This window comes from Vibrio agarilyticus, assembly GCF_012641465.1.
GTDB lineage: Bacteria > Pseudomonadota > Gammaproteobacteria > Enterobacterales > Vibrionaceae > Vibrio > Vibrio agarilyticus.
This window is the reverse complement of sequence record NZ_JABAIK010000003.1, coordinates 230,686-288,356: the sequence shown is the minus strand read 5'-3', so window position 1 is coordinate 288,356 and position 57,671 is coordinate 230,686. Positions and strand designations below refer to the sequence as shown.

The following is a 57,671-nucleotide window of genomic DNA, read 5'->3' as shown; positions in this document are numbered from 1 at the left end:
GCAATCCAGCTTTCTAAGTGACCACCTAACCAAGCACCCATGAGCTGTACTGAAATCGTGCCGCGACGAAGACCTTCCGTCCATTCGTTTGACCACGCACCCACTTCTGCATCGATACCTGCTTCACGCGCTTTTTTGGCTAAACGAAACGCTTCTTTAAAACGTGGGGTATTTACCAAGACGTTATGATCTTTATCGAAATAAATACCATCGCCATCGTTCAGGTTTGAACGAATATAGATATCTTTAATATCAACCGCGTTTGCTAGCATGTAGCTACCGGTCTTTTCTTTAATTTTGATACCCGCTTGAATAAATGAATCCCAGCTCTCAAGCATCTCAGACTCACTGACACCGGCTTTTTCTAGAATGTCTTTACGATAAAAACTTGCGCCTGGGCCAATGTCTGCAGGAATCGCAGCAAGAACGCCTTTAGAGCTCGTCGCTTGTGAAACCGAAAATTGCGTTAATTTCTCAGTAAAAGACCCAGCGTTATATTGCGTTGCCGCCAAATCTTCCAAACCACCCGATTCAACAAAACGACCTACGTATGAATATTCAATCCCCATAACATCAGGAAGATTAGCGCCTGTTGCGAGTGCTGTTGTCATTGCATTGTGGTGGTCGCCATAAGCCAATGTCACCAGCTTGACTTTAATATCTGGATATTTCTTTTCAAAAAGCGGAATCGCTTTTTCAGCAGATTGGTTAAAGTTAGGGAACGATGCAACCGTGATTTCTATTTGTTCCGCCAAGGCGCTGTTTGCAATCATTGCAGAGACAGCGAAGGACAATAATTTCATCTTCTTATTTTTCATGAACAATCCCTTTATCGTAAAGTAGTTACATTATTAGAATCAAAATACAGTGTTTTTCTTAGGTCGAAATAAAGCGTTACATCACCTTGTAAATCCTGTTCTAAGTTTTTCACTTCAGCATTTACACGCTTACTACCGAGGTAACACTCTAAATGGCTTACTGAGCCAAGATGCTCAGCACTGTGCACTGTTACATCAATGGAACAGCGATGCGCATCTTCGATTTCTTCTTTTATTAAGGTAAAGCTTTGTGGTCGAATACCGATGGATTTGGTCTCAGAAGGAATAAACTCACTTGGAATATATTGGCTCATATCCATCGTGCCATGGTCGAATAAGTTAATTTCCGGAGTACCGATAAACTTGGCGACAAATTGCGTTTTCGGCGCTTCAAATATCTCTTTTGGTGTCCCAACTTGCTCAATCACACCGTTATTGATGATCACAATTCTATCGGCCAGCGTCATCGCCTCAACTTGATCATGCGTGACGTAAATGACTGTCGTTTTAACGCGCTCATGCAGTGCACGGATCTCTTTGCGCATTTGACCACGCAACTTAGCATCAAGGTTTGATAAAGGTTCATCGAACAAGAACACTTTAGGCGTGCGCACCATAGCGCGTCCCATTGCCACTCGCTGACGCTGACCACCTGAAAGATCTTTTGGTTTACGTTGAAGCAGTGGCGTCAATTCAAGAACTTCTGCCACTTTTTTTACCATTTCAGCACGCTGCTTTTTCTCGACCTTCATATTCTCAAGGCTAAAACCGATGTTTTCCTCAACCGTCATGTGGGGATAAAGCGCGTAACTTTGAAATACCATTGCAATATTTCTTTCAATGGGGTGCAAATCATTTACTAATAGATCATCAATGTATATTTCACCGCCACTAATATCTTCTAGGCCCGCTAGCATCCTCAAAGTTGTTGATTTACCACACCCAGAAGGGCCTAATAATACAATGAATTCGCCGTGGTTTACTTCAAGGTCAATCCCCTTCACCACCTGGATTTCATCATAGCTTTTCGCTAAATTCTTAAATGTTACCGATGCCATTTAAACTACCTAATTAATATCAAATTAAATTGATTAACTCACTTGAATACCGACTTGAAAACTGCTGAAAATAAGCACTCAAGTGTTAACTAATTGAGTCAACATGAAATCAAATCAAATTTCACACCCTTGAGTTTTATTTATAAAAACAAAGGTTTTTTCCTGTGATGCGTCAGCGTTTCGTCTGACCATGGAATACAGCATAAAATAATCACTGATAATGTTCTCTACCATATTTTGCAAATGGGATGCGTAATTTTTCATCCCAAATTTCATCTGTGATCTGCCGCAAACTCCTGCTTTATCGTGCTTTGTACGTTATTTTTACACCTGTCACTCCTAACTTGAAATGTGACTGAAATGGATAAAAAAAGGCAATGCCGCGCACGTACACACAGACATTGCCAAATGGGGGAAGAGTGTTTAAAGCTGCTTGAAAAAAACTAGATGTTTCAAAAAATGCGAAAACGCAACTGTCACCTATAAAATGACACTTCCTTGCGAATTAAATAGATGCATTTTGCTGCTATCGAGATAGAAGTTAACCACTTCGCCTGCTGATACGCTTTCATCGGCGTCCATTTCGATAACCACCTCATTTGAACCGACTTTGCCATTGATTTGTACCGTCGCGCCGAGTAACTCGGTGTTTTCGACATAAACATCCAACGCCATCGATGCATCAAATGGGGTCAATGAAATATCACTAGGACGAATACCTAAAATGGCGTTACGAGTGGAAGAGTCAAGGCTTGGCTCTCCACGCAGTGGCAATGTATGCTCATTAATGCGCGCAAACCATTGATCATTTTCGGTTTCTAGTACCACTGGCAACATATTCATAGTCGGGCTACCAATGAAGCTGGCCACAAAATGGTTGGCAGGGTTGTGATAGATCTCTTTTGGTGTTCCCACCTGTTCGATAAAGCCATCGCGTAAAATCACCACTTTATCGGCCAGTGTCATCGCTTCGACCTGATCGTGCGTCACGTAAACCGTGGTTTTCTTATGTTTACGATGTAACTCTTTAATTTCACCGCGCATCACATTGCGCAGTTTGGCATCAAGGTTAGATAGCGGTTCATCAAAAAGGAACACTTCTGGAGTGCGAACTAACGAACGCCCCATCGCTACACGTTGACGCTGACCGCCCGACAGTGCTTTTGGTTTTCGCTCCAGCAGTGGGGTCAATTGAAGCATGTCAGCGACTTCTCTTACCTGCTTATTAATTTCTTCTTTGCTTTTTCCAGACATTTTTAAAGAGAAAGCAATGTTATCAAAAACCGTCATGTGCGGATAAAGCGCATAACTTTGAAAAACCATTGCGATATTTCTCTCTTTTGGGCTGAGATCATTCACCACAACGCCATCAATTAATATCTCACCACCAGAAATATCTTCTAGCCCCGCTAACATTCTTAAGGTTGTTGATTTTCCGCAACCAGAAGGTCCCAAAAAGACGACAAATTCTCCGTCTTCGATTTCAAGGTTAAAATCTTTCACAACATAATCGTTGCCAGAATATATTTTATCCACATGATTAAATTGAATGGTCGCCATTTTGGTAGTCCTAAACCTATGATTAATGTCGATACTTATTAATTTTGATTGTAGTTAGCCAAAATGACGAAACCAATGTGTTTCTTCGCAATCGAATTATTAGATTAAACAAGAACGAAGAATCGTACGGGGTTAGCTCACAATTTTAAAATAGCGGATAGTTAGTTGTAAAACACGAAATTCCCTGTGACTTGAAGCAGCGCTAGCATGTACAAACAACCGTGATAGTAACGGTATTGACCGGTTGGCTGGGGGGTGTGCCAAAAGTCATAGAAAAAGTCGTTTGCTTGCTCGGCATTGGTTGAAGCCAATAGCGCCGCGGCATTGGCCGCTTTTTGCCCCTCGCCTGCACAGTACGGGCTCTGCTCCATTCCCATCCAATATTTTTGTTTGTAGCAGCCCGCGCCGTTTGCCGACTTGTTGTACGCCAGAGCTCCCAAAATGCCATTTATGGCATTTTTGTGCCACGCTTTCGCGCCCATGATATGAGCGTCCATCGCCACGTTCATCGCAACGCGCCAAGCATCTAACTCATACCAGTCACCGGGATTAGCTTGACCTGAAAAAAGATTCCCGGGAATCGGGTCACCTGAAGGACGCGCTAAGTAAGTGGGTAAATTCCAATAAGGACTACCGTCTACTTTTGCAAAATGATCTTGAAGGAACTGGCGGCTTCTGGTGGCGACAGATGCCCAGTACTGTTTATCGGCAGAATTCACCACTCTGTCAGCGAAGTAGTCATAAAATGCCGGTATGTGGTATGACGGATCGGTCACATTATCAACATAAGGAGAAAAGACAATCACGCCATCTTTCATCAACTTAGTCTTGATCGTTTGCAGCATCACCAGCGCTTCTTGATAATAATTAATGCTGCCATGACTTCCCCAACGCGCATCCGCATTCAATAATGCAAAGGCAAAATACTCTTCCCCATCCGGCGCAGGCCCATCGTCGTTTTTGTACACTTGCCCCGATGAATTAAATTTCAGCTGCCACGCATACACACCACGTTTTGCAGGATCAGAATGTTGATCGGAGTTTTTTTGATATTTTTTCGCAAAGCGCCACAAATTATCAAACTCTTGCTGTTTATCCATCATCACTGCAATCGTCATCCCCCAAGACTGGCCTTCGGTACGAATATCATTGGTATCTGTGGTTTTAATATAGTGGCCATTGTAATAGCCCCCTTCGTAGTAACCGTAATACAGCTGCTGCTGCGTGTTCTCACCAAACATGTTGGCAAAACCCGCGTCCAGCTTCGCTTGTGCGTCGTGGGCGTTCATTTCTTGAGCGAGATTGCGATATTGGCCCGATTCATAAGCGCCAACACTTGGTGGGTTTGGATTAAACGCCGCGCTAACGGAATAACTGGCAAAGACGGATGCGAGCGTAATGGCTGGCGCAATCCATAAGGTACGATTCAATTTCATATCAGTTTCACTTAATGTTGTTGTAGGGTTATGACATATATTCAAACAATCCCATGACACGTAGCATTATTTCGCAACAATTAAAATAATTGATATAAAATCAAAAAATCAATTACCAATATTATTACTCATTAGTGTCATAAACATCTGGATATATCACCATTCATTATGTCGACTAAAATTTAACCGCTCTGTACTAAATATCGAAAATCGATTTATATATTTTTGTTACTCAGAATAAATCGTGTCACACCCATCATCTCGACATGTCAATTGCAGTTATTACACACAAAAAATGTTATACCCAAACAAGTTGGAGATGCAGGTAGGCAGTAACCTTAAGATGGGTGGTTCAGCGAAATGACTTGGTTTGTCAGTGGGGCGAGGATTTGAAGATAAAAAAATGCCCCTGTTTATGGAAAACAAGGGCATTGCAAAGACACTCAACGAGCTACGCTAGTCGAAAAACTCCGATCAATGAAGCAGTTCAGGTAGGTAAGAGAAGATCATTCCCGGTCTAAAATAACGGCCGGCGGTGTATTTCAAACCCGTATTTTTTAACCAGATGTAGAGCTGGTTAATTTCCTCATGCTCAATCTGATCGCGCATCAGATCTTGGAACTGTTCAAACGCGCCATCAATAAAAGGATTGACTCGACCATCAGGAAGCAAGCACTGCGTCTGTTTGAGATAGCGATACCAGAACTCCGCAGCACCTTCCGACAAAGCAAAGGCGCCAGAGAGCATCTCAGAAGAGACTTTAACCGAACAGTTAAAGCCTTCAGGTGCGGCAAACGGTATTTTCGCTTCGTGATAAAGCGCGTGATACACCGTCTCAATTAAGGCTTGCGCATCACGCTCTTTACCAGCAAGTTTGAGCGCGGTGACGGCGCTAAATTGAACCCCGACCCACACATCTTGCGCTTGAAACTCATGATGAGGCATGCCGTTACTCAAGGTCATATTCGCGACACCAAGCGATGGGCTGTTCTCTTTGAAGTTGGTTCGATAAATAAAATCGAGCGTTTGTGAGACTTTTTCTTCAGCAAAAAGCCCCGGCATTCCTAGCAACTTCAGATACGTATCTGCAAGCATAGCATCGCCAAAGCTGTTATCTGAATCTAGCTCGACAATACGCAGATACTCTTGGGTAAACGCATCAGGCGCCAATTCCAGCAAACGCTTTTTCGCCTCAATCCGCCCATTGACACTCGCCTGCCCCGCTTGGTCAAGATAACGGTTCAGGATCTCTTTATCCTTAATGTTATCGCCGGTCAACACCAAGCCGAGAGCTTGGAGCGGCTGATATCCTTCGCCCGTGAGATGCTTCGCCTGTACTGGGGTAATGAAAAAGCGGAAATAGCCGCGATTTTCATCCCACAGACCACGCTCTAAAAGGGCAAGCGATGCGTCACCGGTGTGGCGGTATTGCTGCGCAAGCGGCGCCTCATTCATCAAAATTGCCAATTCTGCTGCCGCACGTAATCCTGCTACCCACAACGAACCACAATAGATCGAAATGCCATGTGAGGAGAGGTTATCAAAGGTATCGTCAGTACCATTGGTCAGAGGCATGACATCGCCTTGAGCAATCAATTTATTAAGGTAGGTCATGCTCTCTTTTACCGCAGGCCAACAGGCGTTGACCACGGAAGCATCGCCAGTTAACTGATAATGGCGATAAACCATCAATGCGTATTTTGGGGCTAAATCTTTCCACTCTTTCACATTGTGCCAAGTGTACGCATCGGGAGCGATGTCAAACGGGCTACCCAGATCATGGATTACCGCCCCTTTTACGCCACGAACGCCTTCATATTTTAGACTCTCTAACTCTGCGTAAGGCTTATCTTCATATTCCCAAAAACGTCGCTTGGTGCCATCTTGCGCCAAAATGGCGCGAGCAAACTCTTGCATCACGCAGCCATCGAGCTCGGGCAACAAATAGAGTAGCGAAAATGAACCATAAAAATAAACATCGAGTGAATTGAAAAACGGATAATCAACGCACTCCTTGACTAAAAACTTATCTTTGACGTCCCACACGGTGGCTTCGGCTAAAAACGAAAGACTGTTCATTGCCATCGTGGCAAATTGCACGGCAGAGGCATCACTTTCAAACGCCGCTCGCGCATGTTTGAGATAGGTTTGCTGCTCTGCGTGAATTCGCGCATCAATCGAGTCCAGTGATGCAAAAGTCTCTTCAAAAATCGCGGTCGCTCGAGATGAAGCGGAATAATATTGTGCGTACGCCTTTTCACTCGACCATTCTTGCAGCTCAATTTTTGCGCTATCCATCACCTGAACAAAACGCACCGATGCGCTTGAATGAGGCGCGATTTCCAACTGCACCGTGACTACAGACGCTAACGCTTCACGCCCGCTGTAAATGCCTTTATCGAACGTTTGATTCACCCGCCCGGTTTTTAACGCATCAATAAGCACCTGCTCTTCATTCATGCAATACAGCGAAGGTTTGGCGCTGATCACCGCTTTACCTTGACTCAATTGCTCAGAGGCAACTTCAACACCAAACAAGATTTCACCATCAATATCAGCGCCAAAGTGAGAGTCGCTGCGTTGAACCACACCCACGTAAGTACGTTCATTTTGCTCCCACTGGTATCTTGTGTGCTGCTGCTTCACCGGATTTTGCGTCAAGAGGCAAGCGGAGTCTTGCACGCCAGGACGCTGTTTGCGGTACGTTGCACCAAGCACATTCTTTAAGGACTGGGCCAAGGTGACAATTTTGGTCTCTGCACTGTGATTGACGATTTCGAATTCATTCCAGTGCATCGGCAAAGAGCAAAGCTTCTTATCGCCACGAACAATCGGTGAAACGACTTTACGCGTCACCTCAAGCTCAGAAAAAGGCGAGTACTCAAACTCAGCCATAGGATATAACGCGGCGAAGTTGATTTGATCCTCACTCACCGGCGCGATTTGTCGCTGATTTGGCGTCGCAGTCAGTGAGGTTAATTTCGCGCTGCTATTGCACAATAGACCATTAAAGAAATCGACTGCGACCAAAAGCTGAGCTTTTATTGAACGTGGGTCAAGCGCCAATTCTCGTTCTGTTTTACTGGTCAATTCAATGCGCCATTTGACGAAATTAGCTTGGTTTTCGAGGTAAAACGTACCAGAGGCCAACGCATTTTTGATCCCATTCAACGCACTCTGGAGTGACGTCGTATCAAGGGGCTCGCCGCAAAATAGCGCGGGGTAAAAGCGTAAGAAAAAACGAACTTGATCAAGGTTTGCGATCAGCAAATTATCCAATGAAATGTCATCTGCCACTGACAGATAGAAATCATTAAAATTGAGTTCACTATTGCTGTTATCAATAAATATACCCGGAATAAACGCAAAGCTTGGCGTATCACCCAATGGCGTTAATGTGAAAGTATTACCGATGCCGCCGACGGCAATCCCGGTGTTTTTCGGCGTGGTCGAAATGGGAGTGTACCAAGGCTGAATAAACTCAACCGCATTTCCTTTGGCGCAAATGGATGCTGCGCTGCCGTGAAAACTGGTGTATGGAATTCTGTTGTCCATCATGATGTCCTTAAAAGGGGGCCTTTGCCCCCTTGTACCGCTTAACCTAAAACCACTTCGATGACGTGTTCGCCAGAGGTAAACACAGGCGCTTTATTGCCCGTGATGACATCGCCATTCACCTTCATTTCCACAACACCCTTTGAAACGCCATCGGGGTTGACCACTGAAATGTGATAGGTTGCGCCACGGAACTGACGCTTCACTTTAAACTGTGGCCATGATTTTGGAATGCATGGGTCTACCACCAAGCCATCCACTTCGGGTCGAATGCCTAAAATCCATTGAGTGCCCGCAACATAAGTCCATGATGAGGTGCCCGATAGCCATGCGTTACGGCCCATACCAAATTGTTTATGTTCATCGCCTAGAATGTTTTGTGGATAACAATAAGGTTCCGATTCAAAGGTGGTTAAGTCGTCGTTTTTCGACGCTGGGTTAATTTGCTGGTAATACTCAAACGCACGATCGCCATTCCCCATTTTCGTCTCAGCAATGATCACCCAAGGATTAGAATGGAGGAAGATGCCGCCGTTCTCTTTTGCACCAGGAGGATACGTTGACACCCCGCCCAAACGCGGCTCAAAGCCGTTGTATCCGGGCATCGACAACTTAATACCATGTTGTGTATTGAGCTTTTGGTGAACAGAATTGAGCGCCGCATCTGCGCGTTCTGGCGTCGCAAAACCCGAGATGACGGGCCAGCTTTGACCATTGGTATAAATTTGACCCTGTTCATTGATGTGCGAGCCAACGGGCACCCCATTTTCATCAAAGTAACGAACGTACCACTCGCCGTCCCAACCATGCTCATTGACCACGGCTTTCATCTGAGCGTACTGCTCAGAAAAGGCGTTTTGCAGCGCAAAATCTTCGCGAAGTTTACACAAATCCGCCATATCAAGCAGCGCTTTACCGTACATATTGGCGACCATCAATGATTCCGCGCCGGTCGGTAAATTAACGGTATCGTTCCAATCAGCAAAGCCCAGTAATGGCAGGCCATGAGCGCCAGTATTGGCGCGTGTAAACTCAATCGCGCGGCAGAGGTGGTCCCAAACGGTGCCTTCACTCAGCGGCTTGCCCGTTTTGTCTTTTTCATAAAACGGGATCACTTTATTAAGGAAATCGCCGTTACCCGTCTCTTTGACATATTGAGTGACAGCGTAAATGATCCACAAATGGTCATCGCCATAATAATCAGGGCGATCTTCTTCCTCGCGCGAATCCCCCGCATTGGCTTCCATTGTCGATGGGAAAAATTGGTGCATCGCCGAACCATTGCTGGTTTGTACTGACAAAAGACGCTCGATAAATTCACGCGCCTCTTCAGGCATATGGGAAATGACGCCGAGGGTATCTTGCGAGGAGTCTCGGAACCCGATCCCGCGCGCGCCATAACCCAGCTGATACAACGACAAATAACGCGACCAGTTTTTCGTGGTGTGACACTGACGCGGATTGTGAATGTTTAGCATTGAGTTCATCGCCGCATCCGGCGTCTCAACTTGTAAGGTATCAAGGTAGTTATCCCAACTGGTGCACAGTTCGGCAAACGCGCGATCCACCGCCGCATGATCGCGATATTTTTCCATGAGCGGGCGCGCAGCTTCCAAACTTTCTGCCTGAGTTAACTGCACCACAGTACGCTCAGTCGCTCCCGGCACTAACCAGCCCAGGCGCAAATTCAACGCGCCAATATTATCGCCGCGCACACACTCACTGTTAGTGAGTTCATCAAAATTCAATGCTTCAGGCGCGGCCCAACTGCCGTAACCCAAATTTCCAAGAAAGTGTTGCCGGTCACCATCAAACGACGTTGCAACGCGATCTGCTGTCATCAAGTTGACGGCAAAATCACGCTTCATAAAGGCATACTGTTCCAGCACCCAATGACCCGATGTCTCTTGATGGGCATTCAATGTCATTGTTTGTGGCACCCAGTCTGCGTTCAACAGTTGCTTGAGCGCGTCAAAATGAGTGAATTCAAAAACAGGCACCACGTCCACATGCAGCGCCTGCTCAGACAAGTTGGTCACCTTAATGTCTTCGATCAGCACACCATCGCCTTTGGGCACGAAGAAGGTCACTTCACAGCGCACACCAAACGCTTCCGAAACGATGGTGGTGTACGATAGGCCAGTATGGTTTTCAAACTTGTCTAGTGGTTTAAGCGTTGGCGTAAAAAACGGTGAAAAGATGTCAACATGACCCTTCTCATCACGCACTTTTAGGTAGACCGTAGAGCCTTTAAAATCGGAGTTTGGCATTTGAGCAACATACTTAGTAATTCGATTCAATGCAGGATCGCCTTTGCACAACAACACGCCACCGTTGCTATCGACTAAGCCACCAAAATCCAACGTACCGACATAGTTACACCACTTAATGGGTGTGACAGGGGTGTTAGCAACATACTCTTTTTTACTGTCATCAAAATAACCAAAGTTCATTTATACCCTCACTGAGCACTCAATTTCTCAAAAACGATTTACTTAAATATTTTGTCAATTTACTGGCGAAATAGTGTCTCGCAATCGACATCAGATAATCATCGAACTCAATATTTCGACGTTTATTTCGGTAACTTAGAGGAATTTCAAATTAAGGGCATTCAGAACTATGATAAATGGATTGCAAAAAAATACGCCAGTCCTCAAAAATTATACTCATACCTAACTAAGGCAGTTGAAGAAGCATCTAGCTCGTGAGTAGCAAAGCCTCTGCACATTTTGTGAACATAACCAACTATGTGAAGAGGTTTGTGAGAGGTAGTCAATCAGACTGGGGCTCCACGTGGGAAGGCGATATACCCAAGTCACAGTTTTCCATCACCGAGCGCCGCCTTATCACATTTCACAACCGAGTTTCTAAATTACATAATTATTAATACTAAATTTGATGGAATCATGAACTGTCGCTTAATGGTATGAGCTCATTTTATGAAGTTATTAAAATTATCAATTACTCAATTCGTCTTATGTACCTTTTCGCTATTATTGATGATTATTTCAGCGATGGTTTTTTACGTATTATCGCAACTGAATAACACGCATTATGCGATGGCAGTTGTGACCGATAATACCTTTCCGTTGGTTGTTGAAAATAACAAGCTGAGCCAATTATTTGAGAAAGCAAACGATGTTATTAACATCGGCTTAAGCTCTCAGTCGGTTGAAGAAACCACAGCGTCAATCACTCAAACCGAACAACTGATGGCGGATTACCACCAGCGAGCAGAACAATTTAATAGCAACCAAGATTTAGCCAGTTCTGTGAATAAAATCCAAACATCAGCGCTCACAATATTGCAGCGCCATATTGAGCTCATTGAAGAAGAACAATCGCTCAGCGAACGCATTGCCGCGTTTCAAGTGCTCTCCATTCGCTTAAGCCAATTGATCGGTAAAGAACTTGGCTCTGATTTGTCTAGCGACCAAACCTTAATCCTTGATGCGATTAACGAAGATATGCAAGAGATGCAATTGGATGCTATTGCCATTTTTAACACCAATGATCTAAGCAAAATTGAGTCTGCTCTTACTGCTAATAAAGACGTTGCTGAATATATTCTGGCTGACATGGATGAATATTCTCAGTTGGAACAAGATGAACAGTTACGCGGCAATAGTGAATTGGCGACATTAGTGGCATGGCTTGTGGGTGAGCTCACCAAACCAGAAGGGCTTTTGATCAGCTATCAAACTCACCTCGTCAAAAAGCAAACCCAGCTCAATGAGAAGCTATGGTTTGATCAATCCATTACTCAATTAAGTGATCAACTTAAAGTGATGACCGATACCAACCAGCATACTGCTGAGCAGCAGCTGCAAAGCGCATCATCAGGCCTTAAAACCGTCATTACAGGTGCACAAATTTTGCTGCCCGTGTTGCTGCTAAGTTTCACTCTACTCGGTATTAGTTTCCGCCGTGCAATCAATAAACCGCTGAAGGATATTATTGGTACTTTACAAACATTGGCGAGCGGCAATCTCACGCGTTTTTGTCAGTACAAAAGTCATAATGAATTTGGCCTTATTGCGAGCCAAATAAATCAAGCGATTGAAACACAAAAACAGATCATTAAAAGTATTGTCGAAAAAAATACCACCATGGCCACGATATCAAAAGACAATCACCGCCAAGGGGCTAACCTTCTCGAGCAGGCCGAATCGCAAACTAGTCGCTGTCAAATTATCATGCAATCACTAACAGAGGTGAATGACGGAATTCATAAGATCTCCGGTCGCGCAACAGACGCTTCTGAGTACGTAAGGAACATGACGGAGAACGTCACTGATTGTGTCAGCATTACTTCGGTTGCGTACAATCAAAATAAACAACTCTCGGCCCAATTTGTAACGGCCAATCAGCTTATGGTCCAAGTATCCCAAAGTAGCCAATCTATTTTTGAGATCTTAGAAGTTATCGACGACATCACAAAACAAACCAATCTGCTGGCACTTAATGCCGCGATTGAAGCAGCGCGAGCGGGCGAAAATGGCCGTGGATTCTCTGTTGTTGCAGACGAAGTAAGGAAACTGGCACTACGCACGAACGCTTCTACAGAAAAAATTCAAGAGCTGATTCATACGCTGCAGTCCAACATCAATCTCGCGACTGAGCAAATTCAAGCGTGTAATGAGACGATGCAAACCAACACAGAAAAGTTTATATCAATCCAAAATAAGGTCGATACGGTAAACCAACATGTAAACTCACTGTTAACCTTAAATGAAGAAATTAGTATCGCCGCTCATCGACAATCAGAATCAAGTGAAGAGGTTGCGATTAATATGGCGTTAATTTTAGAAGCTGCTGAGAAAAACTATAAAGCGAATTACGAGATAAACAAAATTAGTGATAGACTCGGCTCCGTAACCAATGAGCAAATCAATGCGGTAAAAGGATTCGTCATTTAATTTCTATACCCTTTCCACTTGAAGTTGTTTGGGTATATAAGGCAATCAATTCTGCCTATCAATACTTTGAATTAAAACACTTATTGATGTTTATATTTTCAACTTTCAATAAGTCATGATATCCAGACGATTTTGTGCGAAAAGTTTAAGTGGTTTGGATATCACATTATTAAATATAGCAATGATATATATATCTTTTCCCTATATTTTAACATTGTGATTTGAGCTATTTGGCAAATTTTACTCTCAAGATAACATGTTGCTGTAGTTCTTTTATTTTTACGGAGAATATATCGTGAACAAACTATTTAAGTTAAGTATTCTGAGTTTATCAGTAATTCTTGGCTCAACCCCTACCCTCGCTGATGAATTATTGCTCAATGGTCAATTTTCAGACAAAAGTAATAACTGGTGGGGTTCAGGCGGTAGCTTAGATGAAGTGGCTGGCACAGGGTGCTTAACCTTTAATGACGCTGGTCAAAACCGTTGGGATGTGATTCTCGGCCAAGGTGGATTTGGTTTGTCAGAAGGTGAAACATACACCGTCTCCTTTGACATTAAAGCGAATAACAAAACCAAAGGCGTGGTATTGATCCAACATGACGGCGCGCCCTACGACCAATATTTTTCGAAAGAGTTGAACATTGGTACTGAGTTCAAAAAACACGAATACACCTTCAAGTACAACAGCAAAAACGATCCTAAGACGGGTTTCCAATTCCAGCTTGGTTCACACAAGGCGAATACCGTTTGTGTCGACAATGTCTCCGTCTCGGGTAAAGAGTTTAAAATCGTTCGTAACTACGGCAAATTACGTGCAAACCAAGTGGGTTACTTCCCTAAAGGCGAGAAATTCGCGGTATTGCATTCTGATAGCACCCAGCCACAAACTTGGCAGCTCATCGATAAGAATGATGACGTCCTATTTAGTGGTAAAACCAAAGTATTTGGCGTAAACGCGGCATCTGGTGAGCATGTTCATCAAATCGATTTTTCACATGTAGACCAAACACTTAATGCAGTAAAAATTAAAGTGGGCGAAGAGCTTAGCCATCCGTTTGACATCAAACAAAATGTCTATTCACAATTGGCTGAAGACGCACTGAAGTACTTCTACCACAACCGTAGCGGTATTGAGGTGAAGCCGGAATTCGTCCAACGCGCGGATCTTTCTCGCCCAGCAGGCCACCCGAAAGATTCTGCTTCTTGCTTTAAAGGCAAAGATGCTCAAGGCAATATTTGGCCAGGTTGTGACTTCTCAATTGATGGTACAGGTGGCTGGTACGATGCGGGTGACCATGGCAAATATTTGGTTAACAGCGGCATCAGTACATGGACACTGCTGAACTTGTATGAGCGTGGTATTCACGGCAAAGATCAAGTGGTGCCATTCAGTCAAAAGATGAAACGCATTCCGGAATCTGGCAATGGGGTTAACGATTTGCTTGATGAAGCGCGCTGGAACATCGAGTTTATGTTGGCGATGCAGATCCCTGAAGGTAAAAAAGTGCATGTGCCGGTCGGCGATCAACACAGCAAGCTGGCCGATCTGACGTTAACCGAGATCGATGCGAGCGGCATGGCGTTCCACAAAATTGCCGACGAGAAGTGGACTGGGTTCCCAATGGCGCCGCATAACGATACACAAAAGCGCTCTGTCTCACACCCAAGTACCTCTGCGACATTAAACCTCGCCGCCATTGGCGCGCAATGTTCACGTATTTGGAAAGAGATTGATGCTGAGTTTGCCAATCAATGTCTCACTGCCGCGCAATCGGCATGGCAAGCGGCCAACGCACATCCTGAAGTGTACGCTTACGATAACTTTACCGGTTCAGGCCCATACGGTGATGGACAACTGGCCGATGAGTTTTACTGGGCAGCGGCAGAGCTTTTCATTACTACTGGCGCAGCGAAATACCGTGACTTTATTACCGCTTCAGAAGAGTTTCTTGCAACACCTTCCGTGGGCAAAAATGCCGCGCAAGAATTCTACTGGCAGTACATGGCACCAGCGGGCACGTTTAGCTTAGCATTAGTGCCTAATGCACTGACAAAAGAGCAAGTTGCTCAGGCACGCGCAAATATTGTGACGTCAGCAGAAATGTACGCCAGCCAGCTTGATCAAGAAGGCTACCGTTTGCCATTTACTGTTGAAGCCTACACTTGGGGTTCTAACTCTGCGATCGTCAACCGTGCAATCATCTTGGTCTATGGTTTTGATTATTCTGGCAAAGAAGAGTATTTAGTTTCGGCAGCCAATGCGATGGATTACATTCTGGGTCGTAACCCACTAAGCTATTCTTATGTCACTGGCTACGGTAGCGATCCATTTAAGAACCCGCACCACCGTTTCTGGGCATACCAAGCAAACAACGATTATCCAAAAGCGCCTGCTGGCGTGTTGTCTGGCGGCCCGAACTCTGTCAACTTCAGTGACCCAGTCGCTTCAAGCTTACAAGGCAAATGTACTGGACAAACGTGTTATGTGGACGATTTAGGGGCATGGACACTTAACGAAGTCACCATCAACTGGAACGCACCGCTGGTTTGGATCTCATCGGCGCTCAATACCAGTATATTGAACTAAAACAAAACTGGCTCCACATTTAGTCTGTTTTTAGCACGTTCCGAATAAGGCTCAAGAGTGAACTCAATCGCTCTTGAGCTTTTTTATTGCCTAAATGCCGAGGCCGGTTCGTCTCTCGATGACCTTGCATTTGACTCAATCAGTGAGCAAATTAACACTTCCATTACATTTTGTTTGCAATTTATTGCACAAAACATAGCCAAAGAGTAATGTTTAAGACTATTCCTAAAAACAACAAGTTAATAGAATCTTTAACTAAGATTTGAATTAATTACAGTTAATAATCAAGGAGATGACAGTGCTTAAACGGAATTTATTAATAGCGTTACTTGCGATGTTACCTGCACTGGCGAGTGCCGAAAACTACGCCATCGGCACCGGTGGTCAAAGTGGTATCTACTACCCTTTTGGGGGCGCGCTGGCTAAGATTTGGTCTGATAAGGTGCCCGGTGTGAATGCCAAAGCGGAAGTGACCGCGGCGTCAGTCGAGAACACCATTAAGGTGGTGCGTGGCGATATGATCGCGGGGATTGCCATGGGCAATGTGGTTCTTGACGCATACAACGGCGAGGGTAAGTTTCCGCAGAAAATGCCCGTAAAAACACTGTTTGCTCTATACCCTAACCTCGTGCATACCCTCACCCTTAAAGATTCAGGTATTGATTCTCTAGCGCAGCTAAAAGGTAAGCGGGTTTCCCTTGGCGCCCCAGCAAGTGGCACAGCGGTCACCTCAGCGGCACTGCTTGAATCAGTGGGCATTGACGTGAAAAAAGACATCGATGCAGTTTACCTAAACTACTCAGAAACCACTAACGCTCTGGCAAATGGTCAAATCGATGTGGGTTTTATCGTCGGTGGTCAAGGTGTTGGTGCGGTGACTCAGATTGCTCTAACGCATGACATTAAAGTGCTGTCTATCTCAGACGAAGAGACCGCCAACTTCATCAAACAGTACCCAGCTTATAGCGCTTATGATATCCCAGCAGGGGTTTACAATAAGGTTGATTCAATCTCCACGCTGAGTGTCTGGAATGTGTTAGTGGTTAACGCGAACATGAGCGATGAGATGGCGTACAACCTCACGAAAGCGGCCTTTGAAAACATTGGCGATATTCGTAAGGTCGTGAAAATGGCAGAGATGACAACACCTGCAAACGCCACGCGACTTCAAGCAGTGCCTCTGCATAACGGCGCGAAAAAATACCTAGATTCTGTGATTAAGTAACCCATCAGAACCATGGATATTTCCCCAGATAATCTATCCCCTTTTTCAAAGTCGCTTCGATACGAAAAATGGGGCAATGCGATGGGCTACCTGACACTGGCTATTGCGGTGTCATTGTCGGTATTTCAAATCTATCAAGGCGTGAGTTCGACCATTTCGGCGACCTATTTCCGACCCATCCACTTGTGTTGGGTTCTGGTATTGATCTTCCTTCACTATCCATTGGTTGCCAATCGGCAAAGCCGCTTTTTTCTCGTCGGTCAGTTTATCGATGTGATTTTGTGTGGTGTGGTCGTATTTGCAGGATACCGCCTGTCCATTTTTGATTATAACGACATCAACCATCTATTCTATGGCCTGCCCTTTGCCGACATGTTTGCGGGTGTTACCTTGCTGGCATTGTTGCTGGAAGGATGCCGACGTACTGTTGGGTGGGTGATGGTGTGGATTGCCGCACTCTTTCTCGCCTATAGCGCATTCGGCGACATGTTACCCAGCGGTTTTGCCATTAAGGCATACAGTTTACAAGAGCTTATCCAATTCCAGATTTATTCGGCAAATGGCGTATTTGGCTCTGCACTCGGTATTGCGGCGACAACGGTTTTCATCTTCGTGCTGTTTGGCGCTTTTCTTGAGGTCACTGGCGCAGGTAAGTTCTTTATTGATCTCGCTTTCTCTATTGCGGGCAAATATCGTGGCGGCCCAGCAAAAGCGGCAGTATTGGCATCAGCTGGTTTGGGTTCCATTTCAGGCTCGGCGATTGCCAATACCGTAACAACTGGCGCTATCACAATTCCCATGATGAAGAAGCTCGGATACAAACCTGAACAAGCGGCCGGTATTGAAGCGGCGGCCTCTACAGGGGGGCAGATCATGCCACCTATCATGGGCGCTGGCGCATTCGTTATGGCGCAGTTTACCGGCGTGCCTTACAGCGACATCATGATAGCCTCAATTGCGCCAGCGATTCTCTACTTCTTCTGCACTTTGCTTTACGTTCATCTGATGGCGTGCAAATTGGATCTGCAAGCGGTGAGCAAAACCGACGCAGTAATCGCGGTAATGAAAAATGGCGCGCATCACCTAATCCCGCTCATTTTCATTACTGTACTGTTGATGATGGCCTATTCACCGCTGCTCGTCGGGGTGGCGGGTTGCTGCGCGATTTTGATGACAGCGGCGCTGCGTAAACACAGTCGTATTGGTCTGAAAAAATTCATCGAAGGAATGAAAAACGGCGCTTTAATGGCATTGCCGATTTCTGCAGCCTGTGGCGCGGCTGGGATTATTGTCGGTGTTGTTGGGCAAACGGGCATTGGGCTTGAGTTTACTCAATTTGTCATGGACTTCTCCGGTGGCCACATGCTCATTGCTCTTGGCTTAATCAGCTTGGTCGCGTTGGTTCTTGGCATGGGTCTACCTGTAACAGCGGCGTACATTGTACTGGCGGTTATGGCAGTGCCAATGCTAACAGACTTTGGCTTGCCTCTGTTAACGGCGCATCTTATCGTATTTTGGTTATCACAAACGTCGAATGTGACCCCGCCGATTGCCCTCGCCGCCTTTGCCGGCGCTGGCGTTGCAAATGCAAACCCAATGAAGTCATCGGTAGAGGCATTTAAGCTTGCTGGCGGTCTGTTCATCATTCCAATCATGATGGCATACACCAATATCGTTAACCCAAATGATGGCATGCTTGCCCTGATGTTCTCCATTGTGCAGGCGCTGACGATTATTATCGCTATCGCTATCGCGATTGAGGGCTATCTGATCCGTTCACTGAGCCTACTTGAACGTTTGGTGGCATTGCTCCCGATCCCACTCTTGTTCTTCAACCCATTTGGCCTAGGCCCGTTAGGTATCGCGATCGTGGTTGGCCTGATCGTCATTCAATGGCGAGGCCGTGAGATGGCTCGACAAACGTGATAGGTTACAAGCAAAACTGCGTGATGGTGCAGGTATCCATCACGACATGAGGGGCAGTAAAAAAGGCGATAGCGCTATAAAAGACTATCGCCTACCTGCACCACAACGCAGTTTGACTCTAAGTGCCAGTTACAACGCAGTATCGTGGGTGACACGAATCGGTAGTGTCACGAGCGCTTCGTCGCGTGATGATGCGCCCACCATGACGTGAAACTCGCCTGCTTCCACAACTTTATTCAAATTTGCGTCAATCAAAGCAAGCTGCTCAAACGGTATGGTAATACGAATTTCTCGGCGCTCTCCAGCGGCTAATTCAACGCGTTCAAAGCCGCACAGCCGCTTAATTGGTGTGGTGACACTTGAATAAAGATCGCGCAGATAAACTTGCACAATTTCAGTTCCATCACGATCAGAGTCATTCTCCAATGTCACCATGACAACCACGTCTTGCATTGGCTCAATCACATCCGATTGAACTTGCGCGCTAAGATAGTTAAAGGTGCTGTAAGAGAGACCGTAACCAAAGCTAAACAGAGGATCTTTAGGCATATCAATGTAGCGTTCTTCGCCGTTTAAACGCGCGCTATTTTGTGCATGCCAGCCGGTGTATTTGTTGTAATAAACCGGGATCTGGCCTACATGAACTGGGAATGACACCGTCAACTTACCGCCCGGGTTGTATTCACCAAACAGCACTTGTTTTACCGCTTCACCACCAAATGGGCCTGGGTTAAAACCACAAATTAAGGCATCAGCGTTCTCGGCAATCCAAGGGATGGTCAAGGGTTTCGACGCGATAAATGCGACCACTAACGGTGCATTTGCTCGCTTAACCGCTTCAAGCATGGCTTGTTGCTGACCCGATAAAGTAAGATCGGCGCGATCATGGAATTCACCGTTTTGCGCTAGCGTGTCACCAACGCAAGCGATGACGAGATCCGCTGTTGCTGCCGCCGCTTCAATCTGGACAATTTCACTAAATCCATCATCAACACAATCGGCGCCTTTAATGTATTCAAGTGCAAAAGGATACGATTGCGCTGCATTGCGTAACGCTTGAAGTACTGTGACGGTTTGGTCTCGATGATAGGTATCATTAGTGGCACCCGCTTGCATTGAACCAAAAGACCAGTCGCCCAACTGCGCGATAACATCGTCCGCATTCGGGCCAATCAATAGCACTTTACGAGTACGATTTGGGTCAATCGGCAAAATGCCGTTATTTTGCAGCAGCACCATACTCTTTAGGCTGGCTTCAAGTGAGACATTCAAATGCGATTGAATACCCATGGTCGAGCTGCGATCAGGCGCAAAGAAACGCATCTCATCAAAAAGTCCTAGCTCAAATTTCTTTTTCAAAACTCGCGCGACGGCTTCATCCACAACCGACATATCAACCCGACCTTCGGCAATCAACTCTAGAGTCAGTGGATAAAATTCAGGTGTGGACATCATCATGTCGTTACCTGCCAATAGCGAGCGCAAGCACGCTTCTTTTTCATCGGCGCAAACGTACTGTTTGGTGTGCAAAGAACGCACGTTTTCCCAATCGGTGACGACAAAGCCGTCCAAACCCCATTGCGTTTTAGCGACGTCAGTGAGTAGCCACTTATCGACGGTACAAGGAATACCGTCAATCGCATGATAGCCAGTCATTAACGAGGCAACGTTGGCCTCTTTCACCGCTTTTTCAAACGGCGGCAAAAACAACGAAAGCAGTTTGCGACGTGAGGTATCACATTCGTAAGAATCACGGCCACCTAGCGTCTCACCATAGGCAACATAATGTTTTGCGCAGGCTAAAATCGACTCACCATCGTAGCCTTGCGGCCCTTGATACCCTTTGATGGTTTCTGCGGCCAACTCGCCAATCAGCCACGGGTCTTCACCATAGGTTTCGTTCACTCGACCCCAACGAGCGTCACGAGCGACACACAACACCGGAGAGAAAGTCCAATGCAAACCGGAGGCGCGAGTCTCTTTGGCCGTGATTCGAGCCATACGATACATCAGATCTTTATCCCAGCTTGATGACGCGGATAATTGAGTCGGAAATACGGTAGAATCGTTATCAAAACAGTGGCCATGAATGGCATCAATGCCAAAAATGAGGGGAATGCCAAGGCGGGTTTCTGCGGCGCGGCGCTGTAAGTTAACGGCGTTATCACCCGTGCAGTGTAAAAAACTGCCGATATGCCACTCTTCTAACTTGTCGGTATAATCACCAAAGTGTGCGGGCAACTGCATCAGTTGCCCCACTTTTTCTTCGACGGTCATTCGACCCAGCAAGTCTTGCACTCTCATGTCAATTGCATGAAGGGCATTTTTGTAAATTTCAGTCACCGCATTTCTCCATAACCAAAAATAATATTAAAATTTATTCAGTTATGAGAATGCCAGAATGGGTAATGATGTCTATTCTACAAATTTACAACTTGATTATTTATTTTACCCTTTGTGATATTTAATTTTGCCCTTGGCGGTAAGTGTATGGCGTATAACCAAATAACTTACGATACACTTGATATAAATAGCTTTGATTTGGATAACCACATTGAAGAGCAATACTTTCAATTGAGTTATTACTGGTTCGTAAAAGCTCTTTTGATTTTGCTATTCTAAGATCCGACAAATATTGATGTACTGTCATCCCTTTAGCAAAATAAAATCGATTATCTAATGTTCTTCGTGATACTCGACAATACTCAGTCACCTGCTTGACTTTAATGTTACGATGATAGTTATTGTGTAAGTAATACAGCGCCTGATTGACTATATCATCTTGATTCTCTTCAGATTGAGTTGAACTCTCATTCATCAATTTTTGTGGCAGGTATTTTTCATGCAAACGCTGTTTTGTGCTCTTAGCTTTGAGCAACACTTCCAGACAACGCTGCCCTAGCATGTATGGCGAAAGGTCGATTGACGTGAGTGGCACCGGAGAAATGGTTCTTTCGGCATCATCATAATCCGTGCCTATAATAGAAACCTGGTTTGGGATTGATATTTTACGATCAATGCAGTAATTCGATAATTTACGTGCCGCTCTATCGGTCGCGCAGTAGATCCCTATCGGAAATACACGTTTATTGAGCAATTCAAAAACATCGTCGTGGTACTTAAATTCCAACTCATTGGCACTGCTTGCAAAACATGCCACTCGCTCTTTGGCCCACTCTTGTTCGAGTTCGCTCGGATCCAAATAGTACGCAACATTCGAGATATTATTCTTAATAAACTGCCCTAGTACCAGACGCACCATCTGCTGATTATCGACCACCACCGTCGACGCATTTTCGGGCAACTTTTCAATTGTATGCCCAGAATACAGCAAAGTATGCGTATTTAATTTTTGCAGTACACCGTATTTATCTGCTTTATCGCCATCTGCAATCACATAATCCCAGTGTTGTTTTAATATATCTTCGGAATTATTTATCGATTCAATATGCAGAGTCGCTTTTAAACGACACTCATCGGCTTTTGCTTTTATTCCTTTTAATACTTCCCTGTCGTAATGATACATAGTATCAATCAACAATAACATCTTAGTCATGACGTACCCACCTCTATTGATAAAACAAATACTATCAGGATCAACGTAAAAGTTTCATCGAGCTCATCACAAATGAAAAAGATATAAATAAGGCTACCAAAAACTGCAAAATGTATAGCGGGAAATTATCGATAATGTTTTTACATTCTAATAAAATATTAATTTTAGATTGTTCTCCACAGAAGGAGAATCTATAAATTTTCCGCATTATATAAGCACAAACAATTGGTATTGCGAAACATTTATTTAGGCGGCAAATACCTGTGCACGCCACATTTGACGTGCACAGGCATCAGATAACGCCAGTTTATACTCAAACAACTTGGAATTGCAGGTAGGCGGCAAACGAGCAAAGCCTCTGAGCATAGGCAAACTATGTGATGAGGTTTGTGAGAGCCAGCCCTTTAATTTTTTGAAGAAAAGCGCTGCAACTTCAAGTAGGACGGGTATATTGATTAATCACAGGCCGTTATCGTGACATCACACTCCATGTTCCAGTAGGTTGGTAATACGTATTTTTCACCCGTTACAACCACAGTATCCGTGAATACAATATCTTTTGAGGAACGACCAATCATGATCTCAAATTCGCCCGGCTCAACCACGCGGCGATGCGAACTGTCGGTCAAGTTCAACATATCGGTTGGCAAGTGGAATTCAACATGAACTTTGTCACCTGCCGCAACGGAGACTTTCTTAAAGCCTTTCAGCTCTCGCACCGGTCGCACCACAGAAGCCAGCTTATCGCGCACATAAAGCTGAACCACTTCATCACCGGCAACCGCTCCGGTATTTTCTACCACGACACTGACCTGAATCGTTCCACCCATAGGAACTTCTTTGCTGGCCAACAGCATAGATTGATAGTCAAACGTCGTGTAAGTCAAACCGTAGCCAAAGCTGTATTTTGAACCAAAGTGATAAGCGATTGGCGTACCGCTAGATTTGAGTTTGTGATTGTAAAAATAAGGGATCGCGCCAACATTTTTAGGGATTGAGAGCGTCAAACGGCCCGAAGGTGACTTAGCGCCCACCAAAATATCTACAATGGCTTGCGCCCCTTCCTGACCCGGTGCCCAACCAAAAATCACCGCTGCCGCTTTTTCTTCCGCGCCACCTAAATTGTATGGACGGCCACCTGTAACTAGGATGACAACAGGCTTATTCGTCGCTAATGCTTGATCGATCAGCTGTTGCTGCACGCCGGGCAAATCAAGTGAATCAGTGTCTGATCCCTCACCCACAGTGCCGGTCTGGAATAAGCCTGCCAAATCGCCCACGCAAACGAGCAAAACATCTGCACTGGACACCTTAGCAATCGCGCTGGCAATACCACTGGCGTCTTTTGATACCGGCGATTCCATCTGCTGGCCTAAGGCCATATCAACATCACCAGGGAAAACTGGCGCGTTGGCGTGGCGCTCGGTAAGGATGTCACAGCCTTTTTCGTAAATGACCGAATCAAACGTCGCGCTCAAGGTATCTAATAATGTTGGAGCGACCTTAGAGTGATCTTCTGAATTACTTAAAATAAGGTGCACAGGGAAGCTGTAGCCCCCAAGCAGCGCAAGATGATCGTCAACCGTGGCCCCAACAACCCCCAGTGTGGTTTCTTTTGTTAATGGCAAGGTGCCATCATTTTCAAGCAGAGTTATCGACTCCAACGCCGCTTGGTAAGCCACAGCCTGAGTCTTCTGCGAGTTGAGTTCAATCGCGTGGCTGTCAGCGTATGGGTTTTCAAACAGGCCCAATTCAAATTTCACCGTAAGAATACGACGCACGATCTCATCAATTTTATCTAAGCTGATAAGCTTATTTTCGACCGCTAAAGCTAATTTGGAGGCGCAGGCATCATCCGGCAATTCAATATCAAGACCGGCATTAAAAGCCAGTGCCGCTGCGCCAACGCTATCTTCAGCAAGGTGGTGATGCGCTGCAAGTAAATCTACGCCGCCGTAGTCAGCCACGATGAGGCCATCAAAGCCCCATTGATTGCGCAGAACTTCAGTCAGCAAAAATTGCGACGCATGACACGCTTCACCGTCGATATCATGATAGGCAGGCATAACGGAACGGGCTTTACCCAATTTTACCGCCATTTCAAACGGCAATAAAAAGGTGTCGTTAAGCTCTTTAAAGCCAAGGTTAACCGGCGCATGGTTACGTGCCCCTTCGCTAAACGAATGGCCAACATAATGTTTTAATGTTGCCAGCACGTCGCGCTTTTCGCTTTGTAAGCCTTGAACATACTTGGTCGCGAGCACTCCCACGTGGTATGGGTCTTCCCCGAGAGTCTCTTCTGTGCGACCCCAACGGACGTCACGTGACACATCCAACACGGGTGCTAATCCTTGATGCGCGCCAACTTGCTTAACTTCTTCACGAATGCACTCGCCAATTAATTGCATTAGCTCAGGGTTCCATGTGTGACCATAGTTCAAAGACGATGGAAACAGCGTCGCATCCTTAGCCATCAAACCGACCAAACACTCCTCGTGAGACATGGCAGGAATGCCAAGACGCGTCTCTTCGACCAAGTATTTTTGCAATTGATTAAGCGCTTCAACACCTTCTTTTGCCGAAACCGAATGCGTACCCAAAGGCCGTGTAATTTGACCCAGTCCATGACGCAGGCGCTGCTCAACCGTTGGGCGCTCATAGTCAGACGCCATTTCCAATTCTCGGTCGGCGTGGTTACCATTCGAATCCAATAAAAGCCATTGGGCACTCATTTGTGCGATTTTTTCTTCAAACGTCATCAAACTGAGTAAGTTTTCAACTCGCTCGACAGTAGAGTAATTAGAATCTTTATATATGTTCATAATTTCTTGAGCCTAAGATATTATTTCTGAATACAAATGCATTTATGAAAATCACACCAAAACACTATACCCAAACAAGTTGAAGTTGCAGGTAAGCGACCAGCGAACAAAGCCTCTGAGCACTTCGTGAACATAGATGCGCTATGTGATGAGGTTTGTGAGCGCCCGTCAACACCGCTGCTGCTTCAAATAGAACGGATATAAAAATCATTTTCATAAAGCCACACCGCAATCAAGTGCCTAAAAAATAAAAAACACTGATATACTAAAAAAAACAAACCGCCACATGACGGAATTAATAAAATCCAAGCAATCATTCGATGCTTAAATTTCAACCAATGACCTTAATATTTAATGCTATACCAATATAACAAACCGCCATTTCAGCCAAAATGTGATATGTTGTATTCCAATTGTGGTTTTATCTCGTGGCCTAAAAAAACGCGTTTTGCTTCGCAAAAAAAAATGAGCGACGTATCGCTCATTTGATTTAGTTAACTGATTCTTTACTCAAAGGTTAACTTCGTTAGTTCTTCACCTAGGTAAGAAATATTCGATCCCGGAACGGGATAAAGCTGGTAACGGCGCGCTTTTCCATCATCGTTGTCTGACATGGCGATATTCCAACCAATCGCTTCACCACTTGCTATCGGCTTATCAAGTTCAATTGCAAAGTACAGAGTTTGTCCATCATCGCTCCATTGCGCGCGGTATTGATGTGGGTAACGTATTTTTTCAAAATCCTTACCCACGGTAGAGCGAAATTGCATTAGCTCTTCACCACGTTGGAAAAATAACTCAACGTTATCATTAAGGTAGCTCTCTTCCATTGAAGTGACCGTGATATCATCTTGGCGCTGAACCATGCCATACAGCCAGTTATCGTGATGTCCCACAGACCAAGTCGCGGCAATGGAGTCTTGCGACACTGTCATATCTTTCTTATCCAACTGATTAAATGCCAGTGAATAGTGATAACTTTCTTGCCAAACGGATGACTCGGCATCAACCGGTTTTTGGGTCAGGCTTTTCGCCACAAACGTCGGTGGTAACGCCACTGGTACCGCAGCCACAACCGCATTTTGACCATTCATAAATAGCTCACCGAATTCTTCACCTTGCCAGCCAATATTGGAGCCTGACAGTGGGTATAGCTGCGCGTGACGAACCGAATCCTCGGCGGTATTGTCGTTGTCAGATAGGGCAATATTAAACCCGATGGTTTCTCCGACGAGATCTTCATAGTCATCAAACTCAATGACAAAATCGAATTGTTGACCATCGTTGCTCCATTCCCCCTGGATCTCTCCTGGAAAATTCGCCGCAGCGAAATCTTGTCCAACAATCGAACGGAACTGCCAGAATTTGTCACCGAGACGAATAAATAGCTCCACATTGTCATTCTCATGCGCTTGCTTATTATTAGTGACCGTGAAGTCATCGTGGCGCAAGACTTGTCCGATAAGCTGATTATCATGGTAGCCTACCGCCCATTTACCACTGATATTCTCCGCCTTTGGCACCGTTTGGTTACGCACGCCCAGTTGGTTGTAAGCAAATGGATAATAAACCACGGCGTTGGCATCAAATGCGCCGCTTGGTAATGCTTTGGCATCAAATGCTTGGACATAACGCTGCACTAAAGTTAAATCAGTTGCTGGCTGATAACTAAACGTGCCAGCGGAAGCGTCTTCAAGCACTTGGTGCACCGCGTTATAAGCTGCCTTGGGTTGATAATTTTCATCAAACAACAGCGGACGACCATAGCCTTTGAACCAGTTTGGTACCCACGAATATTTATCGGTCAAACCCCAAGTTGTATACAAATCCACTTGCGGATAAAAGACCGCTAACTTCATCAACATTTCATAGCGTTTTGCTTGGTCAAACAAGGCGCTTTCACCATCACCATCACGCAGGCGCACATCAATTTCGGTAAAGTGAGTTTTTAAGCCGAGCTCTGATAGCCGTTCAATGTTGCGCGCAATCGACACGTCACTGATGGGGCCATCTGAGGTTAAGTGAAGCTGAGTACCGACACCATGAATTGGCACGCCTTTTTCAAGCAGTTTTTTGACATGACGATATACCCCATTGGCCTTTGCATTCATGCCTTCTGTTGAGTAGTCGTTGTAAAATAGAATCGCGTCGGGATCCGCCTCATGAGCAAAGCGAAACGCCATTTCAATATACTCTTCCCCTAGCGCGTTATACCACAGTGTTTCGCGGAATCCGCCGTTGTCATTAAACGCTTCATTGACCACATCCCAATATTTTACTTGCCCTTTATAGTGAGACACGACGGTTTTAATATGCGTTTCTAATATCTCAGCTAATTCCTCTTTTGACCACTGACCATCTTCAAGCCAGCTAGGGTTTTGAATATGCCATACTAGAGCATGGCCCTTAACCGTCATATTATTTTCAAGAGCAAATTCAACTAATTGATCGGCTTTAGAGAAATCAAACTGTCCTCGCTGTGGTTGGACATAGGAAAATTTCATTTCATTTTCGGGGGTTAATTGGGAAAACTCCTCAATCACCTTTTGTCTAAATAATGGATCTTGTAAATGGCGCGTTTCAAACGCCGTACCAACAGACAAATTGACCTGAGCGGCAAGCGACTTTAACGACGCTTCATTGCCCTGGTCAGCCATATTATTTTCGACGATTTGAGGTTCATTTGACGCTGTACAGCCGCACAGCATCAAACCGACTATCGCAGATAGAGTCAGTTTGTTCATTTTGTTCCCTTATTATTGTTCTAAGCCATATTTCGGAATATTGAAATTAAATAAGAAAAAATCTCACACCCTAAAAACCATGAACGAAAATATGCCAAAATTTATTTAGCATACAATCAGCCACAGCAATATTAAGTAGAGCGAAGACGTTTATTATTTTGTATCAATACACTCGTTGATTCACTTAACCGTGAATTAAAGGATTAGATTTAGAAATTATTGTTATTTAAAATGGAAAGTTACTCAAACAAGGTAAAGTTTCAGGTAGGAGGTGAACGAACAAAACCTCTGAGCACACCGTTAACATGAATAAACGACGTAATGAAGTTTGTGAAAGTCCACCCCTTAATTTTGTAAAGATAAACCCTGCAACTTTAAGTTATACTCAAACAACTTGGAGTTGCAGGTAGGCGACAAACAAGCAAAGCCTCTGAGCATAGGCAAACTATGTGATGAGGTTTGTGAGAGCCAGCCAACACCGCTGCAACTTCAAGTAGGAAGGGTATAAACGCGGGTATATATTAAAAGTGATTACCACCACGCCTCAAACATCGCACCCAAGGTGAGCGTATCGACTTTGACACCTTGTGGCTTATCGACATCACCGACAGTGGCATAGAAGCGTAATGTTGGTCGGCTCCAAGGCATTGAACCTGCAGTAATGTTTTGCGATAGCGTGGCTTTCCACCCTTTGGTTTCATCACCGTCATTATATTCTTCTACCGCATAACCGGCCTCAAGCCAGGTTGAGAACGTCTCATTCCACGTGAACATTGGACGCACTATTGCCGCGTATTCTTTATCACGCAATTTGCCGTTATTGCTCCAGTCCTTCGCATCCAGTCCTGCAAACTCTTTGTACGAAACCATATATTCCATGCTCACTGGGTTACCGATATTATAACGCCCTTCAAAGCTGGTATAGATGACTTGTAAATCGTCAGTACGCTGTAATACCGAATCATCCGCGCCATCAGAATAACGCAAAACGGCTTTGTAATTTCCGTCAATATTCATTGTTGCAGCGACTTGCCACGCTTTATTTTCGCGATCGTCTTTATTCGCTTTTTCCGATGCAAAACCAAAGTTAGCGTATAAGTCTAAAATACCATAACCAACATCTATGCTATGCAGTTTACTGGTCAAGGCGTAATTTCCGTTTCCTTCACCTAATGACAAACCATCTTCTGCGGTCAACACTTTCTCAACAAAACCCATATCCAGTTTCGCAAAGTCAAATGTCAAATTACGAAAACCAGCGCCTTGGCCATCGTGTGTCATCCAAAAGTAGTCGTTGAGAGATTGAGTATAACGCTGATGGAAATCGCGCCCGGCCCAGATATACATGTCTGGCTGAGCAGGAATAACATTTTTAACGCCTGCATAAATCTTTTTCAGATCAATACCACCGTTTGAGTTCCAATCAGAATGTGCCCAGTTGTCTATCATTAAAACGATGTCCCACTGCTGCCCTTCATTAGCTTCAAATGACGTTGAGAATTGGAACTCACCACCATTAAGTTCATTACCCAAGCGGCCTAACGTTCGGCCCATAGAGCCCATTTGAACGTATTGAGCCTCTTCAGCTTGATAATCAACGCCATAACGGGCGTAACCTGTAAACTCGACTTCAGCCGCATTTACCGCCATTGATGCAACAACAGAACTGACTGCAACGCTTACTAGCGTGAGTAATTTATTATTTTTCATTATTATTTCCCTATTCTTGGAGTGGCGTTAATCGTTAGGATTAACGCCGAATTTTGATTTAGGAGTGCAACAGATTTATTTAATGATCACGTTATCTATTTCAATCGCCACATCGGTAGGTAAGCCCGCAGCTTTCGCTTTGAAATTGATACCGAAACGAGTCATGTCAGGAATATCACTTGCAGGTAACTCAAATGTGATTGTGGTTTTTTCACCAAGGGTATATTCAAGCCCTTCCGCGCTGTATTCCCCTTTATATTCTCCGGCGGTTTGCTGAACCATTGACTGAATTGAGATACCACCCTCACCAAAGGCTTCTGGTACCAATACATCAAATTGAACCGTTCTTGCTTTAGTAAAATCGACATCAATCGTCACGCCCGTGCCGTACACGGCGTCTACCGCAGCCCAAGGCACAGTGACTTTCATTACGCCGTTTTCAACTTTCTCATAATCACCTACAATCGTTTGATAGGTATGGCTCCAGCCTTTATCTGATTCAAACTTATCTTCAAACGCAACTTCTGGCTCAGGTGTCGGCTCTTCACCTTTGTCGACAAGAATCGCTTCTGAAACGCCTGCAAGCGCAGGTTTGGCCTCAAGTTTTTCATTAAACATCAGTGGCCAATCAGGATTACCATGATGGGCAGGAAGCCAGCTATCTGCGTCAGACACGCCCCACACCGAAATGCCGCCACGTTGTGCTTCAGGAACTGCGGCCAAATATGCTGCAACGATCGCTTTGTAACGTTCTTTTTGCGCATTGGCTAAATCGAGAGTGAATTTACTTTGTTTACCATCTTTATTTAGTGCGACATCAAGCTCAGTAATTTTTACCATCAGTCCAGTATCTGCTGCTTTTTTTAGTGCCGCAGTGATATTTTCGATGGTTGGGAAATTAAGCTCGACGTGCATTTGAAAACCAATGCCCTCAATCAAGCTTTCAGCCGTATTCACCTCATCAATCATGGCCAAAACTGCATCCAGTTTTTTACCATTTTGTTCGGTGTTGAAATCGTTGTAATAAAGCAGGGTTTCTTCGTCTTTCTTCTCCGCCACTAATGCCGCTTTTGCAGTAGCGAAGGCCATTTTGACGTAATCTTTGCCAATACTGTGATACCAAAAACTGCCATAGTCACCTTCATCACGGTAGGTGCCATCTTCATTAAAGACTTCGTTCACCACATCCCAGCTTGTCACCACATCATGAGGGGCAAAGTTTTCAATCAGCTTGTTAATATGCGCTTGCATTGTTGCTTCACACGCAGCTTTATCTTTTGCACATTCATCTTTCATCCACTGTGGTGATGACTCATGCCATACCAGGGTATGACCGTGAACCGTCATTTCGTTTTCTTCGGCGTAATCAATCAGCGCATTGGCGTCATCAAATTGAAATTCACCTTTTTTCGGCTGCAAATACATTGGCTTCATAATATTTTCAGCGGTGATCTGTGAAAAATGCTTAGCGACAACCGCCTGCAAGTCTTCGCGCTTCATCACTGAATTCTCTGCATCACCTGCCGGTAGCGCGGCACCTATTGGATAGGTTTTCGCTGACTCTTTCAGTGAATCGACAGTGGGCACTGGAATGACTTCAGGCACTTCTGGCGTCGGCGTTTGTTTTGGAACTTCAGTATCGTCTAACAAACAACCTTGCAGTAATAACCCACTGGTTGCAGCGAGCAAGAAATGATTAAACTTCATATTATTTCCTTAATATATGAGAATACATAAACGAGAATAATTTCCTTAACGGATTTATTCATTACGCAATTTGGAAGTTTTGTTTATGTTTTTGATGAACTACTCTATTGTGTGACAATCGTCAACAAGAAGGCATAACAATGTATTTTTTAATTTAATACGCGTATTGGTTTTCATGACATGAATGAGTTTGGCGCAAAGGTTAATTCCAGATTCAAAAAGTAAAGGCATGGTGATATGAATAAACAGGCTCTAAATGAAACCTAACAAATAAACCATCAATTATGATATTTGGCAATGTGTTAGTTCTATTTTCCCTTGAGAATTAGATCACAAATTTCTTATAGATCACCTGTTACGCTTTAAAATAAAAATTAAAAACAAATTTAAAACAATAAATCGAGCGCAACAAATTGACCGCAAATCACTGATTTTAAAGAATTTGATTATCAAATTCATATTCATTACCTTTTATTGCATTTATATCAAAAATATAATATCACCATTCAATAAAAAGCGATGTGCAACAAAAGTGACTGACTTTTAACTTTGGTTAAATACTCACTTCAATAAGATAATGTGGATCATTCGATTCATAGAAATTTGCTATCACTCCTCCTTTATTCTCGACATCATCGCAAACAAAAATAGACAACCCAATAGGATAAATTTCACAATTGATTGAATTAGTACCAGTTGGCAAACTAGAGTGAGTTTATTTTTTTAGGGGATTGATAATGAAAGGACAACAACCTAAAATTTTTGATTCGCTGCACACTAATGAAAAACATCACAAAGTAAATCGACCACAGGATAGTCGATTAAATGATGACATTCGTTATCGTTGGAATAAGAAGGTCAGCGATCTCATTTTTCATAGCACATTGACCTTAAAAGAAATTGCCGAATACACAATTGAGTAATAACGAGATGACCAGCACAATTCGCCCATGGGGACACGACACTTTAATCATTCTATCAAACGCGCTTGGCAGCTCGGTTGAGATAGCGAGTCTGGGTGCCACTATCGTAAATTGGTATGTGGAAGATAAACAGGGAGAAATTCGTAATATCGTTTTGGGTTATGACAATGCCGCTGATTATGCTCATGGAAATAGCTCGATGGGATGCGTTGTTGGGCCGTGGGCAAACCGAATTGCAGATGGCTGTTTTACTCTTGGTCATCAATTGGTTCAGCTGGAGTGTAATGAAGGCACTAACCATCTTCACGGCGCAAGTGCGGCACTTGGGAAAAAAGTGTGGAAAGTAAGCCAGTCGAGCCGTAACAGCGTCACATTTACATGTTCGACGTACGCGGGTGAGGCGGGTTATCCGTCAAATATTGAATTCAATGTTACCTATGAGCTCAGTGATGACAATGAGCTTATGATTACCTACCTCGCCTACCCTGATGGTGAAACACCAATCAATTTAACGCAGCACTCTTATTTCACCCTAGATAACGCGCCAACGATTCACAACCATGAGTTATCGGTTAGAAGTGAGCAGTATTTGCAAGTCGATGACCGCGCGATACCCACGCAGTGGTGCGGCGTCGAACAAACCCCATTTGATTTGCGCCAGATGAAGCGCCTTGGCGATTGCATCCAGGCTCAGCATCCTGAAGTCACATCGGCTCATGGATTCAACCATTGTTGGAAGCTGGACGGTGACCAAACTTTAGCGGGCGCAACCCTCTCCTCCAAAGAATCTGGACTGACTTTGTCTGTGTTTACAGACCAAATCGGCATTCAAGTCTATACCGGGAACTACTTAAATAATGAAAAAGGACGCAAAAACGAGGTTTATCACGCTTATGCTGGCGTCTGTTTGGAAACCCAATGTTATCCCGATCAGGTCAATAGTGATAAACAAGCAGACTGCCTGTTTTCGCCACTAAAACCTTACCGTCATCACGTGGTTTATCGCGTAACGTGTGATTAAGGGAGGGCTACACCATTACAAAAGGGCCTCGATCCACTCATGAATCGAGGCCCTTTTTTATATGGAATACCAGAGGCTAATTACTTTCACTGCCGAAATAATACGACAACCTCACTGCCAGAGTCGTCACATCATTCAGATCGATAAAGTAATGATTCACGCGCCAACTTGCACTCCATTGATTATTGAACTGATAATCCACACCGATACCGACATAAGGGTCAATTCCGTCTTCGCTGCTGGTGATGTGGGAGCTCTGATACTCACTGTCAAAGTCCACTTCCCAGAAAAAGCTACCCAACACGGCCTGCATGCGGGCTTTCTCTCCCTGAATCAGCGTGTAACCGACATCCAAGGCTATACCCTCCGCCAGTGCAGGTGTCACCTTAGCAACACTGGCGTGGAACTCGACCGGATCCGCACCGCTACCTGGGATCAGGGTTGCTTTTCCTTTGCCTAAATCAAGGTAGCGGCCGGTAACAGCCCAGTCTGGGTTAAAGCGGTAACCCAACCCGAGCGACCAAGCCGTATCTTGCTTATCTGAACTTTGCAGCTGACTGTCTGCCACCGACAGGCGGGCATCGGCTTTACTTACCCCTACATCCGCGTCCAAGTACCAGTTGGCCTGGCTGCTGAAGCTCAGCAGCGCGAGCAGCGCCACCGAAAACTTGCGACCATACCGGCGCAGCGCAACCAGTAATCCCAGGGCCAATACGGGTAAACCGCCCATACTGCCCCCGCCTGCACTGTTATTAATTACACTACCGGCGAATTGAGTAACATTAACGGATACCTCAGCATACGCCGTCCCCCCCTTCCCATCGGTAACGCTGTAGCTGATGATGTCAGTACCGTAGAACTTATCGGCTGGACGGTAAGCCAGTTTGCCGTTCTCAATCGATACAGTGCCAAATTTTGCACTTGCACTGGTAATGGTCAGTGAGTCATTGTCCCCATCACGGTCATTGGCCAGCACATCGATATACACTGAACCGTCTATCGTCACATACACATTATCGTTAAACGCCACCGGAAGCGTGTTCTTAGAGGTTGTCGATACGCCACCCGGATCAACAATGCTGCCGTTCGCCATGCCATCATCATCGTTCGGGCCTCCATCTTGGATGGTCAGCTGCACACACCAGTGGCCTTCGGTCAGCCCAACGCGCCATGCACTGTCACCCGGAGGTGGGCAATAGCCCTCTTCCCCTAGGGTAGAAGAGACGTAGTTGCTTGCATCCGTTTGGAAGTCTACCCAACCGGTCGTTTCTTTGTACTTACGGTAGACTGCGTTTGCAGGGATAGGCAGACGCTGCGGGAACACGACCTGATAGGTCTGTCCTGCAGTTGGCAGTCCGTATGCGACAAAGTCAAATACCCCACCGATGTTCTCGGCCTCAGTATCTGCGACCAGTTCACTGGTCATCAACTGAGCGCCACCCGTCTGGTTGCTTGCCAATGTGACGCCTTTGCGCAAGCAAACACCAGGTTGCCCTTCAACAAGGTAGCTCTGCGATTCCAGTGCCTGTTCCTGAAGCACATTACATTGACTGATGGCATCCTGATAATCTGGGATCCCATCATTATCACTGTCGGCAAAACCCTCCTGATCATCTGGGATGAGGTCTCCATCGCTGTCCTGACCGTCCAGCGTCGCCAACTGTGACACTACCTCAAGATAAATATCCGTTGCGACCTTCGCTAAAGCGCTATCGGTCACTTCGAGTTTCAGTTGGTAGATGCCGGGCGTTAAGTCTTCCGGAGAAAAGATAAACTGCTGCTCGTTAAGACTAATGTTCGCCAACTGCGCATTTTCGTTGATCCAATGATAGCCGTGCGTGTCACCAGCATTGACATCCGTCACGCTCGCAGCCACCGTGACTACGTCAACACTATTGACGACCAACAGACGAGATTCCCCACTCTGCGTGACTTCAATGCTCACTTCCGGTGCCACATTGTCTTCATAAATGGTCAGCACATGTTGAGACTTGCTGCCTAGGTTTAGGCTCTCATCTAGCGTGATCTCTATCGTTTCAGCCTCTTCCACTACCTCGTCGGCCGCAACAGAAAACTCAATGCTGCCAGTGGTGCCGCTGCTGATCACGACATTGCCACTCAAAAGATTGTGGTCTGCGACATCGCTACTGCCACTGACTGTGTATGGAATGGTTATCGGATAAGTCGGCGCCTCGCCATTGAGGTATACCTCTACGGAGTGGGTGGTGCCTTCCGTCGTGGCATCATCCTTACTGATAGAAATCAGTGGATGTACGATCACCTGCTGACTCGCTCTGGCTTCATTGCCACTCGCATCTTGAGTACGCCAATAAACGGTGTGGAGGCCTGGCTCAAAAAAGGTAGATTCATCAACTAAAGACACTGGCAGCGGCTCACCACTGCTACTTTCCGCAACCGCCACACCAAGATCGACTTTGGTGAAAAGGCCATTGGCCTGCACTTCCACATTTTCCGGAGGCGTGATGGTCGGTGCCTGAACACTATCTGATGTGATCACCACAGTCGCGAGCCCCGTTGCCGTGCCGTCATTGCCATCAACGATCCCATACATTAGATTCACCGTACCAACCACGTCAGTGTCCAGCACAACAGATGCATCCTCAATGCGAGCACTACCTGTGTCGGTGCTAACCCAAGTCAGTTGCAACGTATCATTATCCACATCCGTGTCGTTAGCCAACACATCCAGTGTGTAGCTACCGCTGTCATTGGCAGTAAACGTATAGCCATGATCATCGACCGCTACCGGAGCATCATTGGTATTGGTCACCTCAATGCTGAATGCCGCGAGACTTGTGCTATCCATGTCGTCTGAAACACTGATCACGATATTGTTGGTCGTACCCACATCATCATTGGTCGGTGTACCCGTTAGCGCACCGGTACTGGTATCAAAGCTTGCCCAGCTCGGCTTGTTACTGATGCTGTAGACGAGGTTATCGCCTGCATCTACGTCACTGCCTACTGGGATAAAGCGATACACTGAATCTTCCGCCACCGTGGTCGCTGGCGTACCGCTGATCATTGGCGCATCGTTGACGTTGGTCACCTCAATGCTAAACGCCGCGAGGCCTGTGCTGTCCGTATCATCTGACACACTGATCACGATATTGCTGGTGGTTCCCACATCATCATTGGTCGGTGTGCCCGTTAGGGCACCGGTACTGGTGTCAAAGCTTGCCCAGCTCGGCTTATTGCTGATGCTGAAGACGAGATTATCGCCTGCATCGACATCACTCACTGTCGGGACAAAATGGTAGGCCGTGTCTTCCGCTACCGTTGTTGCCGGTGTGCCGTCAATGACTGGCGCGTCATTGGTATTTGCCACCGTCACTCTGAAGGCGGTTAATGACGCGGTTTCTGCATCATCACTGACACTGATGACAATATCATCGGTTTCACCCACATCTTCGTTCGTGGGTGTACCGCTTAGTGCGCCCGTTGCGGTATTGAAACTCGCCCAGTCAGGCTGGTTGATAATACTGAATGTCAACTGGTCACCATCAATATCACTGGCCGTTGGCGCGAAACTGTAGACTGCATCTTCCACCGCTTGAGTCGAAGGCGTGCCGCTGATGGTCGGCGCGTCATTGACATTGGTCACTTCCAGCGAAAACGCTGCCAGCGTTGCCGTTGCCGCACCATCGGTCACGCTGATGCGGATATCGCTGGTGATCCCGACATCATCATTACCCGGCGTACCGGTCAGCGCTCCCGTGGCAGTATCAAAGCTTGCCCACGCCGGATTATTGCTGATCGTGAAGGACAGAGTATCACCATCAATATCTTCGCTAGTCGGGATAAAGCGGTAATCCGCATCCTGAGACACACTGGTGGCCGGCGTGCCGCTGATGGTCGGCGCATCATTGACGTTGGTCACCGCCAGATCAAAACCGCTCAGCGCCGCGCTTTCTTCTCCGTCACTGACACTAATGACAATATTGCTGGTGGTGATCCCGACATCATCATTGCCCGGCGTACCGGTCAGGGTACCCGTCTCGGTATCAAAGCTCGCCCAGCTCGGCTTGTTAGTGATGCTGTAAGTTAGGGTATCTCCTGTATCCACATCCTCACTGGCAGGCGTAAAGCGGTACAAGATATCCTGCACAGCTTTGGTTGCTGGTGAGCCGCTGATAGTTGGCGCATCGTTGACATTGGTTACCGTCAGCGCAAAGTCCGGCAGCGATACCGTCCCCGCACCGTCACTGACACTGATCACGATCCCCTGAGTGCTACCGACATTATCGTTGGTTGGCGTACCAGAAAGCTCACCCGTTGCGGTATCGAAACTTGCCCAGTCTGGCTTGTTCTCAATACTAAAAGTCAAGGTATCCGCATCAATGTCGTTGCTGTCCGGCGTAAAGCTGTACGCCGTATCTTCGGCTACCGTGGTCGGCGGAGTACCGCTGATCAGCGGTGCATCGTTGATGTTTTCCACCACCACATCAAAGGCTGGCAGCGCAACGGTTTCTTCTCCGTCACTGGTACTGATGACGATATTGCTGGTGGTGATACCGACATCATCATTGGTCGGCGTACCGGAAAGCGATCCAGTAGCAGGATCAAAGCTCGCCCAAGACGGCGTCTTGTTGATGCTGTAGGTGAGCGAGTCACCGGCATCGACATCGTTGCCCACTGGGGTAAAGTGGTAAGCGCTGCCCTGTACCGCTTTAGTCACCGGCGTGCCGCTGATGGTCGGCGCGTCATTAACATTGGTCACTTCCAGCGAAAACGCGGCTAGGGTTGCCGTTTGCTCACCATCGGTCACGCTGATGCGGATATCGCTTGTTATACCAACCGCATCATTACCCGGCGTACCGGTCAGCGCCCCCGTTGCCGTATTGAAGCTCACCCAGCCAGGCTTGTTAATAATGGTGTAGGTCAAGCTATCACCCACATCCACATCACTCGCGGTTGGGATAAAGCTGTACGCCGAATCCTCAGCCACTGTTGTTGCTGGTGAGCCGCTAATAACCGGAGCATCATTGACTGCTGTCACGCTCACCGAAGACGAAACCGCACTACCAGTATCTGCATCCAACGGCGTTACCGTGAAGGTCACATTGCCATTGGCATTGAGGCCAGAAGTAAAGCTCAAATGAGTTGTCGTATCTAACCAACTGTTGATGTCAGCCACGCTGCCGCTCAGGGTTACGCTGGCTGTACCGGATCCACTGACAGTAACACCATCAACGGTGCCATTGCCGTTTGCAACCGTCAGTACGCCGCTGCTGACCGCCAGAACAATGGAAACGCTGTCGCCTTCTGCATCCGACACAGTGATACCACTGACATCCAAAGCGGTAACCACATCTTCAATGGCATTGAACACAGAGACCAGACCAGTCACTACCGGAGCATCGTTAACCGCAGAGACGGTGACTGACGAGGCGATATTGAGCGTGTCATTCACATTGTCGTTCGCACCACTCGCAGAGCCGCTGTCACTCAGGCTGGTAATGGTTACCACCCGAGTGTTGTCTATTGCGGGAGCCTCACTGTTGTTTTGGTAGCGGATGCCATCAACCAGCGCCTGAAATGCATCTGTTGTCAGGCTGCCTCCAGTGACGGTCACGGTCGCGGTATCCGAAGCCACGGCGACCGTATAACTTAAACTACTGGCAGCCGTGGTGCCAGTTACCGCATCTTCCAGAGTGATGCTGTCGCCATCCACGGTCAGCACTTCATCATCGGTGACATTGGTGACGGTCAGTACTAGGCCGCTCAGAGTCTGGCCGGTTTCTACCGTGCTGGCGCTTGAACCGCTAAATACCACGGCCGCATCGCCGCCTTCGGTAAAGGTCGGGTTACCACCCGTCGCCGTTAGGGTTGGCTCATCATTAACTGGCGTCAGGCTCACCGTAGAAAAAACACTCAGACTGGTGGTCGCGTTTTCGTTGCCACTGTCGGTCAGGCTGGTAATCGTCACCACTCGGCTGCTGTCCGTGGTCGGATCTTGGCTGTTGTTCTGGTAGCGGATCGCATCGATCAGCGTCTGCAGCTCAGTCTCGCTCAGGCGGCCTCCAGTGAAGGTGAGCGTCGCGGTCGTTCCCGGCATGACTACCGCATAATTCAGGCCATTGGTCGAAGTGGTACCGTTTACGCTATTATTCAGCGCAATATCAGAGCCATCCACGCTCAGCACTTCACTGCTGCTGTCAGATAGATTGGTTACCGTCAAAACAAAGCCGCTTAGTGTCTGGCCGCTTTCTACGGTACTCGCATCAGCACTGCTGAATACGGCGACCGCACTTCCGCCCTCGGTAAAGGCCGAATTTTCTCCGGTTGCCGTTAGGGTTGGCGCATCGTTACTTGCGGTAATGTTTGTGGTTACCTGATTGGTGCCACTGTTATTATCAGTGCCGTCGTTAAAGGTAAAGTTCAGAACCACAGAGCCGGCTGGCTCGTTAGCGCTGTTAGCATAGGTAATATTCTGCAGCACACTGTTTACCAGCGCGGTCGTCGCATTGCTGTTAAAAGTCAGTGTCAATGTACCATTCGAGTTGGTCGTGACGGTTCCAACAGTGGTGCCGTTGTAAACCAAATTGCCACCCTCGGTCAGCGCGCCCAATAAACCGTTATTGGCAAAAACATCATTCGCATTGGCGCCGCCACTTCGAGCAATGGTCAGCGTCGCGCCATCATAGTTCCCAACTCCGCCATTTAGCGCATCAAGCTCAGTATCACTGACCGTGACATCGTCATCAATAACGATGGCTGAACCGTCTTCGGTGTAGGTGGGAGTTGCATCTAAGTGATTAAATAGCGGTGGGTTATTCTCATTGAGCGTGACAGAAGCGAAGTGGCTACTACTGATACTTGCGCTACCAGATGATACAGAATTTAGCGTTGCGGATACCGTTTCGGCGTCATCAGCCACTGCATCATCGGTGGCGGTAATGGTAAAGGTGGTCGATGAAGTGCCAGAGGCGATAGTCACCTCACCGATTGAGCCCAGCCCCGTCACAGAATAGTCGATATCCTTGGTCGCAGTGCCACCGAGCTGGATGATTGCGACAATATTTTCGGTCGCGGTAAACGGATTGCCACTTCCATCTTGCAAGCTCACGGTATAAGTGATGCTGCCGCCCTTTTCTGACATCTCCGCCGCGGAGGCACTAAGGACCAATGTAGGAGCGGTTGTAAAATTAAAGGTGGTGTTATCACTGATACCCGCAAACAGATTGCCCGCGAGATCTTGAACGAAAGAGGCGGAAACTTGCACCGCATATTCGGTGCCAGCTAGCAGATCGGCGCCGGGATTTAACGTTACCTTGTCAGATGAGACTGAAACCGTGCCGCCATTATTGCCAGTCGCCGCTGTCGTGCTTGTCGCGGTGAACACTTCGAAAGTCGCATTGTTTGTCACATCCACTAGCGTCATCGTCTGACCACTGTTAAGAGTGACCGCTTCGCTAAAGTCGAGAACAACATTATCAGCCACAGATACGCCAGTGGCATTGTCATTGGGTGTTGAGTTACCGCTATCAAAGGTTGGCGCGGTTTTATCTAAGGTCAGGATAAGCGAGTTATCCGTACTCGAGTTACCGGCACTATCGGTGGCAGTAAAGGTGACCGCAATGCTCCCCTCTTGCATATTGTCAGCAAGGTTTAACACCGTTGTCGTCAGGCTATACGTGCCGTCGCCATCATCGGTCAGCGTCGCCGTTGAGCTAAAATCACTATCTAACACAGAAAGGTTAGCGTTAACCGTCAGACCTGCTTCACCCAGATCGACCTCAAAAGTAATGGTTTCACCCGCTTTGTAGTTATTGTCCCCGCCGTTATCATCGACAGAAACAAACGAGGGCGCTGCGTTATCCAGCGTATAGGTCTCGGCGGCGCCCGTTGGCGAGGTAGACGAAAGCCCGTTACCACTGCCATCGGCCACGTTGTTTGCACCAGCAATACTTAACGCCACTGCACCGTTATAATCTGCCAGATCGCCGCCGGACACGGTTACATCGACACTACTACCCGACGAGGCGCTGACACTGCTCACGCTGGCCGTGGTACCGGAGACTGAAAAATCGCCGCCATCGATATTGTTCAGCGACTCAGAGAAGGTCACCGTCCACACCAGTGAATCGGCATTGATCACTTCCGTTGTCGGCGTTTTGCGCACGATGGACGTCACGGTTGGTGCAATGGTATCGACCGTATGGCTATCGCCTGTGGTAAAGGCCGCTGGGGTATTGCCCGTTTCATCGGCGATATCGGTGCCACCATTTAAGTCTAGGCGCACCTCACCCACAACATCGGTCACCGAAACCGTCACGGTGACACTCGTGCCAGAACTGGCCGATACACCCGTGACAGCCAATCCGCTGCTCGTATTTCCGCCCAGCTTTGGCGTGAAATCATCACTGCTGATATGACTCACTTCGTCACCAAAGCTAACAAGAAAATCAATACTCGAAGCGTTCGCCGCCGGCGAACCGGAAACGGTTATGGATCTGACATTTGGCTGAGTATCCGTCGTGCTCAGGTTGACCAAGGTTGGCGAAGCCTGAGGGTTTCCAACCGCATCTTTGGCAACTAGGTAGACGTCATAGTCACTGCCATCTTCCAGTCCAGAAATCGTCTTACTTGCCAGAGTGCCTGTCGTACTAAAGCTGCCTTTCACGGACACGGTGTTGCCACCGGCGTCTTGCCCGGCCTCTACCTGAGCCGCACTTGGCGCAGATGCGCCGTCATCAACCACGACATAGTAAACCGTACCCTCTTCATCCAAATCGACAGACAAAGTGACTCCGCTTGCCGTTATGGATGAGGGGGAGGGCGTACTGTTTTCAAATACTGGCGCAGTTTCATCATCATCATCGATTATGGTCACCGTTTTCTGCTGGCTTCCATCTTCTGTCGCACCACCGCCGCTGACGTTTGACACATCGATAATAATGCTTTCACTCTCTTCCTCTGTGGCGTCGTTAGTTGCGCTAATACCGGTTGTGGCATCGGCACTGGTGCTGCCTGCGCTAATGACTATCGATGAGCTTGGTGTCGCGTAGTCACTGCCTGATGTTGCGGTGCCGGAATAACCCAGACTCACGGTGACATCTTCATAGGTTGAATGACTTAAGCTGGCGGTCACAGAAGAAGCCCCGCCATCTTCAGCGATGGAACTATGACTGGTTGATAGCGTGATCTTAGGCGCCGATTCTGAGTCAGTAATGGCTATCGTTTCTTGCTGAACACCATCTTCACTCCCGACAGAAACCGAACTGATATCCACCACGATGGTTTCGGCACTGGCAGCATCATACAGAGTGTCAGCCACACCGGTTACCGTTGTGGTGCCCGTTGCGCTACCCGCTGAAATCGTGATGCTGTCTGATTTGAGATAGTCGGTTGTGGCGGTGGCGGTGCCGCTATACGCTAGGTTGACCGTAATGTCTTGCGGCCATTGATGACTCAACGTTGCGGTCAATGTTGCGACGCCACCATCTTCAGCGATGAGATTCGTATCTGCACTCAAAGTAATATCTGGCAAATTTGCATAAATCGCGTCGTTAGCTTGGCTGATAGCGGTGGTATAAGCAGCACTGGCATTACCGCTCGAGTCGGTTAGGGTAATATTAACCGGAATCGTACTCGCGGCCGCGATATTGGTACCGCCATCGGTAATCGTAAAGCTGACCTCGTAAGTTGTGTCATTCTTTTTAGTTAATGCGCTTACTGTGTATCCAGCAATAGTGCCGCTCACACTACCTGAACCCGAGGTGTAATTATCAGAGTCTGAATCGACCATTATGGTTGCGGTGACGACATCACCAACCTTGTGGGCGGAATCTGCGATCGTCACGTCGGTAATTGTCGGTGGGGTGGTATCTCCAGCCAACTGAAGATTTTCTATCGCTATATCGTCAATCTTAAGCCATTTTAATGTAGTGTTATCACTGTATTGAATCGTGAACTTGCTGATGTTCTCCCACTTTTCTCCAGAAAAAGTTAACGTCGTATTTTCGACATTCCCCAGCTTACTAGCAGAATCCACTTGCCCCCCTTTATCGGAGGTAACACGAATATACTTAGCAGGGTCGCTTGAATGGTATACGTATAAACTGGTCAGAGTGAACGTTTCACCACCGCTAAAATAGACGTCCGCGCTCGTATTAGTACTTGAACCGGTACCCACATAAACATATCCAGAATCGCTATATAGGTCCCTCCCGCCAGAGCCGCCAGACTTGAAAACCAATGTGTAGCCGGTTCCCGATACTTGGTAACTTATTTGATTCGCATAACCAGTAGGTACGTTATTCAAATTCAAGGTGCCGGAATAGGCCAGCACATGGGTAAAATTACGCATGGCGACGGAATCAAACAACGGTAGTGTCGAGATTTCACCGCTGGCAATTTCTAAATCCCAGTCACCGCCTGACGCCGCTAATCCCGTTAGGTCATCTGAGGCTGCGACATTAACGTCGGCGCCGTTTGCAATGACTTCGAGCAGCGCCTCCCCTTTACTACTTTTCGCAAGGTCACAGCCATAAAGGAGGACATCCGCTCCATCTTTTAATGAAAAGTCTATCGCCGATAACGTGTTGAGCTCTGCTTGCAGCAGCGTCCCCGTCACCTGAGAAGCCCCTAGATAGATCACACCATCATCGGCATGAGATACGATATGCAATGCCGCTAGGTTTTGATAATCCGCCAGAACACGCTTTAGTTGCTCTAGCCCATCTTGCTCAGCGTTGATGAAACGAAAATCCGTTCCCGGCCGCGCTTGTGACAAGAACTGCTCTTTGTCCGGCACTGAATCATCAATAATCACCAGCTGATTGACAGATTGCCCAGTTTGTATGGCCAGCACATCATCATGGTGATGCTCTACTGCCAGATTTAGTTCAAGTCTTTCAGCATCCGGTTTTCCCGCCACATTAAGCCCACTTATCGCGGGGCTTGCGAGATAACTTCTTTGATAACTTCCCATGGTTTGGCCGCTCGCGGCATATAGCCCAAACGGCGCAATCGCGGTTGCTAAACTGGTTAAAACGAATTTGTCCATTTCTTCTGCTTTCCCTAAAAACTGGTTGCTGGTCACTCCATCCACAGCGCGTCAAACCTTATCTAAGGCATTTCTGTATTTATGACGCTTTTGGTATCTATAGTGCTTTCTGAATCTAAGTTGCTTTTTGTGGTTTGATAATACTGGCATTGGTGCCACTGCTATCTTGCCAAAATGCCATCTCGCTATACTGTTGGAATAACTCCGGTGGCAAAATCGTTCTGCGCGGCTTGAAGCTCACGACTCTTTTCACATCGTGCAGCCCTTTAACGCCTAGATTGAGATCAAATTCTCCGTCGCTATACTCCACGTTATCGAAGTCATGCTGATAGAGGGGCTCATCGATAAATTGATACAGTAGCTGAATGCACTGCTGCGGTTTTTGAGCTAGGAGATCGTAGTCAATCAGTAAAAGCCGGTCTGAAAAGTCACTGTAATACGCTTCCTTCAACGCTGACCACGCACTGCCCAAAACGCCAGCGCTGCTCGCCATGGCTTCACACCGCGAATAGACCGTCTGCCGGGTTTGTGGCGTATACAGTTGGCTGTAGTCGAAGGGATTCTTGCGATATATGGACTCAAAACTGTCCATCACCCAGGCAGGATTGCGAACGCAACAAATTAGCTTGCTGTCAGGAAACATATCCATTAACAAATGCAGTCTTGCAGCCCACATTCGATTCGTATCAAAAATAACCTCTTTGTCAGTCATGTCTGAATAATAAGAGTCGAACAGTCCAATACAAATCTGCTTTCTCTTTGTGGCGTCAAAGCTGGTATAAAACTCGCCTGAGGCCCCCATATATTCAAGGGCACCCGTGGTAAGCCCTAAGACTGGGCTGCTCATAGCAGCATGAAAGCGCGGATTCTGACGAAGAATACCCGCAAGCAATGTAGAACCCGCGCGAGGTAACCCGGCAATAAAGTGATACTTAACCAAAATAATTTCCGTTATTAAAATTCTAAAAGACGTTGTAATGAATCTTTCATACGAGAGCAGACGTAGCTGCGAATTAATAATCTCATACGAAAAAAGGCGTTACCCAATTCAATACAAGGGTTGTTTTCTGGCTTGCCTGACTCAAACAAAAAATGCACTAGGTAGATTGCGGTATACACCTAGCCATAATTAATCACCAAGCTCGGGCCCATCGAATAAAATAGATAGCAGTTAACAAACACTACTCGGCGCAGTATTCCATCGTTAGATCTAACTTCTAACGATAAATTTGCAACTGCAATGCTTTGACCAATTGCTGCATAAAAAACCGCCTCTAATACACTTATTATTGCAAGCAGGCTTCGAAACGTTAGGAGGCGATGAGAAATAAATATTTATATTCTGGCGTGCCACAAGCGCGAAATACATACTCGTCTTAGCGATGGTACGCTTGCGAGCCAATTGGAGGTCACGCCTTAGGGCATGCAACCTGCACAGCGCCTGTTTCATGTAACCGAGTTTTCATCAGCCTATAGACCCCTTTATCCTCAACCGTCTCAAACCCGAGCGCCAAATACCACCGCATAGCCGGGTTGTTGTGCTCCACATGTATCGAGACTTCGAGGCCATGCTCTTTCGCCTCATCAAGTAGCTGGCTCATTAAGTGCGAACCAATTTTTTTGCCTCGATGCTGGGGAAGCACCGCAATATCAACAATACGAATTTGTGTTTCCCAGCGCGATACATACAAACGCCCCGCCGGCTCACCTGAGAGCAGTATCAGTTCGAAGGCCGCCTCTGGATAATACTTTTGATAATGCTGATGCTGCGCATTATGTTCATTGTCAGCCATTTCCAAGGTGAACTCTTTCCCTAGTAAACGATTCAATTTTGCCGTATTGAAGCTTTCTATCATTGCGCGCTCCGAGTTATATGATGCTGTTTACCAGTTGCCCCTGCGGGCAATACGTGGTTCAAGCGCAAATGTGACACTTACGCCATTCTCTGGGGTTACCGTTTGAGTTGGAAAAGGAATATTTAGCTGAGCCAACTCCTTGCTCGTTAACCGACTTTTTTCGGAGCTGGGATCAATAGACAGGCCTGATAACGCGGTGCTCGGAAGCAGTACCGCACCGATCGCACCAGTACCTAATTTGACAAAAGTTCTTCTTTCCATGAATCACTTAAACTCAATTTTATTTAACAAGACATTAATGTTCGTGATGGCAAACCACAACACATAATATAGGCTAATAACTCAAAAGCAGAAAAACAACCTCAGCACATTAATTTGAATAATTCACAAACAAAAGCACCAATTAGATCACGTTTCTTTACCCATCATGACTCTAACGAAGTTTGGGGCATTTTCATGTTAAAACATGACAAATGTTACGGTTCTTGCAGATTGTGTTGTTCAGACTTAGAGGGAATTTAATACTATCTTCGACAGGACATTTAAGAGGGCCAGGGGCAATAACGGCAGCCCCGTTTTTTAGAAATAGTTCTTAACCGAATTTGCAATCGATGTTACTTGGGCATAAACAACCTGTTGAGCTTGAATTTGAGATATGAAAAAACACGCAATAAAGCGTTTCTTATTAAGAATTTGGTTGGATTTTACATAGATAAGATTTGGAGCGTACTGCGGGAATCGAACCCGCATCATCAGCTTGGAAGGCTGAGGTAATAGCCATTATACGAAGTACGCATTATCGTGAAGGCAGGTTTAATATGCCACAGTTTGGACAAAAGAAAAGGCTTATTTGTTCTCTAAGCTATCGTTTGCCTAAAGTTCAATCAACTCAGCGATATCTTGTACGTTTTCATGCTGTTTTGCACAAAAAAGCCGCGTTAAATACGCGGCTTCTTGCTGATCGTGTCGCTTAACTTATGCCTCGCGTGCGACGAACTCAAGTTGCTCTAGTACCGCTCCGGCTTTAACGAAATCAAAATCCAGTGAATAGAAGCCCGCTTCTAGTGCAACGGCCAATCCTTCCACACGTACCAATTGGTTCTGCGTGCCATTTGTCGGTAAAGTCATTACAAACTCATCGTTTAGGCTTAGGCTACATGCCGACTGCGCTGCGCTGTCACGGTCATATCGCATCATGGCAACCACTTGATAAACGCCCGCCGTCTCAACATGAAGCACGCCTTGGCAATTGACCGCTGTGTTTAACATTAACGGACTATGAAGATCAAAACGTTCGCCGGATAAGCTTTCTGAAACTGCTGCGATGCGTTTAATCGGCTCAAACGCTTTGAGTTCACGTTGCATCACAGGTGCATGACAAATGAAACGACAGATATTCATCGCACAGCGCTGCAATTCACCTAAGGTTAATGTGCCCTTTTCTAGCGCGTCGAGCGTATCATCACCCACAACGTTCTTACCGGCTCCATCATTTTCGACCACCATGTAGAGATCGTTTTGCGCGCGAATCATATAAGATGTCGATGTGGTATCTTCACTACCACCGTCGATAGGATGATTGAGCTTAGCCCACCAGTCGGTCATAACAATCCCAGTAAAGCCCCATTCTTGACGCAGCAAAGTGGTGTTGAGATCGTAATTGGACGCGCCCCAGTAACCATTGACTGGGTTATAGCAGGTCATAATCGTACTCGCATGGCCGCGTTTCACCGCCATTTCAAACGCCTTTACATGCACTTCGCGAAGCGCGCGCTGAGACATAACACTATCAGCATCGTGGCGAGCGGTTTCTTGATCATTTGCCGCAAAATGTTTCATCGTACCAGACACCCCCGCGCGATGAAGGCCAGACGTTTGCGCCGCTGCCATCATGCCAGTCAGAAACGGATCTTCTGAAAAATACTCAAAATTGCGGCCATTCAATGGATGACGGTGAATATTAATGCCAGGGCCAAGCAGCGTATCAATGCAATTGGCTTGCATCTCTTGCCCGATAAGGTAATAAAGCTCATGGTTAAGAGGCTCATTCCACGTGCAGCCCAATAACGTACCAATTGGCACTTGAGTCGCTTTATGACCACTGTCCATACGAATGCCAGACGGGCCATCTGCCGCTGCCGCTACTGGGATCCCATAATGAAACAGCGCATTTGAGACACCACCAAATGCCGAAGCGGTTCCTGGGGTCACCTTCGGACTACACATACCTTCGGCACGCACGATGGTCGCTAATTCTTCCAGTGATAACTGAGCAATAAATTCGCTCATGCTAACGCGCCCGGCTTTCACGTCGGCCAATTTGAACCCTTTGTCGCCCGTGATGGCATAAGAGGTCGGTAAATGTTTTTCTATGCGCGCTTTCAATGAAATCGTGCGCTGAGGAACCGCTTCATAATTCACGGTATAAGTATCACTGCTCGCGCAATAAACTGGTTTCATTCGCTCAAATGGTGTCACGGGGGCAAGCGCCTCTTGGCAACGTTCCACCAGCGCGGTTTCGGCTAATGAGTAGCAAAATGACAAACGTTCAGTGCGGCGCACGCTGTCACCAAGATGAAACGCATACTCGCCCGCTTCAAGAACATAACAGTTCGCCATACCTGTCACGCCACTGTCGTCATAAGACGCTAAATCGGCAACGTTTACTTGAATATGAACTCGTTGAGAACTTGCAGGCGCAAGCGTCTCGGTCTTGCAAAAGCCGACCAATACTTTACGCGGTTTACCAAGGACACCTTGCGGCGCTTCGACATAAAGTTGCGCCACGGCTTTGCCGCTGTAGCGATTGCCAATATTGGTCACTTCAATAGCAAAGTTGAGCGTCTCCTCAACACCAGATCCTTCGCGCGTTACATCGACGAGTTCTTGAGTGAAATTGGTGTAGGAAAGGCCATAACCAAACTCATACATCACACTTTCTGGGCAAAAAGTCTCGAAATAACGGTAACCAACATAGATATCTTCGGCATAACAGTTGCGGTCGCGTCGACCGAAATTGGCAGAAGAGGGATAGTCTTCGAGGCGATAAGCAATCGTATCGGTAAGATGGCCGCTTGGTGAAACCGCTCCTGAAATAACATCCGCCAGCGCATGGCCGCCTTCCATGCCTGCAGCCCAGCTATACAGCACCGCTTTTACGCTGCTGTAACGGGCCATCCAGCTCATATCCATAATGTTGGTGGCGTTCATCACTACAATAACGTCGTTAAACTGAGCGCACACTAAATCAAGCATTTGAATTTCGGTTTCAGTTAAGCGATAACTGCCTGCCGCATCCGCGTTGTCTTGATCTTCACCTGCGGTGCGGCCAATAAAAATCACCGCTTTATTGGATTCACGCGCCGCTAAAGCGACCGTTGCCTCATCCAGTGGCATTTCTTGTTGGAACCAAGGTTCAGATGCCCAGCCGCCGCCGCCGTTATCAAACGGGTTTTGTTCAAGCCATGCCTCGTAAACTGACACCAAGGACTCATTAATTTGAATCGCGGCATTGGCTCTTAAACCATCAAGTGCGGTGACCACGTAAGGCACATTCACCGCACCGCCAGATCCGGTGCCGCTGCGGTAAGTGTCGATTTGGCAACGGCCAAAAAGCGCAAGATTGTCGCTCGCTTGCACGGGTAAAATATCGTGCTCGTTTTTCAGTAGCACAATGCCCTCTGCCGCGGCTTGACGACTTAGTGGCGAAAGCGCTTTCTGCGCGGCAAGTACTGAGGCCTTGATAATCATAGTGAACACATCCTTTCAATCTTTAAAGTAACGGTATATTTGAAGTTGCAGCGCTTTGCTTTAAAAAATATGGGACTGGCACTCACAAACCTCATCACATAGTTTATCTATGTTCAGAGGCTTTACTCGCTGGTCGCCTACCTGCATCTTCAAGTCGTTTGAGTATATCGAGTATTTTATAAGCGTGATAAAACGAAAACAGCGACGTGACTCACAAAGAGTGAAACCGCTCCCACAACAGTGTCATAAAAGATTTCACTACAGAACTCACAACAAAAAGCCCATAACGGGGGTGACACCGTTATGGGCTTTAATTTGTTATTGAGCTAACTAGCAGTACAAAGAGAGCGTTTTCTTACCAAATCGCTGGATTATCCAACGCCGACACACAGCTCGCCTTGGTTAACCCTGTCGGTAATGGCTGGCCATTGAGCGACTGACCTATCCAACCTTGTGGCATTGAAAGCGGATGAGGCGCTGGCAGTTGCTCTGTGCTGAGGGGAGCAAAACCAACCTTGCCATAAAATGCCGGATCGCCATAGGTAACCACCCACTCGATGCCACGCGCTGAAAGATCGCTTAATGCAAAACGGATCAAGGATTGGCCAATACCCTGCTTCTGATTTTCTGTCCTAACCGCCGCTGGAGACAATAACCACGCCTGCAAAGGCAAGTTAAACTCTAGCTCGCTCATGATGATGGCTCCAGCCAACTCGCCATTGTCGTCACGAGCGACGTACACAGCAAGCTTATCTTTTGCGGTGGTTTCAAGTAAATCGACGCTTAATTGCCCAACAATTTGCCCTTCTTCGGCGTTTGCTGCCGCCGTGAATGTATCGGTAAATAACGTCAGTAATTCTTGTGATGCGATATTATCGCTGCGTGAGTAATTCATAAGCTTTCCTATTCACCCATTTGGTTTTTTTGCAAAATAAACATCTGATAATTAAATTGATTGCCGCGCTGAGCGGAGATAGCAATTTCGCGCTCTAAATCGGCAAATGCGGCGCTCCGTTTGCCCGCCGAATCCAGAGAATTCAAGCGCCGCTGTAGTGGTTGATAGTAATTAAGCCACGCTTTTTCATCATAAGGCACCGTCGCTAGCACGTGATACCCCGCGCGCTGAGCCTGCTCAAGGCGTGTTTGTACCGAGACCATATCAGGGTAGTTTTGCTGCCAAAACTGGGCGATGTCGGCGCTGGGGTTATTCTCACACCAGACCAAATCACTCAGAACTAAAACACCCTCATCATGCAATAAGGGGCGCCACTGCTTAAGCGCCGCTTCGACACCCATGATATAAGCGCAGCCTTCTGCCCATATCAGATCAAAAGATGGCGAGACAAACGGCAATGCCATCATATTGGCTTTCACCCCTTCAACGCGGTCACCGAAAGCGGTCGGTTCAAATCGTTTTGTTAGCGCAGCAAGCGCCGATTCTTGATTATCCACCGCAATAATTCGAGCCTGTGTCGCTTTAGCCAGCGCCATGGTGGCAATACCTGTGCCGCACCCGACCTCTAAAATCTGTTTTGGTGCAAAGGGCACTTGCGCCAAAGCCGCAAGCGTCACCGCTTCACTGCCTGGCCCCCAACGCTCTAATGAGGCAAAAATTTGGTCAAAATCGTTCATATAATGCTCATGGTGATTGAGATCTTTTGAGATCCACTTCAGCCGCAACGCTTGTTCGCTATCAAGGCCCTGTAATTGCAGCCACGCTTGATGAACACTTGGCGCGATTTTATCCAATCGCTGATGCCAATCTCTGAGCGGCTTTTGCCCTAACAAGGCTTGCAATAACGCTTGCGCTTGCTGTTTTTGTTCAATTTCTCGCTCTAGTGCCGTCAGCTTTTCCCTGAGCATCTCTCGGTCAAGTTTCGCGTCAAGGCACAGCTTACATTGCTCTAGGCTCAATCCCCCCATTTGCAATTGCTGAACAAAACGAACCCACTCAACATCCTGCTCATCATAATAGCGGTAACCATTAGGGCTGCGCGCGCCTTGGATCAAGCCAAGCTTTTCGTAATACAGCAGCGCCGTGCGTGATAAACCCACCTTCGCCGCCAGTTGAGAAATTCGGTACATAGGCTTTACCCTCCTTGCGCTGGAGAAACCAAACAACCTGCTCATGTTAAACTGTAGAGCAATAGACAGGTCAAGTCGTTCGATATAAAAAAACCGCCACAGTTGCGGCGGTTCCATCGAACAGTAGAAACGTTATTTTGAGTTATTGACGCACATACGCACGAATAAACTCAGTAATCGCAACCATATCGGCCACGGCAATGTACTCTTCTGTCGTATGCACTTTGGCCATACCCGTAGACAAATTGACGGTTTTCAAGCCACGTGCGTTAAAGATATTCGCATCAGAGCCGCCACCGGTTGATTGGCATTGGCTTTCAATGCCAATTGAAGCAAACGCGGCTTTAATAGCCACAACATGATCATCTTCGTCTGCGATACGGTATGCGTTATATGAACGCGATGTTGTGATCTCAACAGCTGCGCCGTGTTGCTCGGCGACCGTCTCAAACGTGCTCACCATATGGCTCACTTGCGCTGCAAGTTTATCATCATCAAGCGAGCGCGCTTCCGCTTCAAGGTACAATTCAGGCATCACGATGTTGGTCGCTTGTCCGCCACGCACCACGCCGATATTGGCGGTGGTTTCAAAGTCGATACGACCTAACGTCATTTTACCAATCGCATCTGCGGCAACGGTTAACGCATTAATACCAGTTTCTGGTGCAAGACCTGCATGCGCTGGCTTACCTTTTACAGTGACGAACAAGCTTTCTTGGCCCGGCGCAACGGTGATCACCGTACCGATTGGGCCGCCAGAGTCCATCACTATCGCTTGCTGCGATTGGATAAGATCCAAATCAAAATGTTTCGCGCCTTCAAGGCCCAACTCTTCGTAAACGGTAAACGCCACTTCGATGGTTTTGTGCGCTTCGCCATTTTCTTGTAACGTACGCACCGCTTCCATAACGGCTGCAATACCCGATTTATCGTCACCACCTAAAATGGTATCGCCTTTTGAACGAATGATGCCGTCCTCGATGATAGGTTCAATCCCATTACCCGGTGTGACGGTGTCCATGTGGCTGCTGAAAAGGATGCTGCCATCAAGCGTGCCAGTAAGCTTGCCATAGACGTTAAAACCATTTGAAATCTCGGCTGGAATAGCTTGCTTTGTCACTTCAAAGCCAAGTTGTCCCAACTGCTCAGCTACGGTTTCTGCCATCGCTTTTTCGTTACCCGACTCACTGTCGATCTTAACCAATTGAATGAAATGGTCGACTAAACGCTGTTGATTGATGGTTGTCATCGAAAAAGTGCCCCTTTGCTGGATACGCTGGTGAAACTACCAACGTTTGATTCATACGGTCATTAATTACCTTATTTTGCAGGCTAGAGTTCTAACTGAAATCAAAGTTGCGGTCAATTGTTCTGTGAAAAGAGCACCTGTAACTAAGAATGTTCGATATAGCCAATATGATTGCTTTCATCTTGGCGTCCGAGTAACGTTGTCCAAGCAGAGAAACCACTTCAATGAGGCATTCAATGAACATAGGTGAAATAGCAAAGCGCACTGGGCTTTCAAGCAAAGCGATTCGCATGTACGAAGAGAAAGGGCTTATCACCGCGCCATCACGCAGTGAAGGGGATTATCGTGTGTATGGTGACGTGCAGCTGCAAGAACTTAACTTGATTGCGCGCGCCAAACTGGCAGGATTTTCTTTGCTAGAGTGCGGCGAATTTGTTCAACTGGCGCGCGATCCCAATCGTAAAAGCGCGGAAGTCAAAGCGCATGCCCAAGATAAACTCAATGAAGTCAACCAGAAGATTGCCGCGCTGACCCAAATTAAGCACCAGCTTGAACAATGGGTGTCTCGCTGCCCTGGTGATGAGGGCAGCGGTTGTCCGATTATTGATGATTTAACCCGCACCGATGTCACGTCAACGTGAAGTCCCTCAGCGTGAAACGCATCAACATAAAATGCCTCAACGTGGAATGACATCGGCGCAGATGCTTATCTTAAGTCGAAACGGTCTAACTCCATCACTTTGACCCAAGCACTAACAAAGTCGCGTAAGAATTTCTCCTTACTGTCATCTTGAGCGTACACTTCCGCAACGGCGCGCAATTGGGCGTTAGCCCCAAAAATCAGGTCAACGCGCGTCGCCGTCCACAGTTTTTCACCGCTTTCTCGGTCTTTGCCTTCAAATAAAGTACCTTCTTCATCAAGGCGATGCCACTCAGTATCGTTATTCAACAAATTCACAAAGAAGTCGTTACTGAGTACCCCAGGTTTATGAGTGAACACGCCGTGGCGAATTTGATCAATATTGGCATTTAATACCCGCAAACCACCAATAAGCACGGTAAGCTCTGGCGCGGTTAGCGTGAGAAGCTGCGCTTTATCAATCAAAATGTGCTCTTCCATATGTGCCCATGTCGGGTTCTGGTAGTTGCGAAATCCATCGGCAATCGGCTCAAGGAAACTGAATGAATGCGGGTCAGTTTGCGCTTGCGTGGCGTCTGCACGGCCAGGATGAAACGGCACTGTGATGTCGTGTCCACCCAGTTTTGCCGCCTGCTCGATAGCAACGCCACCGGCCAACACAATCAAATCCGCCAGTGACACTTCTTTGCCACTGCTTTGATGATGCTGATTAAATGAATATTGAATCACTTCCAGTGTTGGCAGCACCTGAGTGAGCACGTCGGGTTGGTTAACCGGCCAATCTTTTTGCGGCGCTAGACGAATACGCGCGCCGTTAGCGCCCCCTCGTTTGTCTGAGCCCCGAAACGTCGCGGCAGATGCCCAAGCGGTCGTGACAAGGTCGCCAATGGACAATCCAGAGTCAATTATCGACTGCTTCAGGGTTTGAATGTCGTTTTCATCAATCAAGGTATGAGTCACCGGCGGCAGCGGATCTTGCCAAACAAACACTTCTTTAGGCACATCCGGACCAAGGTAGCGACTATGTGGCCCCATATCCCGGTGGGTCAGCTTAAACCACGCTTTTGCAAAGGCATCAGCAAACGCTTTCGGGTTTTGATGAAAATAACGTGCAATTGCGTCGTAGGCGGGGTCTGAACGCAGCGCAATATCCGTGGTCATCATTGTCGGTTTGCGAAACTTGGTTTTATCTTGCGCGTATGGGATCACTTCATCGGCGTCTTTTGCGACCCAATGATAAGTGCCCGCAGGCCCTTTGGTTAGCTCCCAATCGTAGCCGAACAGATTGTCAAAGTAATAGTGGCTCCATTTGGTTGGCTCTTGAGTCCAAGTCACCTCAACCCCACTACCAATGGTGTCATCGCCATGGCCGGTGCCAAATTTGCTCAGCCAGCCTAACCCTTGCTGCTCAATTGGCGCAGCTTCTGGTTCACGGCCAACCAGCGCGGGATCCCCTGCGCCATGGCTCTTACCGAAGGTATGGCCACCAGCAATAAGTGCTACGGTTTCTTCATCGTTCATCGCCATTCGCGAGAAAGTTTCACGAATATCATGAGCGGCAGCGACCGGATCTGGGTTGCCATCTGGGCCTTCTGGATTAACGTATATCAAGCCCATTTGCACCGCAGCCAGCGGATTGTCCAATTCGCGCTTACCCTGATAGCGCTTCTCGCCAAGCCAAGTCGATTCTTTACCCCAATACACGTCAATTTGTGGCTCCCAAATGTCTTCGCGTCCACCTGCAAACCCAATCGTCTTAAAGCCCATACTTTCCAGCGCCACATGACCGGTGAGCACAATGAGGTCCGCCCATGAGATATTGGCGCCATACTTTTGTTTAATCGGCCAGATGAGACGTCGCGCTTTGTCCAAACTGACGTTATCAGGCCAACTGCTTAACGGCGGAAAGCGCTGGTTACCAGCCCCTGCGCCACCACGGCCATCCCCGACGCGATATGTCCCCGCACTGTGCCATGACATGCGAATGAAAAACGGACCGTAATGACCAAAGTCCGCTGGCCACCATGATTTTGAGTCTGTCATCAGAGCGGCCAAGTCGCGCTTCACTGCTTCAAGGTCGAGTTTGGCAAAGGCTTCGCGATAGCTAAACCCTTTGTCTAACGGATTCGATTTCTCCGATTGCTGGTGCAAGATGTCAAGGCGCAGCTGATTGGGCCACCAATCTTTATTGGTTGTCCCTGCCTCAGCGGGGGTATGAAAAGGGCATCCTGAACTGTTTGACATTGCTGGCTCCTTACTCTGCTCTAATTTACTCGTAATGTGTTGGCATTAAGCTGACCACGATAAGTCTCACATAGGTATAGACGCCCTTATTGAGTTCCTCCACATTAAAAGCGAGATAAGCAAGCCGATAATGAAGGGAGGTAAAGCAGAAAAAGAGGGGAGCAAATCAAACCTTAACGATATGTCGTAAATGGAAACTGCTAATGTCGTAATAACCATTCGCCTCTTAGGTACGGCGCTTTTACCATGCGCGCCTAATCTTTTTGAGTGTGATTCCTTCTTATGTTTCGTTACCTTCTTTGCAGCTTCGCGCTGGTGCTGCTTTATCCGACGGGGATTGATCTTTACCTTGTTGGCCTGCCGCAAATTGCGCTCGATTTACAAGCGAGCGAAGCGCAGCTTCACATCGCGTTTTCGGTCTATCTGGGTGGCATGGCAACGACGATGTTTTTCGCTGGCAACCTGTCTGACAAGATTGGCCGCAAACCCATTGTTTTAATGGGTGCGGTGATTTTTGCTCTGGCCTCAGCCTTAGGTGGTTTTGCCGACTCTGCGAACGCGTTTCTTGCCACACGTTTTGTTCAAGGCATTGGTGCTGGCGCCTGTTATGTGGTCGCATTTGCGATTTTACGCGATGTGCTTGATGATGCGCGCCGCGCCAAAGTGCTTTCGATGATCAACGGCATCACCTGCGTAGTTCCTGTCCTTGCACCTGTGGCCGGTCACCTTATTATGCTGGTCTACCCATGGCCAACTCTCTTTACGGTGATGTCTGCGATGGGCGTATTGGTGGGCCTTATCTCACTCTTTGGTTTGAAAGAAACTCGCGTTGCTGAAGCGAACATTAACGACAGCACCAACCACAACAGTCAAGAAACCGAGAGCTTGCTGCAGCCATTTTTTGTGCGTCGAGTCATCATGGCCTCTTTAGCGGTTGGGGCGATTTTAAGTTACGTTAACGCGTCGCCACTAATGCTAATGGAAACCTTAGGTTTTAGTCGCGGTGGCTACTCTAGCGTGATGGCCTGCACGGCGCTGGCCAGTATGATCACCTCATTCAGCGCACCGATTTTGCTCCGCTATGTAAGTCAAGCTCGCATGCTGCTTTGCTCTCAAACCTTGCTGTTAATTGCAGCCATACTGTTAATGAGCGTTTGGTCCGGCGTGGTGGATAACCGCTGGATGCTCCTTGCGTTTGGTCTGGTCTGTGTCGGTTTTGCTTCCGGTTTTGGCATCATTATG

At 46.9% G+C, this 57,671-nt stretch carries 29 protein-coding genes and 1 tRNA gene (2 of these 30 only partly in view); 8 read left to right on the top strand and 22 right to left on the bottom strand.

Features of this window, described 5'->3' with window-relative positions; translation table 11 throughout:
* The 6 genes from HGP28_RS04755 to HGP28_RS04730 all read right to left on the bottom strand — a co-directional run.
* A protein-coding gene (locus tag HGP28_RS04755) for an ABC transporter substrate-binding protein (RefSeq protein ID WP_168835299.1) crosses the window boundary here: on the bottom strand, nucleotides 1–818 show its 5' portion. Its footprint begins 436 nt before the window's first position; 818 of the gene's 1,254 nt are visible here — the first part of the coding sequence; its start codon is at nucleotides 816–818; the stop codon falls past the left edge of the window.
* A gap of 11 nt (nucleotides 819–829) precedes the next feature.
* A complete protein-coding gene (locus tag HGP28_RS04750; protein WP_168835298.1) occupies nucleotides 830–1,876 on the bottom strand; it encodes an ABC transporter ATP-binding protein in 1,047 nt (348 codons plus the stop codon).
* Between the two features lie 480 nt (nucleotides 1,877–2,356).
* Nucleotides 2,357–3,436, bottom strand: a complete 1,080-nt coding sequence (locus tag HGP28_RS04745) for an ABC transporter ATP-binding protein (RefSeq protein ID WP_168835297.1) — start codon at nucleotides 3,434–3,436, stop codon at nucleotides 2,357–2,359.
* Between the two features lie 161 nt (nucleotides 3,437–3,597).
* Nucleotides 3,598–4,872 carry a glycosyl hydrolase family 8 gene (locus tag HGP28_RS04740; protein ID WP_168835296.1) on the bottom strand — a complete coding sequence of 425 codons (1,275 nt, stop codon included), beginning with the start codon at nucleotides 4,870–4,872 and terminating at the stop codon, nucleotides 3,598–3,600.
* Between the two features lie 474 nt (nucleotides 4,873–5,346).
* Nucleotides 5,347–8,427, bottom strand: coding sequence for a GH116 family glycosyl hydrolase (locus HGP28_RS04735; protein WP_168835295.1), 3,081 nt, complete (start codon nucleotides 8,425–8,427; stop codon nucleotides 5,347–5,349).
* Between the two features lie 41 nt (nucleotides 8,428–8,468).
* A complete protein-coding gene (locus HGP28_RS04730; RefSeq protein ID WP_168835294.1) occupies nucleotides 8,469–10,880 on the bottom strand; it encodes a glycoside hydrolase family 94 protein in 2,412 nt (803 codons plus the stop codon).
* A gap of 489 nt (nucleotides 10,881–11,369) precedes the next feature.
* Here HGP28_RS04730 and HGP28_RS04725 point away from each other — a divergent pair, with 489 nt between their 5' ends.
* From HGP28_RS04725 to HGP28_RS04710, 4 genes are all read left to right on the top strand, one after another.
* Nucleotides 11,370–13,349: a methyl-accepting chemotaxis protein gene (locus HGP28_RS04725; protein ID WP_168835293.1), complete on the top strand. Its 1,980-nt coding sequence runs from the start codon at nucleotides 11,370–11,372 to the stop codon at nucleotides 13,347–13,349.
* A 295-nt stretch (nucleotides 13,350–13,644) separates the two neighbouring features.
* Nucleotides 13,645–15,939: a glycoside hydrolase family 9 protein gene (locus tag HGP28_RS04720; protein WP_168835292.1), complete on the top strand. Its 2,295-nt coding sequence runs from the start codon at nucleotides 13,645–13,647 to the stop codon at nucleotides 15,937–15,939.
* Nucleotides 15,940–16,231: 292 nt separating this feature from the next.
* Nucleotides 16,232–17,164: a TAXI family TRAP transporter solute-binding subunit gene (locus HGP28_RS04715; RefSeq protein ID WP_168835291.1), complete on the top strand. Its 933-nt coding sequence runs from the start codon at nucleotides 16,232–16,234 to the stop codon at nucleotides 17,162–17,164.
* Between the two features lie 12 nt (nucleotides 17,165–17,176).
* A complete protein-coding gene (locus HGP28_RS04710; protein ID WP_168835290.1) occupies nucleotides 17,177–19,090 on the top strand; it encodes a TRAP transporter permease in 1,914 nt (637 codons plus the stop codon).
* Nucleotides 19,091–19,219: 129 nt separating this feature from the next.
* Here the strand turns inward: HGP28_RS04710 and HGP28_RS04705 are convergent, their stop codons facing one another.
* The 6 genes from HGP28_RS04705 to HGP28_RS04680 all read right to left on the bottom strand — a co-directional run bounded on the left by HGP28_RS04705 (nucleotide 19,220) and on the right by HGP28_RS04680 (nucleotide 31,629).
* On the bottom strand, nucleotides 19,220–21,433 hold the full coding sequence (locus HGP28_RS04705; protein WP_343033806.1) for a glycoside hydrolase family 3 N-terminal domain-containing protein: 2,214 nt from the start codon (nucleotides 21,431–21,433) through the stop codon (nucleotides 19,220–19,222).
* Between the two features lie 121 nt (nucleotides 21,434–21,554).
* Entirely contained in the window at nucleotides 21,555–22,646 is a 1,092-nt protein-coding gene (locus HGP28_RS04700) for an AraC family transcriptional regulator (RefSeq protein WP_168835289.1), read from the bottom strand.
* 455 nt (nucleotides 22,647–23,101) lie between these two features.
* Nucleotides 23,102–25,468, bottom strand: coding sequence for a glycoside hydrolase family 3 N-terminal domain-containing protein (locus HGP28_RS04695; protein WP_168835288.1), 2,367 nt, complete (start codon nucleotides 25,466–25,468; stop codon nucleotides 23,102–23,104).
* A 506-nt stretch (nucleotides 25,469–25,974) separates the two neighbouring features.
* Entirely contained in the window at nucleotides 25,975–28,212 is a 2,238-nt protein-coding gene (locus HGP28_RS04690) for an endo-1,4-beta-xylanase (RefSeq protein ID WP_168835287.1), read from the bottom strand.
* A 531-nt stretch (nucleotides 28,213–28,743) separates the two neighbouring features.
* Complete coding sequence (locus HGP28_RS04685) at nucleotides 28,744–29,922, bottom strand: carbohydrate porin (RefSeq protein WP_168835286.1); 1,179 nt, start codon at nucleotides 29,920–29,922, stop codon at nucleotides 28,744–28,746.
* Between the two features lie 75 nt (nucleotides 29,923–29,997).
* Complete coding sequence (locus HGP28_RS04680) at nucleotides 29,998–31,629, bottom strand: endo-1,4-beta-xylanase (protein WP_168835285.1); 1,632 nt, start codon at nucleotides 31,627–31,629, stop codon at nucleotides 29,998–30,000.
* A gap of 737 nt (nucleotides 31,630–32,366) precedes the next feature.
* Between HGP28_RS04680 and HGP28_RS04675 the strand changes: the two genes are divergently transcribed.
* Complete coding sequence (locus tag HGP28_RS04675) at nucleotides 32,367–32,552, top strand: hypothetical protein (protein WP_168835284.1); 186 nt, start codon at nucleotides 32,367–32,369, stop codon at nucleotides 32,550–32,552.
* 7 nt (nucleotides 32,553–32,559) lie between these two features.
* The gene (locus HGP28_RS04670) at nucleotides 32,560–33,573 is read left to right on the top strand and encodes an aldose epimerase family protein (RefSeq protein ID WP_168835283.1); all 1,014 of its coding nucleotides are present in this window, start codon (nucleotides 32,560–32,562) and stop codon (nucleotides 33,571–33,573) included.
* Nucleotides 33,574–33,649: 76 nt separating this feature from the next.
* Here the strand turns inward: HGP28_RS04670 and HGP28_RS04665 are convergent, their stop codons facing one another.
* The 9 genes from HGP28_RS04665 to HGP28_RS04625 form a co-directional block, all read right to left on the bottom strand.
* Nucleotides 33,650–44,605, bottom strand: a complete 10,956-nt coding sequence (locus tag HGP28_RS04665; RefSeq protein WP_168835282.1) for a putative Ig domain-containing protein — start codon at nucleotides 44,603–44,605, stop codon at nucleotides 33,650–33,652.
* Between the two features lie 115 nt (nucleotides 44,606–44,720).
* Nucleotides 44,721–45,545: a sulfotransferase family protein gene (locus HGP28_RS04660; RefSeq protein WP_211091886.1), complete on the bottom strand. Its 825-nt coding sequence runs from the start codon at nucleotides 45,543–45,545 to the stop codon at nucleotides 44,721–44,723.
* A gap of 469 nt (nucleotides 45,546–46,014) precedes the next feature.
* Nucleotides 46,015–46,461, bottom strand: coding sequence for a GNAT family N-acetyltransferase (locus tag HGP28_RS04655; protein ID WP_168835281.1), 447 nt, complete (start codon nucleotides 46,459–46,461; stop codon nucleotides 46,015–46,017).
* Between the two features lie 27 nt (nucleotides 46,462–46,488).
* Nucleotides 46,489–46,722: a hypothetical protein gene (locus HGP28_RS04650; RefSeq protein WP_168835280.1), complete on the bottom strand. Its 234-nt coding sequence runs from the start codon at nucleotides 46,720–46,722 to the stop codon at nucleotides 46,489–46,491.
* Between the two features lie 459 nt (nucleotides 46,723–47,181).
* Nucleotides 47,182–47,256 (bottom strand) — tRNA-Gly (locus HGP28_RS04645).
* A 180-nt stretch (nucleotides 47,257–47,436) separates the two neighbouring features.
* A complete protein-coding gene (locus tag HGP28_RS04640) occupies nucleotides 47,437–50,211 on the bottom strand; it encodes a glycoside hydrolase family 3 protein (RefSeq protein WP_168835279.1) in 2,775 nt (924 codons plus the stop codon).
* A 355-nt stretch (nucleotides 50,212–50,566) separates the two neighbouring features.
* The gene (locus HGP28_RS04635) at nucleotides 50,567–51,106 is read right to left on the bottom strand and encodes a GNAT family N-acetyltransferase (protein WP_168835278.1); all 540 of its coding nucleotides are present in this window, start codon (nucleotides 51,104–51,106) and stop codon (nucleotides 50,567–50,569) included.
* 8 nt (nucleotides 51,107–51,114) lie between these two features.
* Nucleotides 51,115–52,296, bottom strand: a complete 1,182-nt coding sequence (locus tag HGP28_RS04630; protein ID WP_168835277.1) for a MerR family transcriptional regulator — start codon at nucleotides 52,294–52,296, stop codon at nucleotides 51,115–51,117.
* A gap of 142 nt (nucleotides 52,297–52,438) precedes the next feature.
* On the bottom strand, nucleotides 52,439–53,545 hold the full coding sequence (locus HGP28_RS04625) for a M20/M25/M40 family metallo-hydrolase (protein ID WP_168835276.1): 1,107 nt from the start codon (nucleotides 53,543–53,545) through the stop codon (nucleotides 52,439–52,441).
* 236 nt (nucleotides 53,546–53,781) lie between these two features.
* Between HGP28_RS04625 and cueR the strand changes: the two genes are divergently transcribed.
* Nucleotides 53,782–54,186 carry a Cu(I)-responsive transcriptional regulator gene (gene cueR / locus HGP28_RS04620; RefSeq protein ID WP_168835275.1) on the top strand — a complete coding sequence of 135 codons (405 nt, stop codon included), beginning with the start codon at nucleotides 53,782–53,784 and terminating at the stop codon, nucleotides 54,184–54,186.
* 65 nt (nucleotides 54,187–54,251) lie between these two features.
* On the opposite strand, the gene katG is transcribed toward cueR, so the two are convergent.
* A complete protein-coding gene (katG, locus tag HGP28_RS04615) occupies nucleotides 54,252–56,429 on the bottom strand; it encodes a catalase/peroxidase HPI (protein ID WP_168835274.1) in 2,178 nt (725 codons plus the stop codon).
* 282 nt (nucleotides 56,430–56,711) lie between these two features.
* On the opposite strand from katG, the gene HGP28_RS04610 reads away from it, so the two are divergent.
* Nucleotides 56,712–57,671, top strand: partial view of an MFS transporter gene (locus HGP28_RS04610; RefSeq protein ID WP_168835273.1) — the 5' portion only. It continues 231 nt past the right edge of the window; the window shows 960 of its 1,191 coding nt (coding positions 1–960); its start codon is at nucleotides 56,712–56,714; its stop codon lies off the right edge, out of view.

Coding starts and splice junctions, on each gene's coding strand:
- HGP28_RS04650 (WP_168835280.1), bottom strand. CDS start 46,722: ATGGAAAGAAGAACTTTTGTCAAATTAGGTACTGGTGCGATCGGTGCG.
- HGP28_RS04630 (WP_168835277.1), bottom strand. CDS start 52,296: ATGTACCGAATTTCTCAACTGGCGGCGAAGGTGGGTTTATCACGCACG.
- HGP28_RS04695 (WP_168835288.1), bottom strand. CDS start 25,468: ATGAACATATATAAAGATTCTAATTACTCTACTGTCGAGCGAGTTGAA.
- HGP28_RS04745 (WP_168835297.1), bottom strand. CDS start 3,436: ATGGCGACCATTCAATTTAATCATGTGGATAAAATATATTCTGGCAAC.
- HGP28_RS04640 (WP_168835279.1), bottom strand. CDS start 50,211: ATGATTATCAAGGCCTCAGTACTTGCCGCGCAGAAAGCGCTTTCGCCA.
- HGP28_RS04690 (WP_168835287.1), bottom strand. CDS start 28,212: ATGAACAAACTGACTCTATCTGCGATAGTCGGTTTGATGCTGTGCGGC.
- HGP28_RS04635 (WP_168835278.1), bottom strand. CDS start 51,106: ATGAATTACTCACGCAGCGATAATATCGCATCACAAGAATTACTGACG.
- cueR (WP_168835275.1), top strand. CDS start 53,782: ATGAACATAGGTGAAATAGCAAAGCGCACTGGGCTTTCAAGCAAAGCG.
- HGP28_RS04750 (WP_168835298.1), bottom strand. CDS start 1,876: ATGGCATCGGTAACATTTAAGAATTTAGCGAAAAGCTATGATGAAATC.
- HGP28_RS04675 (WP_168835284.1), top strand. CDS start 32,367: ATGAAAGGACAACAACCTAAAATTTTTGATTCGCTGCACACTAATGAA.
- HGP28_RS04735 (WP_168835295.1), bottom strand. CDS start 8,427: ATGGACAACAGAATTCCATACACCAGTTTTCACGGCAGCGCAGCATCC.
- HGP28_RS04670 (WP_168835283.1), top strand. CDS start 32,560: ATGACCAGCACAATTCGCCCATGGGGACACGACACTTTAATCATTCTA.
- HGP28_RS04725 (WP_168835293.1), top strand. CDS start 11,370: ATGAAGTTATTAAAATTATCAATTACTCAATTCGTCTTATGTACCTTT.
- HGP28_RS04665 (WP_168835282.1), bottom strand. CDS start 44,605: ATGGACAAATTCGTTTTAACCAGTTTAGCAACCGCGATTGCGCCGTTT.
- HGP28_RS04715 (WP_168835291.1), top strand. CDS start 16,232: ATGACAGTGCTTAAACGGAATTTATTAATAGCGTTACTTGCGATGTTA.
- HGP28_RS04685 (WP_168835286.1), bottom strand. CDS start 29,922: ATGAAAAATAATAAATTACTCACGCTAGTAAGCGTTGCAGTCAGTTCT.
- HGP28_RS04700 (WP_168835289.1), bottom strand. CDS start 22,646: ATGACTAAGATGTTATTGTTGATTGATACTATGTATCATTACGACAGG.
- HGP28_RS04680 (WP_168835285.1), bottom strand. CDS start 31,629: ATGAAGTTTAATCATTTCTTGCTCGCTGCAACCAGTGGGTTATTACTG.
- HGP28_RS04655 (WP_168835281.1), bottom strand. CDS start 46,461: ATGATAGAAAGCTTCAATACGGCAAAATTGAATCGTTTACTAGGGAAA.
- HGP28_RS04710 (WP_168835290.1), top strand. CDS start 17,177: ATGGATATTTCCCCAGATAATCTATCCCCTTTTTCAAAGTCGCTTCGA.
- HGP28_RS04625 (WP_168835276.1), bottom strand. CDS start 53,545: ATGACAACCATCAATCAACAGCGTTTAGTCGACCATTTCATTCAATTG.
- HGP28_RS04730 (WP_168835294.1), bottom strand. CDS start 10,880: ATGAACTTTGGTTATTTTGATGACAGTAAAAAAGAGTATGTTGCTAAC.
- katG (WP_168835274.1), bottom strand. CDS start 56,429: ATGTCAAACAGTTCAGGATGCCCTTTTCATACCCCCGCTGAGGCAGGG.
- HGP28_RS04740 (WP_168835296.1), bottom strand. CDS start 4,872: ATGAAATTGAATCGTACCTTATGGATTGCGCCAGCCATTACGCTCGCA.